General features: G+C 64.4%; 58 protein-coding genes and 1 tRNA gene (2 of these 59 running past the window's edge). 35 read left to right on the top strand and 24 right to left on the bottom strand.

The features are described 5' to 3' along the window. Nucleotides 1–712, bottom strand: the 5' portion of a protein-coding gene (locus tag KMZ68_RS15855; RefSeq protein WP_215606344.1) for an aspartate carbamoyltransferase catalytic subunit. Its footprint begins 242 nt before the window's first position; 712 of the gene's 954 nt are visible here — the first part of the coding sequence; its start codon is at nt 710–712; its stop codon lies off the left edge, out of view. A 140-nt stretch (nt 713–852) separates the two neighbouring features. Between KMZ68_RS15855 and KMZ68_RS15850 the strand changes: the two genes are divergently transcribed. Genes KMZ68_RS15850 through KMZ68_RS15840 form a run of 3 tightly spaced genes read left to right on the top strand, consistent with a single transcriptional unit; the run spans nt 853 to nt 4,104 of the window. Further along, nucleotides 853–1,647, top strand: coding sequence for a M15 family metallopeptidase (locus tag KMZ68_RS15850; protein ID WP_215612187.1), 795 nt, complete (start codon nt 853–855; stop codon nt 1,645–1,647). A gap of 34 nt (nt 1,648–1,681) precedes the next feature. After that, entirely contained in the window at nt 1,682–3,325 is a 1,644-nt protein-coding gene (locus KMZ68_RS15845; RefSeq protein ID WP_215612186.1) for an acyl-CoA dehydrogenase family protein, read from the top strand. Further along, complete coding sequence (locus KMZ68_RS15840; RefSeq protein ID WP_215612185.1) at nt 3,325–4,104, top strand: CPBP family intramembrane glutamic endopeptidase; 780 nt, start codon at nt 3,325–3,327, stop codon at nt 4,102–4,104. Before KMZ68_RS15845 ends, KMZ68_RS15840 begins: the two co-directional genes overlap by 1 nt. An 8-nt stretch (nt 4,105–4,112) precedes the next feature. On the opposite strand, the gene KMZ68_RS15835 is transcribed toward KMZ68_RS15840, so the two are convergent. From KMZ68_RS15835 to KMZ68_RS15820, 4 genes are all read right to left on the bottom strand, one after another. Next, nucleotides 4,113–5,039, bottom strand: a complete 927-nt coding sequence (locus KMZ68_RS15835) for an AEC family transporter (protein ID WP_215612184.1) — start codon at nt 5,037–5,039, stop codon at nt 4,113–4,115. Between the two features lie 6 nt (nt 5,040–5,045). Further along, nucleotides 5,046–5,534, bottom strand: coding sequence for a Holliday junction resolvase RuvX (ruvX, locus tag KMZ68_RS15830; RefSeq protein ID WP_215612183.1), 489 nt, complete (start codon nt 5,532–5,534; stop codon nt 5,046–5,048). A gap of 57 nt (nt 5,535–5,591) precedes the next feature. Continuing rightward, the gene (locus tag KMZ68_RS15825) at nt 5,592–6,146 is read right to left on the bottom strand and encodes a GNAT family N-acetyltransferase (protein ID WP_215612182.1); all 555 of its coding nucleotides are present in this window, start codon (nt 6,144–6,146) and stop codon (nt 5,592–5,594) included. A gap of 138 nt (nt 6,147–6,284) precedes the next feature. Next, a complete protein-coding gene (locus KMZ68_RS15820) occupies nt 6,285–7,220 on the bottom strand; it encodes a cyclase family protein (RefSeq protein WP_215612181.1) in 936 nt (311 codons plus the stop codon). A gap of 268 nt (nt 7,221–7,488) precedes the next feature. Between KMZ68_RS15820 and KMZ68_RS15815 the strand changes: the two genes are divergently transcribed. Beyond that, complete coding sequence (locus tag KMZ68_RS15815) at nt 7,489–7,704, top strand: hypothetical protein (RefSeq protein ID WP_215612180.1); 216 nt, start codon at nt 7,489–7,491, stop codon at nt 7,702–7,704. On the opposite strand, the gene KMZ68_RS15810 is transcribed toward KMZ68_RS15815, so the two are convergent. Continuing rightward, nucleotides 7,691–8,581, bottom strand: coding sequence for a LysR family transcriptional regulator (locus KMZ68_RS15810; protein ID WP_215612179.1), 891 nt, complete (start codon nt 8,579–8,581; stop codon nt 7,691–7,693). The two genes, KMZ68_RS15815 and KMZ68_RS15810, sit on opposite strands and share 14 nt — an antisense overlap. A gap of 105 nt (nt 8,582–8,686) precedes the next feature. On the opposite strand from KMZ68_RS15810, the gene KMZ68_RS15805 reads away from it, so the two are divergent. The 8 genes from KMZ68_RS15805 (at nt 8,687) to KMZ68_RS15770 (ending at nt 16,344) form a co-directional block, all read left to right on the top strand. Continuing rightward, nucleotides 8,687–9,670, top strand: a complete 984-nt coding sequence (locus KMZ68_RS15805; RefSeq protein ID WP_215612178.1) for an NAD(P)H-dependent flavin oxidoreductase — start codon at nt 8,687–8,689, stop codon at nt 9,668–9,670. Between the two features lie 17 nt (nt 9,671–9,687). Further along, a complete protein-coding gene (locus KMZ68_RS15800) occupies nt 9,688–10,764 on the top strand; it encodes an NAD(P)H-dependent flavin oxidoreductase (protein WP_215612177.1) in 1,077 nt (358 codons plus the stop codon). Nucleotides 10,765–10,844: 80 nt separating this feature from the next. Next, nucleotides 10,845–11,132, top strand: a complete 288-nt coding sequence (gene gatC / locus KMZ68_RS15795; protein ID WP_215612176.1) for an Asp-tRNA(Asn)/Glu-tRNA(Gln) amidotransferase subunit GatC — start codon at nt 10,845–10,847, stop codon at nt 11,130–11,132. An 84-nt stretch (nt 11,133–11,216) separates the two neighbouring features. Further along, nucleotides 11,217–11,429 carry a hypothetical protein gene (locus KMZ68_RS15790; protein ID WP_215606356.1) on the top strand — a complete coding sequence of 71 codons (213 nt, stop codon included), beginning with the start codon at nt 11,217–11,219 and terminating at the stop codon, nt 11,427–11,429. Continuing rightward, entirely contained in the window at nt 11,426–12,898 is a 1,473-nt protein-coding gene (gene gatA, locus KMZ68_RS15785; protein WP_215612175.1) for an Asp-tRNA(Asn)/Glu-tRNA(Gln) amidotransferase subunit GatA, read from the top strand. Before KMZ68_RS15790 ends, gatA begins: the two co-directional genes overlap by 4 nt. Nucleotides 12,899–12,900: 2 nt before the next feature. Beyond that, the gene (locus KMZ68_RS15780) at nt 12,901–13,194 is read left to right on the top strand and encodes a hypothetical protein (protein WP_249779373.1); all 294 of its coding nucleotides are present in this window, start codon (nt 12,901–12,903) and stop codon (nt 13,192–13,194) included. Further along, nucleotides 13,191–14,669 (top strand): Asp-tRNA(Asn)/Glu-tRNA(Gln) amidotransferase subunit GatB, encoded by a 1,479-nt coding sequence (gatB, locus tag KMZ68_RS15775; RefSeq protein WP_215612173.1) that lies wholly within the window; start codon nt 13,191–13,193, stop codon nt 14,667–14,669. The genes KMZ68_RS15780 and gatB overlap by 4 nt, the downstream gene beginning before the upstream one ends. Nucleotides 14,670–16,077: 1,408 nt before the next feature. Beyond that, on the top strand, nt 16,078–16,344 hold the full coding sequence (locus tag KMZ68_RS15770; RefSeq protein ID WP_215612172.1) for a hypothetical protein: 267 nt from the start codon (nt 16,078–16,080) through the stop codon (nt 16,342–16,344). Nucleotides 16,345–16,392: 48 nt separating this feature from the next. Here the strand turns inward: KMZ68_RS15770 and KMZ68_RS15765 are convergent, their stop codons facing one another. From KMZ68_RS15765 to KMZ68_RS15755, 3 genes are all read right to left on the bottom strand, one after another. Beyond that, nucleotides 16,393–16,662: a DUF3551 domain-containing protein gene (locus KMZ68_RS15765; RefSeq protein WP_215612171.1), complete on the bottom strand. Its 270-nt coding sequence runs from the start codon at nt 16,660–16,662 to the stop codon at nt 16,393–16,395. A gap of 62 nt (nt 16,663–16,724) precedes the next feature. Beyond that, complete coding sequence (locus KMZ68_RS15760; RefSeq protein ID WP_215612170.1) at nt 16,725–16,880, bottom strand: hypothetical protein; 156 nt, start codon at nt 16,878–16,880, stop codon at nt 16,725–16,727. A 31-nt stretch (nt 16,881–16,911) separates the two neighbouring features. Next, a tRNA-Ser gene (locus KMZ68_RS15755) sits at nt 16,912–17,005 on the bottom strand. A gap of 925 nt (nt 17,006–17,930) precedes the next feature. On the opposite strand from KMZ68_RS15755, the gene KMZ68_RS15750 reads away from it, so the two are divergent. Together KMZ68_RS15750 and KMZ68_RS15745 are read left to right on the top strand one after the other, a co-directional pair. Beyond that, a complete protein-coding gene (locus KMZ68_RS15750; protein WP_215612169.1) occupies nt 17,931–19,454 on the top strand; it encodes a porin in 1,524 nt (507 codons plus the stop codon). Nucleotides 19,455–19,629: 175 nt separating this feature from the next. Next, nucleotides 19,630–19,911: a DUF3551 domain-containing protein gene (locus KMZ68_RS15745; RefSeq protein ID WP_215612168.1), complete on the top strand. Its 282-nt coding sequence runs from the start codon at nt 19,630–19,632 to the stop codon at nt 19,909–19,911. 36 nt (nt 19,912–19,947) lie between these two features. On the opposite strand, the gene KMZ68_RS15740 is transcribed toward KMZ68_RS15745, so the two are convergent. Then, entirely contained in the window at nt 19,948–22,176 is a 2,229-nt protein-coding gene (locus KMZ68_RS15740) for a lytic transglycosylase domain-containing protein (RefSeq protein WP_215612167.1), read from the bottom strand. 231 nt (nt 22,177–22,407) lie between these two features. Between KMZ68_RS15740 and dapA the strand changes: the two genes are divergently transcribed. The 4 genes from dapA to KMZ68_RS15720 all read left to right on the top strand — a co-directional run bounded on the left by dapA (nt 22,408) and on the right by KMZ68_RS15720 (nt 25,059). Beyond that, nucleotides 22,408–23,298, top strand: coding sequence for a 4-hydroxy-tetrahydrodipicolinate synthase (gene dapA / locus KMZ68_RS15735; protein WP_215612166.1), 891 nt, complete (start codon nt 22,408–22,410; stop codon nt 23,296–23,298). Between the two features lie 90 nt (nt 23,299–23,388). After that, entirely contained in the window at nt 23,389–23,802 is a 414-nt protein-coding gene (gene mscL / locus KMZ68_RS15730) for a large conductance mechanosensitive channel protein MscL (protein WP_215612165.1), read from the top strand. Nucleotides 23,803–23,869: 67 nt separating this feature from the next. Beyond that, nucleotides 23,870–24,343, top strand: coding sequence for an SsrA-binding protein SmpB (gene smpB / locus KMZ68_RS15725; protein WP_215606366.1), 474 nt, complete (start codon nt 23,870–23,872; stop codon nt 24,341–24,343). Between the two features lie 140 nt (nt 24,344–24,483). Further along, nucleotides 24,484–25,059, top strand: a complete 576-nt coding sequence (locus KMZ68_RS15720) for a peroxiredoxin (protein ID WP_215612164.1) — start codon at nt 24,484–24,486, stop codon at nt 25,057–25,059. Nucleotides 25,060–25,195: 136 nt separating this feature from the next. Here KMZ68_RS15720 and KMZ68_RS15715 read toward each other — a convergent pair whose 3' ends face one another. Together KMZ68_RS15715 and KMZ68_RS15710 are read right to left on the bottom strand one after the other, a co-directional pair. Then, nucleotides 25,196–25,888, bottom strand: coding sequence for a uracil-DNA glycosylase (locus KMZ68_RS15715; protein ID WP_215612163.1), 693 nt, complete (start codon nt 25,886–25,888; stop codon nt 25,196–25,198). Next, the gene (locus KMZ68_RS15710; RefSeq protein ID WP_215606369.1) at nt 25,866–26,495 is read right to left on the bottom strand and encodes a LabA-like NYN domain-containing protein; all 630 of its coding nucleotides are present in this window, start codon (nt 26,493–26,495) and stop codon (nt 25,866–25,868) included. Before KMZ68_RS15710 ends, KMZ68_RS15715 begins: the two co-directional genes overlap by 23 nt. Before the next feature lie 347 nt (nt 26,496–26,842). Between KMZ68_RS15710 and rpoZ the strand changes: the two genes are divergently transcribed. The 9 genes from rpoZ to recO all read left to right on the top strand — a co-directional run bounded on the left by rpoZ (nt 26,843) and on the right by recO (nt 35,185). Continuing rightward, nucleotides 26,843–27,235 (top strand): DNA-directed RNA polymerase subunit omega, encoded by a 393-nt coding sequence (rpoZ, locus tag KMZ68_RS15705; protein ID WP_024512695.1) that lies wholly within the window; start codon nt 26,843–26,845, stop codon nt 27,233–27,235. Between the two features lie 253 nt (nt 27,236–27,488). After that, nucleotides 27,489–29,789, top strand: a complete 2,301-nt coding sequence (locus KMZ68_RS15700; RefSeq protein ID WP_215612162.1) for a RelA/SpoT family protein — start codon at nt 27,489–27,491, stop codon at nt 29,787–29,789. Between the two features lie 127 nt (nt 29,790–29,916). Further along, a complete protein-coding gene (locus KMZ68_RS15695; RefSeq protein ID WP_215612161.1) occupies nt 29,917–30,705 on the top strand; it encodes a pyridoxine 5'-phosphate synthase in 789 nt (262 codons plus the stop codon). Beyond that, the gene (gene acpS, locus KMZ68_RS15690) at nt 30,702–31,121 is read left to right on the top strand and encodes a holo-ACP synthase (protein ID WP_215612160.1); all 420 of its coding nucleotides are present in this window, start codon (nt 30,702–30,704) and stop codon (nt 31,119–31,121) included. Before KMZ68_RS15695 ends, acpS begins: the two co-directional genes overlap by 4 nt. A 278-nt stretch (nt 31,122–31,399) precedes the next feature. Next, entirely contained in the window at nt 31,400–32,158 is a 759-nt protein-coding gene (gene lepB / locus KMZ68_RS15685) for a signal peptidase I (protein ID WP_215612159.1), read from the top strand. Between the two features lie 83 nt (nt 32,159–32,241). Next, complete coding sequence (gene rnc / locus KMZ68_RS15680; protein ID WP_249779372.1) at nt 32,242–32,973, top strand: ribonuclease III; 732 nt, start codon at nt 32,242–32,244, stop codon at nt 32,971–32,973. Continuing rightward, the gene (gene era / locus KMZ68_RS15675) at nt 32,963–33,892 is read left to right on the top strand and encodes a GTPase Era (RefSeq protein ID WP_215612157.1); all 930 of its coding nucleotides are present in this window, start codon (nt 32,963–32,965) and stop codon (nt 33,890–33,892) included. The genes rnc and era overlap by 11 nt, the downstream gene beginning before the upstream one ends. An 11-nt stretch (nt 33,893–33,903) precedes the next feature. Further along, complete coding sequence (locus tag KMZ68_RS15670; protein WP_215612156.1) at nt 33,904–34,284, top strand: hypothetical protein; 381 nt, start codon at nt 33,904–33,906, stop codon at nt 34,282–34,284. Nucleotides 34,285–34,426: 142 nt separating this feature from the next. Next, on the top strand, nt 34,427–35,185 hold the full coding sequence (gene recO / locus KMZ68_RS15665; RefSeq protein WP_215616359.1) for a DNA repair protein RecO: 759 nt from the start codon (nt 34,427–34,429) through the stop codon (nt 35,183–35,185). Between the two features lie 138 nt (nt 35,186–35,323). Here the strand turns inward: recO and KMZ68_RS15660 are convergent, their stop codons facing one another. After that, nucleotides 35,324–35,566, bottom strand: coding sequence for a toxin-antitoxin system YwqK family antitoxin (locus KMZ68_RS15660; protein ID WP_215612155.1), 243 nt, complete (start codon nt 35,564–35,566; stop codon nt 35,324–35,326). 77 nt (nt 35,567–35,643) lie between these two features. On the opposite strand from KMZ68_RS15660, the gene parC reads away from it, so the two are divergent. Continuing rightward, entirely contained in the window at nt 35,644–37,896 is a 2,253-nt protein-coding gene (gene parC / locus KMZ68_RS15655; protein WP_215612154.1) for a DNA topoisomerase IV subunit A, read from the top strand. Nucleotides 37,897–38,029: 133 nt separating this feature from the next. After that, the gene (locus KMZ68_RS15650) at nt 38,030–38,959 is read left to right on the top strand and encodes a cation diffusion facilitator family transporter (protein WP_215612153.1); all 930 of its coding nucleotides are present in this window, start codon (nt 38,030–38,032) and stop codon (nt 38,957–38,959) included. Nucleotides 38,960–38,974: 15 nt separating this feature from the next. Here KMZ68_RS15650 and chrA read toward each other — a convergent pair whose 3' ends face one another. The 7 genes from chrA to KMZ68_RS15615 form a co-directional block, all read right to left on the bottom strand. Continuing rightward, complete coding sequence (gene chrA, locus KMZ68_RS15645; protein ID WP_215612152.1) at nt 38,975–40,369, bottom strand: chromate efflux transporter; 1,395 nt, start codon at nt 40,367–40,369, stop codon at nt 38,975–38,977. Continuing rightward, the gene (locus KMZ68_RS15640; protein WP_215612151.1) at nt 40,366–41,184 is read right to left on the bottom strand and encodes a chromate resistance protein ChrB domain-containing protein; all 819 of its coding nucleotides are present in this window, start codon (nt 41,182–41,184) and stop codon (nt 40,366–40,368) included. Before KMZ68_RS15640 ends, chrA begins: the two co-directional genes overlap by 4 nt. Before the next feature lie 140 nt (nt 41,185–41,324). Further along, nucleotides 41,325–42,056, bottom strand: coding sequence for a sulfite exporter TauE/SafE family protein (locus KMZ68_RS15635; protein WP_215612150.1), 732 nt, complete (start codon nt 42,054–42,056; stop codon nt 41,325–41,327). Nucleotides 42,057–42,191: 135 nt separating this feature from the next. After that, nucleotides 42,192–42,386 (bottom strand): hypothetical protein, encoded by a 195-nt coding sequence (locus KMZ68_RS15630; RefSeq protein WP_215606384.1) that lies wholly within the window; start codon nt 42,384–42,386, stop codon nt 42,192–42,194. A gap of 58 nt (nt 42,387–42,444) precedes the next feature. Next, nucleotides 42,445–43,614, bottom strand: a complete 1,170-nt coding sequence (locus KMZ68_RS15625) for an MFS transporter (protein WP_215612149.1) — start codon at nt 43,612–43,614, stop codon at nt 42,445–42,447. A 154-nt stretch (nt 43,615–43,768) separates the two neighbouring features. After that, a complete protein-coding gene (locus KMZ68_RS15620) occupies nt 43,769–45,130 on the bottom strand; it encodes an NAD(P)-binding domain-containing protein (protein WP_215612148.1) in 1,362 nt (453 codons plus the stop codon). 48 nt (nt 45,131–45,178) lie between these two features. Further along, nucleotides 45,179–45,496 (bottom strand): ArsR/SmtB family transcription factor, encoded by a 318-nt coding sequence (locus KMZ68_RS15615; RefSeq protein WP_215612147.1) that lies wholly within the window; start codon nt 45,494–45,496, stop codon nt 45,179–45,181. A gap of 122 nt (nt 45,497–45,618) precedes the next feature. On the opposite strand from KMZ68_RS15615, the gene KMZ68_RS15610 reads away from it, so the two are divergent. From KMZ68_RS15610 to KMZ68_RS15590, 5 genes are all read left to right on the top strand, one after another. Next, on the top strand, nt 45,619–45,981 hold the full coding sequence (locus KMZ68_RS15610; RefSeq protein ID WP_215612146.1) for an ArsR/SmtB family transcription factor: 363 nt from the start codon (nt 45,619–45,621) through the stop codon (nt 45,979–45,981). Beyond that, a complete protein-coding gene (locus tag KMZ68_RS15605; RefSeq protein ID WP_215612145.1) occupies nt 45,974–46,501 on the top strand; it encodes an arsenate reductase ArsC in 528 nt (175 codons plus the stop codon). Before KMZ68_RS15610 ends, KMZ68_RS15605 begins: the two co-directional genes overlap by 8 nt. Before the next feature lie 5 nt (nt 46,502–46,506). Beyond that, nucleotides 46,507–47,565: an ACR3 family arsenite efflux transporter gene (gene arsB / locus KMZ68_RS15600; protein ID WP_215612144.1), complete on the top strand. Its 1,059-nt coding sequence runs from the start codon at nt 46,507–46,509 to the stop codon at nt 47,563–47,565. After that, the gene (gene arsC, locus KMZ68_RS15595; RefSeq protein ID WP_215612143.1) at nt 47,562–47,969 is read left to right on the top strand and encodes an arsenate reductase (glutaredoxin); all 408 of its coding nucleotides are present in this window, start codon (nt 47,562–47,564) and stop codon (nt 47,967–47,969) included. Before arsB ends, arsC begins: the two co-directional genes overlap by 4 nt. 153 nt (nt 47,970–48,122) lie before the next feature. After that, nucleotides 48,123–48,557: a universal stress protein gene (locus tag KMZ68_RS15590; RefSeq protein ID WP_215612142.1), complete on the top strand. Its 435-nt coding sequence runs from the start codon at nt 48,123–48,125 to the stop codon at nt 48,555–48,557. 20 nt (nt 48,558–48,577) lie between these two features. On the opposite strand, the gene KMZ68_RS15585 is transcribed toward KMZ68_RS15590, so the two are convergent. Further along, nucleotides 48,578–49,825: an MFS transporter gene (locus tag KMZ68_RS15585; RefSeq protein WP_371741338.1), complete on the bottom strand. Its 1,248-nt coding sequence runs from the start codon at nt 49,823–49,825 to the stop codon at nt 48,578–48,580. 149 nt (nt 49,826–49,974) lie between these two features. Here KMZ68_RS15585 and KMZ68_RS15580 point away from each other — a divergent pair, with 149 nt between their 5' ends. Further along, a complete protein-coding gene (locus tag KMZ68_RS15580; RefSeq protein ID WP_215612141.1) occupies nt 49,975–51,357 on the top strand; it encodes an Nramp family divalent metal transporter in 1,383 nt (460 codons plus the stop codon). A gap of 157 nt (nt 51,358–51,514) precedes the next feature. Here KMZ68_RS15580 and KMZ68_RS15575 read toward each other — a convergent pair whose 3' ends face one another. The 3 genes in view from KMZ68_RS15575 to KMZ68_RS15565 are tightly spaced (at most 43 nt apart) and all read right to left on the bottom strand, a layout consistent with a single transcriptional unit that may run on beyond the window. After that, the gene (locus KMZ68_RS15575) at nt 51,515–52,483 is read right to left on the bottom strand and encodes a Bug family tripartite tricarboxylate transporter substrate binding protein (protein ID WP_215612140.1); all 969 of its coding nucleotides are present in this window, start codon (nt 52,481–52,483) and stop codon (nt 51,515–51,517) included. 43 nt (nt 52,484–52,526) lie between these two features. Continuing rightward, a complete protein-coding gene (locus KMZ68_RS15570) occupies nt 52,527–53,423 on the bottom strand; it encodes an MBL fold metallo-hydrolase (RefSeq protein ID WP_215612139.1) in 897 nt (298 codons plus the stop codon). A 6-nt stretch (nt 53,424–53,429) separates the two neighbouring features. Next, on the bottom strand, nt 53,430–54,367 hold the 3' portion of the coding sequence (locus KMZ68_RS15565; protein ID WP_215612138.1) for an ABC transporter substrate-binding protein. 283 nt of this gene lie beyond the right edge of the window; the window shows 938 of its 1,221 coding nt (coding positions 284–1,221); the start codon falls outside the window, past its right edge — the gene reads right to left on this strand; its stop codon occupies nt 53,430–53,432.

The raw sequence follows: 54,367 nt of genomic DNA, 5'->3' as shown, positions 1-54,367 counted from the left end.
TCATGCGCTCGCGCTGCAGCCGCAGCATCATCACGATGTCGGCGCCGTTCAGCCCCTCGCGCATGTCGCGGGCGACTTCGACGCCCATCCGCTCGATGCCGCGCGGCAGCAGGGTGGAGGGCGCGACCACGCGCACCCGGGCGCCCATGATGTTGAGCAGGAGGATATTGGAGCGCGCCACCCGCGAATGCATGACGTCGCCGCAGATCGCGACCACCAGCCCTTCGAGCCGGCCCTTGTTGCGGCGGATGGTGAGCGCGTCGAGCAGCGCTTGCGTGGGGTGTTCATGGGCACCGTCGCCGGCATTGATCACGGAGCCGTCGACCTTGCGCGCCAGCAGTTCCACCGCGCCGGAGGCATGGTGCCGGACCACCAGGATGTCCGGGTGCATGGCGTTGAGGGTAACGGCGGTATCGACCAGGGTTTCACCCTTGCGCATCGAGGACGATGACACCGACATGTTCATGACGTCGGCCCCTAACCGTTTGCCGGCGATCTCGAACGAGGACTGGGTGCGGGTCGAGGCCTCGAAGAACAGGTTGATCTGGGTGCGGCCGCGAAGCGAAGTGCGCTTCTTGTCGACCTGGCGGTTGAGCTCGACATATTCCTCGGAAAGGTCGAGCAGGCCGGTAATGTCGGCAGCGGAAAGGCCCTCGATTCCCAGCAGATGCCGGTGACCGAGGACGAAGGTCGATTTCGATGCAGGGGTCATTAAAGCGAGAGCTATAGGCAGGGTTGGCGCGCGGGGCAAGCGCGAATAGGTGCCTTGCGAGTTATCCCCCGATCTGTCCGCGGGGAGGGTAAAGAGGGTTGTCGCAATGTCGCCGGGTTCGGCGCGCGGGAAGGCATGGGATGCGAAAATTGAAGCTGATTGCGGCGATCGCGTTAACCGGTTTTGGCTTGGCTGGTTCCTTGGCTGGTTCCTTGGCCGCCGGGCCGGCGGCGGCGGCAGCGCAGGCCTTGCCCGGCGGTTTCGTGTTCCTGCGCGACATCGATCCCTCCATCCTGCAGGACATCCGCTACGCCGGGTCGAATAATTTCGTCGGCCGGCGGCTGGCGGGCTACGAGGCGGGCGAATGCGTGGTGAAGCGCCAGGTCGGTTTGGCGCTGAAAAGCGTCCAGCAGGAGCTGGCGAAGCAAAATCTGTCGCTGAAGATGCTGGATTGCTACCGGCCGGCGCGGGCGTCGCACGATATGGTGGTGTGGGCGCAGAACGGCCGGGAGACGCCGGCCGAGCGGCGCTACAACCCGGCCATTCCCAAGAAGGATCTGTTCCGGCTCGGCTATATCGCCGAGCGCTCCCAGCATTCGACCGGGGCAGCTCTCGACCTCACCCTGGTGGATCTTGCGGCCGACAATTCCGCCGCTTTTGATCCTGCCAGGGCCTATGCCGACTGCACCGCTGCCGCCAGCGCCCGCGCGCCGGAAGGCAGCGTCGACATGGGCACCGGCTACGACTGCTCCGACGCCAGGTCGCACACCGCCGCGCGCTCGATCACGCCGGATCAGCGCCGCTGGCGCAACACGCTGGTAGCCGCGATGGCGAAGCAAGGGTTTGTGAACTATTCGAAGGAGTGGTGGCATTTTTCAATGCCGGGCGCCGGCGGGCCCGCGTATGATTTTCCGATCCCGGGGCGTTTGAGATAAAGTCTCGCCAATTAGAAGCAGCCGGACGCATGCCATGACCCAGCCTTCCTTTGCGACCCATGAAGTGTTCAACCAGTCGCCGCCGTTTTGCGATGTCGACCTGTTCGCGGCGGACCGGCCGCTGGTCGAGGCGGTCGCCGCCAATGGCGGGGCCTCGGCCGAGAAGGAACTGTCCGAATTCGGCCAGCACTGGGGGTCGGCCGCAATGGCGGAGCGGGGCCGCATCGCCAACGAGAACACGCCGAAACTGCGGACCTTCGATTCCCGCGGCAACCGCCGCGACGAAGTCGAGTTTCATCCGGCCTATCACGAGCTGATGGCGCGCAGCGCCCACGGCGGCGTGCACAATTCGACCTGGGACGCGCAGGGCCGGCCGGCCGGCGGCGCGTCGGAAGTCGTGCGCGCGGCAAAATTCTACATCGCGGCGCAGGTCGAGACCGGCCATCTCTGTCCGGTCACCATGACGCGGGCCTCGGTGGCGGCGCTGGCGGCGCAGCCGGATCTGCTCGCCAAGACCATGCCGGTGATCAGCACCCGCGCTTACGATCCGACCTTCGCGCCGTGGTGGACCAAGCGGGGCATGACGCTCGGCATGGGCATGACCGAGAAGCAGGGCGGCACCGACGTTCGCTCCAACATGACCCGCGCGGAACCCGGCGGCGACGGCTATCGCATCACCGGCCACAAATGGTTCATGTCGGCGCCGATGTGCGACGCGTTCCTGGTGCTGGCGCAGGCGGAAGAAGGCCTGACCTGCTTCTTCATGCCGCGCTTCAAGCCCGACGGCTCGATCAACGCGATCCAGTTCCAGCGGCTGAAGGACAAGCTCGGCAACCGCTCCAATGCGTCCTCCGAGGTGGAATTCGCCGGCGCCCATGCGACGCGGGTCGGCGACGAAGGCAAGGGGATCCGCACCATCATCCAGATGGTGCAGCTGACCCGGCAGGACTGCGCGATTGCGTCCGCCGGCCTGATGCGCTCGGGACTGGCGCATGCGCTGCATCACGCCCGTCACCGCAGCGTGTTCCAGAAGCATCTCGCCGATCAGCCGCTGATGCAATCGGTGCTGTCGGACATGGCGCTGCACGTCGAGGCGTCGATCGCGCTGGTGATGCGGCTCTGCCGCGCCTTCGACCAGGCGCCAAACGATCCGGGCGAAGCCGCCTATATGCGGCTGCTGACACCCGCCATCAAGTACTGGGTCTGCAAATGCGCGCCGGGATTTCTCTACGAGGCGATGGAGTGCCTCGGCGGCAACGGTTATGTCGAGGAGGGCATTCTGGCGCGGCATTATCGGGAGTCGCCGGTCAATGCGATCTGGGAAGGTTCCGGCAATGTGATGTGCCTCGACGTGTTGCGCGCGCTGTCGCGCGAGGGCGAGGCGGCCGGGGCGGTGCTGCAAGGGCTCGCCGACGAGGCCAAGGGCCTGCCCGGCGCGGGCGACGCGGTCGCGTTCATCGCGAAGGCCTTCCGCCGTCCGGATGGCGAGCGCGTCGCAAGGCTCGCGGTGGAGAGACTGGCGCTGCTGGCGGCGGCGGCAGCGCTCAACAAGGTGTCGCCGCGCCATGCCGAATTGTTCGCGGCGACCCGGCTCGCCGGCAACCACGCCAGCATGTACGGCGCGGTCGATCTCGCCAATGACGATGTCCGCAGGTTGCTGGAGCGGGCGTTGCCTTGATGATCGATTCTCTCGATCCCTCCGCTCCGCCGGTCACGGTGAGGCCTGCCCGGCACGCGCCACGAATCTGGAAATTCTGGGGCACCGCGCTGTGGGGCCTGTTCGTCTTCGCCGCGCTGTTCGTGGGACAGATCGCGGTCGTGGCCTGGTTCCTGCTGCGGCGGGAGGGGCCGATCGACATCGCCGCCGCTATCCATGTGCTCAGCGGCGGCCTGACCATCTCGCTCTCGGTGATCACGGGGCTGCCGGCCGCGCTCGGCGCGATGTGGATCGCCACCCGGCGATCGCGCACGCCTTTTGCCGAATACCTCGCGCTGCGCTGGAGCACGTGGGGCAATCTGGCAATCGGCGTCGGCGCGCTGTTCGTGCTGGTGGTCGGCTGGGACCTGCTGTCGCGCGCGCTTGGCCGCGAAGTCGCGCCGGGTTTCATGGTCGACGTGCTGAAGTCGGCGCGCGCCGATGGCGCGCTATGGCTCCTGATCGTCGCGTTCTGTGTCGCCGCGCCGGTCTCGGAGGAATTCTTCGCCCGCGGCTTTCTCTACCGCGGCTGGTCGGAATCGTTTCTCGGGGTTCCCGGCGCGATTCTGCTGTCGTCGCTGGTATGGACCGCGCTGCACCTGCAATACGACTGGTTCTTCTTCGCCGAAGTATTTTCGATCGGGCTGTTGCTCGGCTGGCTCCGCTATCGCAACGGTTCGACCTGGCTGACGGTGGTCGTGCACGGCCTCAACAATCTCGCCGCGACGCTGCAGAGCATCTGGCTGGCGGCGTACGGATAGGGCTTCGCCTACGCCACCAGCGCAATCGCGATCGGCATGGTGATGGCCGCAAGGATGGTCTGCAGCGTGATGATCTGCGCCAATAGCGGCGCGTCGCCGCCCATCTGGCGGGCCAGCACGTAGGCGCTCGACGATGTCGGCACCGAGGTGCAGCACACCACGACCACGAGATTGGGCCCCGAGACGCCGAACAGCAACGCCAGCGCGACTGCGACCGCCGGCATCAGGATCAGCTTGAGGAAGATGGTCAGCGCCGCCGGGGCGCTGGGGCGGAACAGTCCTTCGAGGTGCAGGCCGGCGCCGGTGACCAGCAGGCCGATCGCCAGCGACGAACTGCCGAGGGCGCTGGCGACTTCGTGCCACACGCGCGGCAGCGGCAGATGCGACAGGTTGATGGCAAGGCCGATCGCGCAGGCCCAGATCAGGGGATTGCGCACCACGGTCATGGCGATGGTACGGACCGACTGCTTGTCCGGCGAGGCATAGTGCGCCAGCACGGTAACGCTGAGCACATTGACCAGCGGGATGATCGCCACCATCGCCACCGAGGCCAGCGCAAGGCCGAGATTGCCGTAGAGATTTCCGGCAACCGCGAGCGCGACATAGGTCTGCCAGCGCGTCGCACCCTGAAAGATCGAGGTGAAAGCCGGACCGTCGACCATGCCCCTGGCGGCCAGCAAGGGCCGCAGGGCCAGGCACAGTCCCGACATCAGCAGCGCCGACAGCAGCAGCGCGCCGCCGACGCCGGCGACCGGCACGGTCGCGAGGTCCGCCTTGGCTACCGTTTCGATCAAGAGGGCCGGGAACAGCACGTAATAGACCAGCCGTTCGAGGCCGTGCCATTGCGTCTCCAGCCGCATCAGGCTTCGCTTCAGGCCGAAACCCATCACGATCAGCAGGAAAACCGGCGCCAGTGCGCCGAGAACGACACCCATCGTCGGCTACTCCTCGCGCGCTTCGCGCAAGTTCGCCAGCCGGTCCAGCGCGCCTTGCAGGATGTAGATCGCTGCGTGTTCGTCGATCACCTCGGCGCGCCGGGCGCGGCTCATGTCCATGCCGATCAATTCGCGCTCGACCGCGGCGGTGGAGAGCCGTTCGTCCCACAAGGCAATCGGCAGATCGGTCAGTTTGGAAAAATTGCGGGCGAAGGCGCGGGTCGATTGCGCACGCGGACCTTCGCTGGCGTCCATGTTGATGGGCAGGCCGAGCACGAAGCCGGCGGCGTTGCGTTCGGTCGCGATGGCGATCAGCCGCGCGGCGTCGGCCTTGAACGCCTTGCGCTGGATGGTTTCGACCCCGGTCGCGAGCCTGCGGTCGGGATCGGACACCGCGACGCCGATGGTCTTGGTGCCGAGATCTAGGCCGACGAGGGCGCCGCGCTCGGGCCAGTGCGCGGCAGCGTCGATCAGCGGTAGAATGGGAGCGGGCATGGCGTTCGCTTAGCACGCGCCTTGCCGGTCACGCAAAACCGCGATGGGAGCCCCGGTTCATCGGGCGGACCGCCTGCGCCACTCCTCGCGCGTTATCTCCCAGATTTCCGCAGCTAAGCGACCCGACACGTAATCCCGGTCTTCGGTCTTGATTATGCGCATTCCGCTGCGCTCGGAGATGCGGCGGGATGGCACGTTCGCCACGGCCTTCGGCGCGCGAAGAATAGGTCGTTCAAGGGTCTCGAACCAGTAATCGGTGACCGCTGTGCTTGCTTCCGACATCAACCCCCGACCTTGCCACTCGCGGTCGAGCCAAAAGCCGCGATTATCGTCAGGCTGGTCCATCAGACTGATTACCCCGATCAGTTGTTCGTGTCCGACCTTGGGGCGGATCGACCAATGCCATTCCTTGCCTCCGAGCATCGCGGGAATCGCAATATCGCGAACAAAGGTCATGGCGCCGTCAGCTGGGTACGGCCATGGGACGTTGCTGGACATGTACTGCACGATGTCCCAGCGCGGAAAGAGCTGCTGGATCGCCGGAACGTCAAGGAGATTCAGCGGGCGCAGGATCAATCGAGATGTTGCTATGTCGGGAATGGTAGCGGACATCAGTGGCCCATCTTGCGTGACAAAAGTACCATCCTTTTGGCTCAACCGCAGGGGCGCCTCGATTCGCGGCGGCTCCGACGATAGATCGCTGCGTGGCGCTCCAAGAGCGGAACGCCACGCCGCGTCGTCGATGTGTCGTTAGCGGATCGCCACCGGATTGATCATGCTCTGCACGCCGCCCTTGAAGCGCGGCTGGCCGAGCACGAACAGGAACTCATAGGCCTTGTCCTTGGCGAGTTCGGCGGTGTTGATGACTTCGAGAATGTAGGTGCCGTTCATCGGCAGCAGGATCTGGTGCACCTCGAACACGTTCTTGGATTCGAACGGGATCACTTCGAGCGCCCAGGTATCGGCGCCGATCGCGACCACGCCCTTGCTGGTCAGGTACTTGGCGCCTTCGACGCCGAGGCCGGGTTCGCCGGAGTTGAAGCGCTTGTCGTCATTGCCGATCAGGCTTGCCCAGCCGGTGTGAAACAGCACGACGTCGCCCTGACGGATTTCGACGCCCTGTTTCTTGGCGGCTTCCTCGATTTCCTTGACGTTGAAGGCGGTGCCCTCCTTGACCACGTCGGTACCATAGTGGGCCGCCATGTCGAGCAGTACGCCGCGAGTCACCATCGGCGGGATTTTTTCAACGCCGAGCTTTTTCAGGCCGGTGGGGTCGGCGAATTCGAGCAGCTTGTTGCCGTTGTAATAGACATGCTCGACGCCGATATGGCCGAGACCGTCGAGCTGGCTGCCGACGCCGACCCAGCCTTCGATGATGTCGTCATTGTAGGTGGTCTTGCTCGGTCCGAGGCCGGGACTGCCGGCCTGGCCGGGCTGCACCACGGTGATCTTGAAGCCACGTGGCGGATAGGCCGGCATCTTGGAATCGACGGGAAAGCCCAGCGCATAGGTCTTGCCGGTCTTGACCAGCGACGCCGCCTTCAGGACGAGCTCCGGCGTCATGTAGTTGGCGGCGCCGATCTCGTCGTTCGGTCCCCATTTCGATTTGGTCCAGTCTTGTGCGCTTGCCGTTCCGACGGTACCCAACACGGCGACAGAACAACTCAAGACAAATGCCTTCAGCATCGCAAGTTCCTCCCAGGCGTTGACGTTATGGTTGTTGGTAGCTAGCGCTGCATACTAACGTAGTGGCGCGGCCCGTCCATGTTTTTGAATCGGTGAGAGGCACATCTCGCAATTCGCGACTTAAGCGACGCCGCCACGCGTTGCGTTGCGGAATTGTGACGGAGAATTTCCGCTTCGTGGAAAGCCAGAAAGAACTTCTGAAAAAAATGAGCGCAATTCTTCTCCAGCGATCGCGCGAGAATGCTTTGTGGAGAAATAGAGGCAGAAGATGGACGCCCTGAGCCTGTTCGGACTGTTCGCCGTCACCGCGATGCTGGTGTGCTACGCGCTGGAGGATCGCAGCCACTGGTTCATCCTCGCCTTCGCGGCGGCCTGCGCGCTCGGCTCGATTTACGGATTTCTGCAGGGCGCCTGGCCGTTCGGGCTGGTCGAGGCGGTATGGGCCGTGGTCGCGCTGCGGCGCTGGAGTTTCAGGCGGCAATGACCTGATTGTTTTTCTTCAGACAGGACGCGAAGCCTTCTAACGCGCTGTATCGATGCGCGCTGCGGCGCTGGATGAAGAGGGTATCGACCCGCGACTGCGATGCGCCGAGCGGATGGATGCGGATGTTGCCGCTCTGATCGCTGCGCTCGACCACGGCGCGCGGCAGCAACGTGACGCCCATGTCGGCGGCGACGCAGCCGATCATGCCGTCGAGCGTGCCGAGTTCGAACCGGGCGGCCGACGGCCAGCCAAACCCGGCGAGCACTTGTTCGAGCCGCTGCCGGTAGCTACAGCCGGTGCGGAACACCAGCGCGGTCGGACCGGATTCCGGCGTGCCGGCGCGGAGGCTTGCAAGGCTGGTCCAGCGCCGCGCGCTGACCAGCACCAGCTCTTCCTTGAAGGCGGTCACTGAGGTGAGTTCGGCATGGTCGATCGGGCCGGCGACGAAGGCGCCGTCGAGCGAGCCGTCGAGCACGGCGGCGACCAGGTCGGCGGTAGGCGCGGTGCGCAGGCTCAGTTGCACCGCCGGAAAGCGGCGGTGAAATTGCGCCAGCAGCGACGGCAGGCGCACGGCGGCGGTGGTCTCCATCGAGCCGATCGATAACGGTCCCTTGGGTTCGCCGTCCTCGCGCGCCGCCAATACGGCTTCGCGCGACAGCGCGGCCAGGCGCTGGGCGTAGGGCAACAGGCGGCGGCCGGCGCCGGTCAGCGTCATGCCGCGGCTATGCCGCTCGAACAGCGCCGTTCCGATTTCGGCCTCGAGCGCCTTTATCCTTTGGGTGACGTTGGATTGCACGGTGTTGAGTTCGTCGGCCGCGCGGGTGACGCCGCCGAGGCGCGCGACAGTCGAAAAAGTCACAAGGTCGGACAATTCCATGGCGTCGCTTCCGTTTCATTTTCGAGATGGCAGCATTCTCAAGAAATCATTTATCGAGAATGTTAGCCGGGCCTATGGTCGCTGTCCAGAACCAGGGGAATGGTTATGCCGATCGATATGCCACTGACCGGCCTGTTAGGCATCCGGCATCCGATTCTGCTGGCGCCGATGGATGCGATTGCCGGCGCGCGGCTGACGGCAGCGGTGAGCCGCGCCGGAGGCTTCGGGATTCTCGGCGGCGGTTACGGCGACAGGGCTTGGCTCGAACGGGAAACCGGCAAGCTCGAAGGCGCGCAAGCGCCATTCGGCATCGGCTTCATCACCTGGAGTCTGGCGAAGCAGCCGGAACTGCTCGACGTGGCGCTGGCCGTCCGGCCACGCGCAATCATGCTGTCGTTCGGCGATCCCAAACCCTTTGCGCCGCAGATCAAGTCGGCCGGCGCGTTGTTGATCTGCCAGGTGCAAAGCGAGGCCATGGCGCTGACGGCGCTGGATGCCGGCGCCGACATTCTCATCGCCCAGGGCACCGAAGCGGGCGGGCACGGTGCGACCCGCACCACCATCGACATCGTGCCGGCGATCGTCGATCTGGCGGCCGGCCGCGTGCCCGTGGTCGCCGCGGGCGGCATCGCGGACGGACGCGGACTGGCGGCGATGATGATGCTCGGTGCATCCGGCGTGCTGCTTGGCACGCGCTTCTATGCGAGCGCCGAAGCGGACGGCGCGGAAGAGGCGAAAAAGCTGATCTGCGCGGCCACCGGCGGCAGCACCGCCCGGGGAGTTGTCTTCGACCTGTCGCGGAGCATCGTCTGGCCCGCGCCATTCACCGGACGTAGCCTGATCAACGATCATGTCCGGCGATGGACCGGCCGGGAAGTCGAGCTGCTGCAGAGCATGAACACCGTCGCCACCGAATACGCCGCAGCCAGGGCGGCACGAGATTTCGATGTCGCGGCCGTATTTGCCGGACAATCGGTCGGGCTGATCCATGACATCCCGCCGGCAGCCGAGATTGTCGAGCGTATCGTCGCCGAGGCCGAGCAGATAATGCTGGGGCGGCGCAATTCTTCCACGGCCCTGCGGGCCTAATCAAGCGAGCAATACCCATGTGGCCGGACCGCCGACTTATCGACCTCTTCAAGACCGAGTTTCCGATCGTGCAGGCGCCGATGGCAGGCGTGCAGGACGCCGAGATCATGATCGGCGCGGCCGCCGGAGGGGCGTTGCCGTCGCTGCCTTGTGCGATGATATCGCCGGAAAAAGCCCGCGAGCAGGTCAACATCGTGCGCCAGCGCATCGCGACGCCGGTCAATCTCAATTTCTTCTGCCACAAGGCGGTCGAAGCGGACGCTGCGCGCGAGGCTGGATGGAAGGCGCGGCTGTCGTCTTACTATAAAGAGCTCGGGCTCGACCCGGCGGCGCCGGTCACCGCCGCCAACCGCGCGCCGTTCGATGAGGCGATGTGCGCGCTGGTCGAGGAGCTGAAGCCCGAAGTGGTCAGCTTTCATTTCGGCCTGCCGGAGCCCAAACTGCTGAAGCGCGTCAAGGCGGCCGGCTGCATCGTGATGTCGTCGGCGACCATCGTGCGGGAGGCGATCTGGCTCGAGGAGAACGGCGCCGACGTCATCATCGCGCAAGGCGCGGAGGCGGGCGGCCATCGCGGCATGTTCCTGACCGACAATATTGCCGAGCAGCCCGGCACCTTCGCGCTGGTGCCGCAGGTAGCCGATGCGGTGAAGGTGCCGGTGATCGCGGCGGGTGGCATCGCCGACGGGCGCGGCATCGCGGCGGCGTTCGCGCTGGGGGCTGCGGGCGTGCAGATCGGCAGCGCCTATCTGCGCTGTCCGGAATCCAGGGTGATCGCCCCGGCGCGTGCGGCGCTGGCGCAGGCGCGCGACGATTCCACCGTGATCACCAACGTCATGACCGGGCGTCCGGCGCGCGGTGTCGCCAACCGGGTGATGCGCGAGGTTGGCCCGATTTCGCCCGACGCCCCGGCGTTCCCCCATTCCGCGACCGCGCTCGGACCCCTGAAAACGGCTGCCGAAAAGCTCGGCAAGGTCGATTTCACCAATCTCTGGGCCGGGCAGGCGGTGCGGCTGGGCCGCGAGATGCCGGCTTCCGAGCTGACCCGGGCCCTGGCCGGCGCCGCTTTGGCGCGGCTGGGCCAGATGGCCGGCTGAGAAGGCCTCGGCCGCGGTTGCGGCGCAAAAGGTGCCTCTGCTATACGGCGGGCTGAATTTGCCGCCAGAGGCCTTATATAATGTCCGTCGATGCCGCCACCGTCCGCCGTATCGCGCATCTTGCGCGGATCGCGGTCACCGAGGCCGAGGTTCCCCATCTGCAGGGCGAACTGAATGCGATGCTGGCGTTTGTCGAGCAGCTGTCGGAGGTCAACGTCGAGGGCGTCGAGCCGATGACTTCGGTGACCCCGATGGAAATGAAGAAGCGCGCCGACGTGGTCAATGACGGTGAGATCGCGGACGATATCGTCAGGAACGCGCCGGCCACCGAAGACCATTTCTTTCTGGTGCCGAAGGTCGTCGAGTAAGATAGCGTTTTCGGGCGAAGTGGGTACCGGTTCGCGTCAAGAAAACGCGTCAAACAAAAGAGTCTTGGTGAGACGGGAAATCCGATGTGTCTCCTCTGCGACGATGAAAAGGCCTATCAGGCCTACATGAACTACCTCGACGCGATGGAGCGGCAGGGCAAGGCCGCCGATCCCGACAAGGCAATGGACGCCGTGCTCGACGCGCTCGAAGCCTCGGACAAGACCCGCAGCAAGCTGGACGACCCGGCCAACGACAAGACGCTGTCTCCGTTCTTCTGCAGCCCGGTTGATAAATGACTGACCTGACATCGCTGACGCTCGCCGAGGCCCGTGAGGGTCTCGCGAACAAATCCTTTACCTCGCTCGAACTGACCGACGCCCATCTCGGGGCGATCGAGGCCGCGCGCGCGCTCAACGCCTTCGTGATGGAAACCCCGGATCGTGCTCGCGCCATGGCGCGCGAGGTCGACGCCAGGATCGCCAGGGGCGAGGGCGGTCCGCTTGCCGGCATTCCGCTCGGGATCAAGGACCTGTTCGCGACCAGGGACGTGCGCACCACCGCGTGCTCGAAGATCCTCGGCAATTTCGTTCCGACTTACGAATCCACCGTGACCTCGCAGCTATGGCGCGACGGTGCTGTCATGCTCGGCAAGCTCAACAATGACGAGTTCGCGATGGGCTCGTCGAACGAAACCTCCTGCTTCGGTCCCGTCGTCAATCCGTGGCGGCGCGACGGCGCCAACACCACGCTGGTTCCGGGCGGCTCCTCCGGCGGCTCGGCGTCGGCGGTGGCGGCGCTGTTGTGCATGGGCGCGACCGCGACCGATACCGGCGGCTCGATCCGCCAGCCCGCGGCGTTCACCGGCACCGTCGGAATGAAGCCGACCTACGGGCGCTGTTCGCGCTGGGGCATCGTGGCGTTCGCCTCCTCGCTCGACCAGGCCGGGCCGATCGCGCGCACCGTGCGCGACACCGCGATCCTGATGCGCTCGATGGCTGGTCACGATCCCAAGGACACCACGTCGGTTGATCGCGCTGTGCCGGATTACGAGTCGGCGCTCGGAAAATCCGTCAAGGGCATGAAGATCGGCATTCCCAAGGAGTACCGCCTCGACGGCATGCCCGCGGAAATCGAAAAGCTCTGGAGCGAGGGCGCGGCCTGGCTGAAGGCGGCCGGCGCCGAACTGGTCGAGGTGTCGCTGCCGCACACCAAATACGCGCTGCCGGCGTATTATATCGTCGCACCGGCGGAGGCCTCGTCGAATCTGGCGCGCTACGACGGCGTCCGTTACGGTCTGCGCGTGCCCGGCCGCTCGATCGGCGAGCTCTATGAGAATACCCGCGCCGAGGGCTTTGGCGCCGAGGTCCGCCGCCGCGTCATGATCGGCACCTATGTGCTCTCGGCCGGCTATTACGACGCCTATTATCTGCGCGCGCAGAAAGTCCGCACCCTGATCAAGAAGGATTTCGAGGATTGCTTCGCCAAGGGCGTCAACGCGATCCTGACCCCGGCGACGCCGTCGGCGGCGTTCGGTGTCGGCGAGAAGGGCGCCGATCCCGTCGAGATGTACCTCAACGACATCTTCACGGTGACGGTGAACATGGCGGGGCTGCCGGGGATCGCGGTTCCCGCCGGCAAGGACGCGCAGGGCCTGCCGCTCGGCCTGCAGCTGATCGGCCGTCCGTTCGACGAAGAAACCCTGTTCTCGCTCGGCGAGGTGATCGAGCAGGCGGCGGGACGATTCACGCCGGCGAGGTGGTGGTGACCATGGCCGAATTCAAAGCCAGCCTGTCGGGCGCAGCACCAGCGCCGGGTCTCGATGCGCCGCTCGCCGCGCTGTGGTGGGCCGCGAAGGGCAATTGGGATCAGGCGCACGGGATCGCGCAGCACGAGCCGACCGCCGACGGAGCCTGGGTCCACGCCTATCTGCACCGGGTCGAGGGCGACCTCGGCAATGCCGGCTACTGGTACCGCCAGGCCGGCCGGCCGGTGGCGAAGGATTCTCTCGATGCCGAATGGGAGCGGATGGCTTCCGCGCTGCTCGGAGGTGCAAGAGCATGAGTGCGACGACGGCGAAACTGATCAAGGGTGCCACCGGCGACTGGGAGACGGTAATCGGGCTCGAAATCCACGCCCAGGTCACCTCGAACTCGAAACTGTTTTCCGGCGCCTCGACCGAGTTCGGCGGCGAGCCGAACAGCCATGTCTCGCTGGTCGACGCGGCGATGCCGGGCATGCTGCCGGTCATCAACGAGGAATGCGTGCGCCAGGCGGTGCGCACCGGGCTCGGGCTGAACGCGCAGATCAACCGGCGCTCGGTGTTCGACCGCAAGAACTACTTCTATCCGGACCTGCCGCAGGGCTACCAGATCAGCCAGTACAAGTCGCCGATCGTGGGCGAGGGCGAGGTTGTCGTGGAGCTCGAGGGCGGCAGGACCGCCACCGTGGGCATCGAACGGCTGCACCTGGAACAGGATGCCGGCAAGTCGCTGCACGACCGCAGCCCGAGCCTGTCCTATGTCGACCTCAACCGGTCCGGCGTGGCGCTGATGGAAATCGTCTCCAAGCCCGATATCCGCGACGCCGAGCAGGCCAAGGCCTATGTAACCAAGCTGCGCTCGATCCTGCGTTATCTCGGTACCTGCGACGGCGACATGGAGAAGGGGTCGCTGCGCGCCGACGTCAACGTTTCCGTGCGCAAGCCGGGCGGCCCGCTCGGCACCCGCTGCGAGATCAAGAACATGAACTCGATCACCTTCATCGGCCAGGCGATCGAATACGAGGCTCGGCGCCAGATCGGCATCATCGAGGACGGCGGCACCATCGATCAGGAAACCCGGCTGTTCGATCCCGGCAAGGGCGAGACCCGCTCGATGCGTTCCAAGGAAGAGGCGCACGACTACCGCTATTTCCCGGATCCGGATCTGTTGCCGCTCGAGTTCAGCGAAGCCTTTGTCGCCGAACTCAAGGCCAACCTGCCGGAATTGCCGGACCAGAAGAAGGCGCGCTTCATCGCCGAGTTCGGGCTGTCGCCCTATGACGCCGGCGTGCTGGTGGCCGAGCGCGAAAGCGCGGACTTCTACGAAACGGTGCTGGCCGGCCTCGCCGACAAGTCGCGCGACGGCAAGCTCGCCGCCAACTGGGTGATCAACGAGCTGTTCGGGCGTCTCAACAAGGAAGGCCGCGATATTACCGGCTCGCCGGTATCGGCCGCGCAGCTTGCGGCGATCGTCGAACTGATCGGCGAGGGCACCATCTCCGGCAAGATCGCCAAGGACCTGTTCGAGATCGTCTGGACCGAAGGCGGCGATCCCCGCGTGCTGGTCGAGACCCGCGGCATGAAGCAGGTCACCGATCTCGGCGCGATCGAGAGGGTGGTCGACGACATCATCGCCGCCAATCCCGACAAGGTGGAGCAGGCGAAAGCCAAGCCGCAGCTGGTCGGCTGGTTCGTCGGCCAGGTGATGAAGTCGTCCGGCGGCAAGGCCAACCCGCAGGCCGTCAACGATCTGCTCAAATCCAAACTCGGCATCTGAACGCCGCGCGAAGTGACGGCGACCGCATCGCCGCCGTCGCGCCGATGCTGCGCGCGTGCACACTTCATTCACCATGAATGCCGGTGCGTCGATCGTGAAGCAGGAAATCGCCTCGCGAATCAGCGCCGGCGATTCGCTCGAAAATCCGGTTTTGGCGAGCGCCGATCAGACGCGAAGCCGGTGAGCACGAAAATTTTTTTATTGCCAAAATTCGCGACTCAGAGTCCGCGCAACCCGCTTTCAGCGGTGTTCGTCGACTCGCAATGACATCGATCGCGCATCGACGACGCTGCGCGTGAATCGCGAAAACACCTGCAGTACGGGCATATCTTGCGATATTGACAATCGTCGGCGTCGCATTTTCGCGCACTATTCGCATCGTTGCGCGAATGCATTGCGGTGTTGTCGATCGACGCGCGCGGTGCGCGCCCGGATCGCTGCGTCAACACTTCCTTAAGCAGGACGCTGTTTTTTTGAGTGTGTTGGTGTATTCGGGATGTAGTGCATTTCGATTCCCGAGTGCACGCAGCGATTAAGCCATCTCACTACATTAGGAGGGCAACATGGCCAAGAAAGCTAAGAAGGCAAAGAAGGCGAAGAGCGCAGTGAAGAAGACTGCGAAGAAGACCCGCAAGGTCGCCAAGAAGAAGAAGTAATCTCGCTTTGAGAAAATTGCCGGCGGCTTGATGCCGGCACGTCACTAGAGCCTTCGGAACGATTTGCTTCTTCGAAGCGGATTTCAAGTCAGGCGGCTCTGTCGACGAAAGAGGGTGTCGGCGAGACATCAGGTCAAACGGCTGGATCGTCATTCAGGAGAGCTCGCTCTTTCGAAAAACGATCCGGCAGAAGAAACCAGTTTTCTTCGTTCGGTGCGGATCCAATGGTCCGCAATTTCACCGGCGGTCTTGAGCCGGAGTGAGATTTGGTCCTGACGTGTTCGCCGACGCCCTCGTTCCCTTAAGCCGCTGCCGAAGCTGCGCGGCGCTTTGAACTCTCCCGATCCCCGGCATTGTTGACCTGACCAGCTGCTGCGAAAGCGAACGCGGCCGATCCTGCATTGCAGAGCAGCCTCGATCGATCGCGAAGCCGCGGCGCGACGCCGGCGAGTGCGCTGCGCGCTACGAGACCCCCGCCAATGGTTATCGTTTCGCCAAACGGCAGGGTAAACCGATTTTCGCGATGCCGCGGAAACCCGCATGAATAAGGCACTTCTGCGATTTCGCCGCTGACGGCGCCGCGCAGCGTTTACGCCGGATTCATCGCGATGCTTAAACTGCCCTTCAAATTTGATCGGTCATGATCATCCCAACAAGCCGGCAAACGGCGTTGGGGATGACGAGGCGTTTCAACAAGCTGGACGGGAGCCGCGCTCGGGGGAGGGCGGCCAACAACAAAAAGGAGATAAGGGATGTTTCAGGGGCACATCGATCTGGATACGGCGACGCCGGTGGAAGCAAGCGCGATCCCCGACGTGTTGTTCGAACGCGGCCTGTACTGGGCGAGCGGGCGTTCCGGCGTGGTCAATCTCGTCGCCGCGCATAAGTGGTTCAACCTCGCCGCCCTGAAGGGCCGCACCGACGCCATCCAGCTGCGCCGTGAGGTCGCCGAAATGATGTCCGAGGTCGAGATCGCCATCGCGCAGCGCGAGGCCCGCGCCTGGATCACCGCGCATTAGTGATGAGTGTCCGTTGCCGGGGGCAGCGGACATCGGGCGTCGATTGCCTCAATAGGTGCGGCGATGCCGCCGGTCGTTTCGTCGCGGCGACGCGTTGGCGCCCGCGTAATACGGATTGATGTTGCACTGGGCCCCGCGGCCGGCAGCCGACATCGCGCATTGGGCCAGCGTATAGTAGGTGCAATCCTCGTAGGCGCCGCCTCCCCAGGCGACCACGTGCATGCAAACCGGAAAGGCCGGATCATAGGTCTGGGCCCGGGCTTGCCCTGCTGCCGAAACCGTCCCGATGATCAAAAGCGCCAAGGCCAGGATGCGCATCGGAAGCTCCCTCAAGATGACGGCATGTCGTCACCGCACGGAAGCGGCCACGCTGATCCAAGTCAATTCACGTTCTCGCGCAAGCCTGCGCTGGCGCCGCGCGTGAAATTTCCCGCCGCGTCCGCGACACCTTCTGGAAAAGTCTCAAGCAAAGTCTGTGGCAGATCGAGCAGGGCAACCGCGACCGGGCGCAACTTGTCCTGGGTATGTGGCGTCACCTATGTGTCCGCGCTGGACACCTTGATTATCTGGCGGAGCCGGAGGGATTCGAACCCTCGATAGGGCTTTACAACCCTATAACGGTTTAGCAAACCGCCGCCTTCAGCCACTCGGCCACAGCTCCGTTGAAGCGGATATGCCCGACACCGGGGCGAGCCGCAAGCGACCAATTTCAGGCCGCCGGATTCCAGCCAGTTTAACGACTCCGGGATACCTCAATTGAGGCACTCCTCTTGTTCGCTCGAGACTGAAAGCCGGGACGTCGGCCGCTAGCTCGGTGCGGAGTCCCAATCGGCGGCACAGATTCGGTCAACGCGGCTTTCGGTCTCTTCTAACCCAGTGTGCGATTTCACCTTGGCCTTCGCGGATGGCGTTGTCCGGCGAAATCCGAAAGTGCCGGCGCGAAAAACCACGAAGCGCATTTGATCCCGAAAAATATGCAGTTCTGCAATTTCGTGACCGGTGGGATGGAACCCGTTGCTGCGATTATGGGCAGAATCGGGAACCTGCGCGGCAGTTCCAGCTATCACCGATGTTGCACGAGGTGATTCCATCGCCGAGGCGACATCTCTCCTGTGTTGTGGCGTGAAGATCGTTTTCGGGGCTGGAATTAGCCGCTTCGTTCACTCGATTCGGCAGGGGAAGAGGCGCAGCAACGGCAAACCCGGTAGCCGCGGTGCCGAGGCAACAAACCGTGGGTCAAATGGAACCAACCAAAAACATCATTGCAAAACAATGACTTGCAACGGAATCTTGATCGCGGTTGCGTGTTATTTGTGCAACACCCATCCAAAAACGGCCTGACTCACCCCGTTCTGAGCGGTTCCTTTGTTGCGTGTGCAGAAGTGTTCGGTAATTGTGTCGATGCGACGGAGGGGGGCATCCCGAGGTCGTCCCGTTAGGTGGTTCGCTTAAGTCCCTCGCGTTGATGCGGGAGTGTCCGAAGGCGCGAAGCGACTAAGCGGGTTTTAAGGGACAAGGGAACCAACCTTAGGGTGTTGCACCCGGCGGATCCGGAACCTTCCCTACAGAGCAACTTGGAGGTTAACATGAAGATGGTTAAGAGCCTTATCCTCGGCTCAGCGGCGGGTCTGATCGCCGTGAGTGGAGCTCAGGCAGCCGATCTTCCCGTCAAGGCCAAAGCGGTCGAGTACGTGAAGATCTGCTCCCTGTACGGTGCCGGTTTCTACTACATTCCGGGTACCGATACCTGCATCAAGCTGGGTGGTTATCTGCGCGTTGAAACCGCGCTGGGCACCAACAGCGTCTACACCGGCAATACGTCGGGCTTGGCTGGCGCGAATAACCGCCTGAGCAACTATTTCACCACTCGTTCCCGTGAAGACCTCAACATCGATACGCGCACCGCGACCGAGTATGGCGTGGTCCGCACCTACTTCGATGCGACCTTCACCTGGACCTCGGGTGGCTATGCCGGTTCCGGAACGACGGCGTATGACTCGGCTCCGGCCGGAACCAACGGCAACGGCTCGGTCGCGGGCGGTTCGCTGGGCATGTACTACGCCTTCATCCAGTTCGCTGGCTTCACGATGGGTAAGGCTGTCTCCCAGTTCAGCGCTCCCTGGGTCAACTATCCCGGCAACAACTACGACGGTCTCGTCGGCGGCGGCGGCACCGTTACTGGTGTCAACCAGTTCAGCTACACCGCCCAGTTCGGCAACGGCGTGTCGGGCACCTTGTCGGCGCAAGAGCAGACGCAGTACTATCAGGCTGGCGTCAATAACCTCGGCACACCGGGTGTCTTCGGCTACGGCACCAGCGACTACGGTGGGACCCGTGCTCCCGACCTGGTGGCCATGCTTCGTGTTGACCAGGCTTGGGGTCTGTTCCAGGCGTCGGTCGCTGCGCACAACAACCATGTTGGTTACTACACTGCCCTCGGCGAGCCCTCCGGTCATCCCGCGGACAAGTGGGGCTGGGCTGGTCAGCTGGCCTTGTCGATCAAGAACATCCCGACAGGTGCGGGTGACACGATCAACATTCAGGGCGTCTACACCAACGGCGCGACCCGCTACAACATCCAGGATCTCGCTGGCGCCGCGGGTGCAAGCACGGTCTATGGCGGCACCGGCTTGGCCGGCGCGTACCAGAGCCTTGGTATCGGGTTTGCGCCCGATTCAGTGTTCGCGGTGGGCGGCGATCAGCAGTTGGTCACCACTTGGGGTATGCGCGGTGCGTACACCCACAACTGGGATCCCTACTGGAACTCGGCCATCTACGGTGCTTACGCTGCGGTCAGCTACAACGACACAGCTAAGACTTTGATGTGCGGTGTGGCCGGTGTTGGCGGTACGGTCAGGACGGCGCTTGGCGCCGGTCTCACCAGCTGCAATCCGGACTACAACATTGCGCAGCTCGGTTTGATCACCCGTTGGACTCCGGTCAAGGGCCTGACTTTCTCGGCTGACTTCACCTACACCAACATTGATCAGAAGTACGCGGGAACCACGGGCGCCGGTGCTAGTGCCGCCGTTGCCAAGCCTGTCGCCGTCTATGAGCTCAAGGATCAGAACACCTACCAAATGCTGCTCCGCGCTCAGCGCAACTGGTAATACCAGTCTAACGACACTCTAAAAGAACCCCCGGCGGTTACCCGCCGGGGGTTTTTCTTTGCTCAGGATCAAGCAGCATGGCGGCGCCCGGGATAGGCTTGCGCTACGAATCGAAGCGGGATGTTGTCGGGATCCGTTCGTCCTTTCTCAGGGCGACCCATCAGGGAGGTCATTGATGCGTAAATTTTTCCTGGCAGCCGTCGCTGTCGGCACGATGGTTTCAATCGACATGACGCCATCGCCGGTACAGGCCCGGGATTATCTGTTCTGCATCAAGGGCGACATTTACGACAGTCCGGTCGGCGATTGCAGCTTCGATACCTATGAGCAGTGTCTGGCGACGGCCTCGGGCCGTCTCGCTTATTGCGACGTGAATCCGTTCTATGCCTACCCGAACCGCGGCTACCCGAAGAAGCCGGGCGTCACTGATCCGAGGAAGCGCAACAGGCTTCATTGATCAGCCATCGGCCGCGTGACGATCCGGAATCGGGGGTTACTCGACGGTAGCGCCGCGGTGCAGGTCGGCCTCGATCTGTAGCCGCGTCCCGCCGCCGAACCGCGTGCGATAAACCTGCAAATTCTCCATGATCCGCTGCACATAATTGCGGGTCTCGGAGAACGGGATTTGCTCGACCCAGTCGATGGCGTCGACCTTGGGATCGCGCGGATCGCCGTAGCGCTCGATCCATTTCTTGACGCTGCCGCGGCCGGCATTGTAGGCCGCGAAGGTCATGATGTAGGAGCCGCGATAGTCCTCGAGCAGCCCGCCGAGTTCGGCGGCGCCGAGGGTGGCGTTGTAGACCGAATCGTTCTTCAGCCGGCCGAGGTCGTAGGTGGCGCCGTGCCGCTTGCAGACATAGCGGGCTGCATCTGGCGTCACCTGCATCAGCCCATAGGCTTGCGCCGGGGAGACGACGGCCGGATTGAAGGCGCTTTCCTGCCGGGCGATGGCGTAGATGATGCTCCGCTCGACCTCCGGCCCGATCGGCTTGAACGACGGGATTCCGGTCACCGGATAGGCGTAGAAATCAAACGGCAGGCCGCGGTTGAGGGCGGCCTTGCCGAGCAGCAGCATGCCGCGCGCGTCGCCGTTGCGCGACGCCAGTTCGCCGAGCCCCACCAGCGCGTCGGGATCGCCGTTTTCGCCCATGTCGCCGAAGATCGGGATCGCGATTTCGCGCTCGTCCAGTGCGTAGAGCAGCTGCACCGCGCGGACGATTTCCAGCCTTTCGATCCCGCGCGCGCGGCCGGCCTGGGCGCCGTTCAACTCGATCTGCGGCAATCCCAGCTTGGCGCGCGCCAACTGGCCGTAGTAGCTGGTCGATTGCTCGGCCGCCCTGGTGTAGGCCGCGCGGGCCTCCTGGGCGCGGCCGGCGGCCTCGGCGGCGCGGCCCTGCCAGTAGCCGGCGCGCGCCAGCGCGGTCGGGTTGACGCTGCCGACGCCGATCCGGGCAAAGTGCTGTGCCGCTGTCGCCGGGTCGGTCAGAAAGCGCAGCGCAATCCAGCCCGCGGTGAATTCCTGCTCGGTCTTGTAGATGTCGCGGGTGGGGAGTGCGGCGTCGCGTGCGATCAGGTAGGCGGTGCGGCGCTCGCCGACGTCGAGCATCTTGCGCGCCAGCAGCCGGCGTTCGATCCACCATTCATCGAGATTGTGCAGCCGGCCCGGGTCCTTCGGCGCGCCGAGCATGAGCTGCGCCGCCTCGGCGAATTTCTCCTGGCGGCGGAGTAGCTGGATCTTGTTGAAGACATAGCCGGGATCGCCGTGAAGTTCGTGCGGAACCGCGTCGAGCAGGGCCTTGGTGTTGGCGGCCTTCCTGTAGGCTGCGATGCGCGCCTTTGCCAGCGCTACCTGATTGGCGCCGAGCCGCTTGGCGGCGCGCAGCGCGGCCTGATGCTCGCTGCCGTAGAGCAGGAAATCCATCCGCGCCTTGTGGTCGCCCGGCGTGATCAAAGCGCCGAACAGGTCGAGCGCCGTGCTCTCGGTCTCTTCGGACATGGAATCGTTTCGCCACGCACTGCGCACCAGACGCTCGGCATTGGCGCGGTCGCCGCGCGCGATCATCGCGCGCGCCAGCGCGAACTTGCCCTTGGCCGACAGCGGCGATTCGCTCTCGAACCATGCCCACACCGTTGCGTCGTCGCGACGGTCGTCCCACAGCGCCGCTTCGAGCCGCCGGCGCAGGAAGGTCTGCGAGGGCCAGCTTGGATTGGCCGAGATGAATGCGCGATAGCGCTCGACCGACGCGCCGTTATCGTCGCTGCGCAGGATGATCCATTCCGCGAGCTTCTTCGCCACCGGGTCCGAAATGGCCGCCTGAACCTGGGTCGCATCGCCGGGCTTGTGCTTGCGCACCAGCTCGATGACGTTTTCCAGCGCCTCGGTATCGGCCTGCGAGGTCGATGTCGTCGCGGCGACCGCGGCCGGCGTCACCGGTTTGCGCACGGGCGGCGGCAAGGCCGCATGCCGGCGGGGCGCGGGCGCCAGAGCGGGTGAGGCCGGAGCAGGGGCCGCAACCGGGACGGCGTTCTTGGCGGCGGCAGGCGCGGTATTCCTGGCGGCCGTGTTGGGGATGACGTTGCGCGCGATCGGCCGCGGCTTCGGCAATGGAACCTTGGGCTTGGCTGCCGCTTCCACCGCAAAGGCCGACAATCCCAAGGCTAGCGCCAGGCTTGTGGCCAGTGCCGTCGATCGCAATGCGGCTGCGCGGGCGGGATGGGTCACGGCGTTCCCTGACGGCGAATCATTCAATCGCTGAGGCTCTAGGTCTATTTGATTGAATATGTGGACAAAATACTAATTGCGGCGGTGGCTGCCGTTGTCTGCGCCAGCACCGCGGCAAAATCGCGGCTGGGGTAGGACCAGAGCGGCCCTTTCGCGGGAACGCCAGACTCGATATGAATTGGTCCTTATCGCCGGTTGAGACGGCTAGCAACGCGCGTTCGGAGGAAGTCCATGGCAGCCAAGACGAATTTCAGGGGCTCATTCACCGCCTTGGTCACGCCATTCAAGAACGGCTCGCTCGATGAGGCGGCCTTCCGCGGGCTGGTGAGCTGGCAGATCGATCAGGGTTCACACGGTCTTGTTCCCGTCGGTACGACCGGAGAAAGCCCGACGCTCAGCCATGACGAGCATCACAGGGTGGTCGAGTTGTGTATCGACGAGGCGAAGGGACGGGTGCCGGTTATCGCCGGCGCGGGCTCGAATTCCACGCGCGAGGCGATCGATCTGGCTGTCCATGCCGAGAAGGCCGGCGCCGATGCCGTGCTGGTGGTGACGCCGTATTACAACAAGCCCACGCAGGAAGGGATGTATCAGCACTTCAAGGCGGTGAATGATGCGATCGGCATTCCGATCATCATCTACAACATCCCGCCGCGCTCCGTCGTCGATATGTCGGTGGAGACCATGACCCGGTTGTTCGAACTGAAGAACATCGCCGGCGTCAAGGATGCCACCGCCAATCTTGCCCGCGTGTCGCAGCAGCGCCACGCGATGGGACCGGATTTCATCCAGCTTTCCGGCGAGGACATGACGGCGCTGGCCTATATGGCGGCGGGCGGACATGGTTGCATCTCGGTTGTCGCCAATGTGGCGCCGAAGCTGTGCGCCGACCTGATGTCCGCCGTCCTGAAGGGCGACTACGCCACCGGACTGAAGATTCAGGATCGGCTGGTGCCGCTGCATGATGCCATCTTCAAGGAACCGGGCCTGGCTGGAGCCAAGCATGGCCTCAAGCTGTTGGGGCGGCTGGACGAAGAAGTGCGACTGCCGCTGATGAAGGTGACGCCGCCGACCGGCAAGGTGATCCATGACGCCATGGTGCATGCAGGGCTGATCAACTGAGCTTTCGACCCTGCCGCCAGAAATCTGGTCGCCGAGAATCCGGCCGCCAACGGTGTCCCGGTCCGCGAAGCTGAAGAGAAGGGGCTGCAGATGCTCAAGGAATTTCGCGAATTTGCGATGAAGGGCAACGTCGTCGACCTTGCCGTCGGCGTCATCATCGGCGCGGCCTTCGGCGGCATCGTGACCTCGCTGGTCGGCGACATCATCATGCCGATCATCGGAGCGATTACCGGCGGCCTCGACTTCTCCAACTACTTCACCGGCCTGTCGAAGGCCGTCACCGCGACCAATCTGGCGGACGCGAAGAAGCAGGGTGCGGTGCTGGCCTGGGGCAGTTTCCTGACGCTGACCTTGAATTTCATGATCATCGCCTTCGTGCTGTTCATGGTCATTCGCGCCATGAACACGCTGAAGCGCAAGGATGAAGCCGCGCCGGCGCCGCCAAAGCCGAGCCGCCAGGAAGAGCTGCTTGCCGAGATCCGCGATCTGCTCAAAAAGTCTTGACGTGCGCAGCCGCGCACCGAGTGCTATCGCTGCCTGTCCAAGTTAGATTACAAGGCATTTTTTCGTAATGGCCGAGAAGAACGAGCGGGCGATCAAGGTCGTCGCCGAAAATCGCAAGGCCCGGTTCAACTATGCCATCGAGGACACGGTTGAGACCGGCATTGCGCTGACCGGCACCGAGGTCAAGTCGCTCCGCAGCGGCAAGTCCACCATCGCGGAATCCTATGCGGACACCAAGGACGGCGAGATCTGGCTGATCAACGCCAATATTCCGGAATACCTGCAGGCCAACCGCTTCAACCACGAGCCGAAGCGGCCGCGCAAGCTGCTGCTGCACAGGAAGCAGATCAACAAGCTGATGGGTGCGGTCGACCGCGAAGGCATGACGCTGATTCCGCTGAAGCTCTATTTCAACGAACGTGGCCGCGCCAAGCTGCTGCTGGCGATCGCGAAGGGCAAGAAGCTGCACGACAAGCGCGAGAGCGAGAAGAAGCGCGACTGGAGCCGTGAGAAGGGCCGCCTGCTGCGGGCGCGGGGGTAGGGCAATTGCCTCATCCTGAGGAGCGCGCTCTTGCGCGCGTCTCGAAGGATGAGACAGCGGGACTTTCATGGTTTGAGACGGCGCGAGCGAGCGCCTCCTCACCATGAGGTTTGACAATGTTGGATGCCGAGGGAAGGGCGATGAATCAGAAGAACCTGCTCGAAGTCGACTGGAGCAAGATTCCGGCGCCGACCGACGACGGCGCGGCGGCGCATCTGGTGGGCATGACGATCCCGCCGCTCGGCCTGGTCGCGACCGACGATACCTCGGTGACGCTGTCGGCGTTGCCCGGACGCACCGTGGTGTTCGCCTATCCCAGGACCGGCGAGCCCGGCAAGATCAGCCTGGTCGACGACTGGGACATGATCCCGGGCGCCCGCGGCTGCACGCCGCAAACCTGTTCGTTTCGCGACCTGTTCGCGGAGCTGAAGGCGGCCGGCGCCAACCATGTGTTCGGCCTGTCGACGCAGGGCAACGCCTATCAGACCGAGATGGCCTCGCGGCTGCATCTGCCGTTTGCGGTGCTGTCGGACGAGAAGCTGGAGCTGACGCGGGCGCTGAACCTGCCGACCATGCAGGTGGCGGGCCTCACCCTGATCAAGCGGCTGGCGCTGGTGATCGACGACGCCCGCATCGCCCACGTGTTCTATCCGGTGTTTCCGCCCGACCGAAATGCCGGCGACGTGCTGGCGTGGCTCAAGCAAAATCGAGTTTGAGTCGTCGGGTGGGCAAAGCCAACGGGCGCGAATGCGCGCCCGATGACAGGCTCCGCGTGCCCACCATAGTCGACGTAGAGGCCGGTGAATTAAAATGGTGGGCACGGCGCAAGCGCGCCTTTGCCCACCCTACAAATCAGCCATCCAAATCCGCCCTGACTTTCGCGAACACGCTGCGGAACATGTCCGGCGTCAGCACCCGCGTATTGGTGTTGTAGCGCGAGCAATGATAGCTGTCGTAAAGCTTCACGCTGCGTCCTTGATGGATCGCGCCGTGCGCGAACGGCGCCGCTGCGGCGCGAAGCTCCAGCACCTTCAGCATCGAGTCGTGCGCGACGCGGCCGAGCGCCACGATCGCGCGCAGTTTCGGCATCGCCAGAAGCGTCGCCGACAGAAATTGCCGGCAGGTGTTGATCTCCAGCGGCAGCGGCTTGTTCTGCGGCGGCACGCAGCGCACCGCGTTGCTGATTCGGCAATCCACCAGGGTCAGCCCGTCGTCGGGCCGGGCCTGATAGACGCCTTTGGCAAAACCATATTCGAGCAGCGTCGCGTAGAGCAGATCGCCGGCATAGTCGCCGGTGAAGGGACGCCCGGTGCGATTGGCGCCCTGCAGGCCCGGTGCGAGGCCGACGATCAACAGCCGCCCGTCGGGATCGCCGAATGAGGGCACCGGCGAATTGAACCATTTCGGCTCGCGCGCGCGCGCCTCCTCGCGGAAGCTCTTGAGCCTCGGACAGAGCGGGCAATCACGGTCGGGTTCGGTGCGCAGCAGGGCGGGCAGCGTCACGCCGCGCGCCGGCTCATTCTCAATCGTCGAAATCTTCGTCATCGCCTCTCGGCGCCATGGTGGTCGCGCGCTGCAGGAATTGCGGCGCGTGATGGCGCGGCTCGCGCGGAGCCGGGCGTTCGGAGGGATCGCGGCCGAGCTTGGATTGCAGCTCCACCAGGTCGGTGAAGACGTCGGCCTGGCGGCGCAGCTCATCGGCGATCATCGGCGGCTGGCTCGAAATCGTCGAGATCACGGTGACGCGGACGCCGCGGCGTTGCACCGCCTCGACCAGCGAGCGGAAATCGCCGTCGCCGGAAAACAGCACGATCTGGTCGACATGCTCGGCGAGTTCCATCGCATCGACCGCGAGCTCGATATCCATGTTGCCCTTGACCTTGCGGCGGCCGCTGGCGTCGATGAATTCCTTGGTCGCCTTGGTGACCACCGTGTAGCCATTGTAGTCGAGCCAGTCGATCAGGGGGCGGATCGATGAGTATTCCTGATCCTCGATGATCGCGGTGTAGTAGAACGCGCGCAGCAGCGTACCGCGGCTCTGGAATTCCTTGAGAAGGCGCTTGTAATCAATGTCGAAGCCGAGCGTCTTGGCGGTTGCGTAGAGGTTGGCGCCATCGATGAAGAGCGCGATCTTGTTGGAAGCAGGTGACATCAATGGTTTCTCACGTTGTTGTTACATTCTTGGCGCAGCGGCAACTGGCCGCGCATTTCCAGCATATGCTGCCTAAAGTTCGGTGAATTTGGCCCCGACAAACACCACCGCAAATGTGGTGTAGCAAGGGCGAAAAGACCACTACTTTTGACGCCGCAATGAAGCGATTTCTTGTCCTGGACGGCAATTTGCCACGTCTGGACGGTCCGGGCCCCCCGGCCCATGGGAGGGGTTACCAGAGCCCAGCGGGAAGGCAAATCACAAATTGGCCTTGCGGAAAGCCCTCGGGACCTATAATTACCCCGGCATAATCAACATATTCGTCCCACCTAACGGAGCGACAGTCGATGGCGCGCGTCACCGTAGAAGACTGCATTGATAAGGTCGACAACAGGTTCGATCTGGTTCTGTTGGCGGCACATCGCGCCCGGATGATTTCGTCCGGGTCACAACTTACGGTTGATCGCGACAACGACAAAAATCCGGTGGTTTCTCTGCGCGAAATCGCGGACTCGACGATTTCCCCCGAGGATTTGCGGGAAGAGCTTGTTCATTCCCTGCAGAAATTCGTCGAAGTCGATGAGCCGGAGCCCGATACCGTACCCCTGATTGGGTCGGCCGGAGCCAGCGTCGACGCCGACGACACCGAGGTCGCCGTCGAGCGGATGACCGAGGAAGAGCTGCTGAAGGGCCTCGAAGGCCTCGCGCCGCCGGAAGAGCAGCCCGAAGAGGACGAATAGCCGGGCCCCGGTCACCGCCGAACCCGCCTGATTTTGCCAAAGGCCCGGACATTTGTCCGGGCCTTTGCTTTTATTGACATTTTTGTGGTTACGATGCGTCGTAACGGGTGCAGCCGAATGCTGCTTTCCAGGTTCCCCGAAACCGAACATTTACCCGTCCGAACGGGTGATGCTTCGACCGAGAACACACTAGGTTATGTCGTGAAGCGGGCCACGTCCGAGCTCCGCACATGAAGGCACAAGGCACTGATCGATGGCGTATTGGCGCCGCAATCCAAGGCAGATGCAGGCTGCGACCGAATCGGTCGCCGTGGCGCCGTCCTCGCCTGTTCCGGCGCCCGCCAGGCCCGCCAAGTCGCCGCGCTCCGGCATGATGCGGCAATACGATCTGGTCGAGCGCGTCAGGTCGTACAATCCGGACACCAACGAAGACCTGCTCAACCGCGCCTATGTCTACGCCATGAAGGCGCATGGCACGCAAACCCGCGCCTCCGGCGATCCCTATTTCTCGCATCCGCTCGAGGTCGCAGCGATCCTCACCGATCTCAAGCTCGATGACGCCACCATCGTGGCGGCGCTGCTGCACGACACCATCGAGGATACCGAGGCCACCCGCGCCGAAATCGATCACATCTTCGGACACGAGATCGGCGCCCTGGTGGAGGGGCTCACCAAGCTGAAGCGGCTCGAACTGGTGTCGCGCGAGGCCAAGCAGGCCGAGAACCTGCGCAAGCTGTTGCTGGCGATCGCCGATGACGTACGCGTTCTCCTGATCAAGCTCGCCGACCGCCTGCACAACATGCGCACGCTGGAATTCGTGCCGCCCGCCTCGCGCCGCCGGATCGCCGAAGAGACGCTCGATATCTATGCGCCGCTGGCCGGCCGCATGGGCATGCAGGAGATGCGGGAGGAACTCGAAGACCTTTCGTTCCGCATGCTCGATCCGGAAGCCTACGCGGTGGTGACGCAGCGGCTGGATTCGCTGGAGGAGCGCAACCGCAACCTGATCGGCGAAATCGAAAGCCAGCTCACCAAGAACCTGCAGAACAACGGCATGGCGGCGCACGTCTACGGCCGGCGCAAGCGGCCGTTTTCGATCTGGACCAAGATGGAGCGCAAGTCGGTCGGCTTCGAGCAATTGTCCGACATCTTCGGGTTCCGCGTCGTGCTCGACAGCGTCGAGGCCTGCTACCGCGCGCTTGGCGTGGTGCACACCACCTGGCCGGTGGTGCCCGGCCGCTTCAAGGACTACATCTCGACGCCGAAGCAGAATGACTACCGCTCGATCCACACCACCGTGATCGGTCCCGGCAACCAGCGCGTCGAACTGCAGATCCGGACCGAGGAGATGGACCAGATCGCGGAACTCGGCATCGCCGCGCATGCCTTCTACAAGGACGGCGTCGGCTCGCCGACCGAACTCCTGAAGCGCGAATCCAACGCCTTCGCCTGGCTGCGCCATACCATCCAGATATTGTCCGACAGCGCCAACCCGGAAGAGTTCCTCGAGCATACCAAGCTCGAGCTGTTTCACGACCAGGTGTTCTGCTTTACGCCCAAGGGCAAGCTGATCGCGCTGCCGCGTCATGCCAATGTGATCGACTTCGCCTATGCGGTGCATACCGACGTCGGCAACAGCGCGGTGGGCTGCAAGATCAACGGCAAGTTCGCACCGCTGGCGTCCGAGCTGCAGAACGGTGACGAGGTCGAGGTGCTGACCTCGGAAGCGCAGGCGGCGCCGCCGTCGGCCTGGGAATCGCTCGCGGTCACCGGCAAGGCGAGGGCCGCGATCCGCCGCGCCACGCGCACCGCGGTGCGCGATCAGTATGCCGGCCTCGGCCGCCGCATCGTCGAGCGGCTGTTCGCGCGCGCCAAGATCGACTACGCCGACGACAAGCTCAAGGGCGCGCTGCCGCGGCTGGCGCGGGCCTCGATCGACGACGTGATGGCGTCGGTCGGGCGCGGCGAGATGAAAGCCTCCGACGTCGCGCGCGCGATGTATCCCGACTACAAGGAAGAACGCATCGGGCGGTTCGGCGCCAAGAGGAGTCTTGCGGTCAAGCTGAAGCTGAAATCGCCGCCGGACCCGGCGCGCAGCCCGTCCGCCATTCCGATCCGCGGCATCAATTCCGATCTGCCGGTGAAGTTCGCGCCGAACGGCGGCGCGGTGCCGGGCGACCGCATCGTCGGGATCGTGACGCCGGGGGAGGGCATCACGATCTACCCGATCCAGTCGCCGGCGCTGAAGGATTTCGAGGAGGAGCCTGAGCGCTGGCTCGACGTGCGCTGGGATGTCGACGAGACCACGCCGCAGCGCTTCCCGGCGCGGATCAGGGTCGACAACGTCAACGAGCCCGGAAGCCTCGCCCAGGTCGCCACCGTGATCGCCGAGCACGACGGCAATATCGACAACATCAGCATGCACAGGCGCTCGCCCGATTTCACAGAGCTCACCATCGATCTCGAGGTCTATGACCTGAAGCATCTCAGCGCTATTATCGCCCAGTTGCGCGCCAAGGCCGTGGTCGCCCGGGTCGACCGCGTCAATGGATAGTACAGTTCGTCATTGCCGGGCTTGACCCGGCAATTCATTCTTTTCAAGAAGATGGATGCGCGGGTCGGAGCCTGCGCATGACAAGCCAGTCTCTCTCTCGTTCTCAAGTTTTGCCGCGAGTCCGTAAATGCCCCAACCTCCTCCGCTGCGTCTCGGCGTCAATGTCGATCACGTCGCCACACTGCGCAACGCGCGGGGCGGCGAGCGGCCCGATCCGGTGCGCGCGGCGCTGGCCGCGATCGCGGCGGGCGCCGACGGCATTACCGCGCATTTGCGTGAGGACCGCCGTCACATCCGCGACGACGACATGGCGCGGCTCAAGGCGGAGATTTCGAAACCGCTGAATTTCGAGATGGCGGCGACCGCGGACATGCTGAAGATCGCGCTGGCGACCAGGCCGCATGCGGTGTGCCTGGTGCCCGAGCGCCGCGAAGAACTCACCACCGAGGGCGGCCTCGACGTGGTCGGCCAGCACAACACGCTTAAGCCCTTCATCGCCCGGCTGAACGACTCCGGCATCCGGGTGTCGCTGTTCATCGCCGCCGATCCCGCCCAGATCGAAATGGCGGCCAGGCTGAGGGCGCCCGTGATCGAGATCCACACCGGCGCATGGTGCGACGCCGTGGTCGACGGCCACGCGGCAACGGCGAAAGCCGAATGGCAGCGCATCGTCGCCGGGGCGGCGCTGGCGCGCGCGGCCGGCCTCGAAGTCCATGCCGGCCACGGCCTCGATTACGAGACCGCGGAGAGGATCGCCGGCCTGCCCGAAATCATGGAGCTGAACATCGGCTACTACATGATCGGGGAGGCGCTGTTCGTCGGGCTCGCCGAGACCGTGCGGACTATGCGGGCCGCGATGGACCGCGGCCGCAAGAATCTCGAGAGCCGCGATCTGGCGCGCCAGGGCAAGGCATGATCATCGGCATCGGCTCCGATCTGATCGACATTCGCCGGGTGGCCAAGGTCATCGAGCGCCACGGCGACCGCTTTCTCGACCGCGTCTTCACCGAGGCCGAGCGCGCCAGGGCCGGTCGCCGCGCCAAGAGCGAAAAGATGGTGGTGGCGACCTATGCCAAGCGGTTTGCCGCCAAGGAGGCCTGTTCCAAGGCGCTGGGCACCGGCATCCGGCGGGGCGTCTGGTGGCGCGACATGGGGGTGGTGAACCTGCCGGGGGGACGGCCGACCATGCAGCTGACCGGCGGGGCGCTGGCTCGGCTCGAGGCGCTGACGCCCGAGGGCTATGATGCCCGGATCGACCTCTCGATCACCGACGACTGGCCGCTGGCGCAGGCCTTCGTCATAATTTCGGCGGTCAATCCGGGCAAAGCCTGACGCGCGGGGCGGCGGTATTGGCCGATCTCGGGCCAAACTAAAAATCGACGTTATCTCAAAGGATTAGCAAGTTTTGATGCGGCCGTTGATTGCGCGGCTGCGAACAACCGTCTAAAACGCCCGCAGGGAACATCGAACCAGGGCGAGTTCAGGTTTGCGCCGGAATTCGCTCTCAATATCAGTATCAAGACCATTTTCTTGACGCGAAACGAAAGCGATTCGCGTGAGGAAAATGCTCTGCCACCGCGCGGTGAATCGCGACGGGAATTGGGAAAGCGATGAGCGTGACATCCGGGACAAAAACTGAAAGCGGCTTGGGTGAAACCATCCGCGTGGTCATCCATGCCCTGCTGATCGCGCTCGTGATCCGCACCTTCCTGTTCCAGCCCTTCAATATCCCGTCGGGATCGATGAAGGCGACGCTGCTGGTCGGCGATTACCTGTTCGTCTCGAAATATTCCTACGGCTACAGCCACTATTCGATCCCGTTGTCGCCGCCGCTGTTCTCGGGGCGCATCTTCGGATCCGAGCCGGCGCGCGGCGATATCGTGGTGTTCCGCCTGCCAAAGGACGATTCCACCGACTACATCAAGCGCGTGATCGGGTTGCCCGGCGACCGCATCCAGATGAAGGAGGGGCTGCTCTACATCAATGAGAAGCCGGTCAAGCGCGAGCGCCTCAGCGACTTCATCGGCGAGGATCCCTGCGGGTCCGACGCCACCGCGCGGGTGAAGCGCTGGAGGGAGACGCTGCCGAACGGAGTCACCTATGAGTCGCTGGATTGCGTCGACAACGGTTTCTACGACAACACCACTCTCTACACGGTGCCGCCCGGCCACTTCTTCATGATGGGCGACAACCGCGACAATTCCACCGACAGCCGGGTGCTGTCGGCCGTCGGCTATGTACCGTTCGAGAATATCGTCGGCCGGGCGCAGATGATCTTCTTCTCCATTGCCGAAGGCGAACACGCCTGGATGTTCTGGCGTTGGCCCACCGCGGTGCGCTGGAATCGCATATTCTCCATCGTGCGATGAACGACGAATCACCTGATCTCCAGACATCATCCGCAACCGGCGACGCACGGTCCCAGCCTGGCGCCGGGGGTGAAGTCGCAGCGGTGAAGAAGAAGCGCAGCAAGATCAGCGCCAAGGCCGCCACGGCGGCGATCGAGGCGCGGATCGGACATAAATTCGCCGACGCCGAACTGCTGGCCACCGCCTTCACCCACGTTTCCGCGCTGAAATCCTCGCGCAAGCGCGGCGACAGCTACCAGCGGCTCGAATTTCTCGGCGATCACGTGCTCGGACTCGTTGTCTCCGACATGCTGTACCGCGCCTTTCCCAATGCCGACGAGGGCGAACTGTCGAAGCGGCTCGCCGATCTCGTCCGCAAGGAAAGTTGTGCCGATGTCGCAAAATCGCTCGGGTTGATCGACGACATCAAGTTGGGGGCGGTCGGCGCCGGCGCTGGCGCGCGCTTGCGCAAATCGGTGCTCGGCGACATCTGCGAAGCGGTGATCGGGGCGATCTTTCTCGACGGCGGCTACAATGCAGCGGCGCAATTCGTCGAGCGCAACTGGACCGAGCGGATGCGCAAGCCGCGGCGGCCGCTGCGCGATCCCAAGACCGTGCTGCAGGAATGGGCGCAGGGCAAGGGACTGCCGACGCCGGTTTATCGCGAGATCGAGCGCACCGGGCCGCATCACGATCCGCAGTTCCGCGTTGCCGTGGATCTGCCCGGCCTCGCGTCGGCCGAAGGCGTCGGCGGCAGCAAGCGCGCCGCCGAAAAGGTCGCGGCCTCCGTGATGATCGAGCGCGAGGGCGTCGGCGGCGGGAACAATGATGGCTGAAACCCCTGAAAATGCCGCCCCGGTGGCTACCCGCTGCGGCTTCGTTGCGCTGATCGGCGCCCCCAATGTCGGCAAGTCCACGCTGGTCAATGCGCTGGTCGGTTCCAAGGTCACGATCGTCTCGCGCAAGGTGCAGACCACCCGCGCGCTGATTCGCGGCATCGTGATCGACAACAACGCCCAGATCATCCTGGTCGATACGCCCGGCATCTTCGCACCGAAGCGGCGGCTCGACCGCGCCATGGTATCGACCGCATGGGTCGGGGCGCATGACGCCGACCTGGTCTGCGTGCTGCTCGACGCCAAGGCCGGGATCGACGAGGAGGCCGAGGCGATCTTCGCCAAGCTCGCGATCGTCAGTCATCCCAAGATCCTGGTCATCAACAAGGTCGACATCGTCTCCAAGGAAAAGCTGTTGAAGCTGGCGCAGGCCGCCAACGAGCGGCTGAAGTTTGCAGAGACTTTCATGGTTTCGGCCATGACCGGCGACGGCGTCGACGATCTGCGCCACAAGCTGGCCGCGATGGTGCCGCCGGGACCTTACCATTACCCGGAAGACCAGATGTCGGACGCGCCGATGCGGCATCTGGCGGCGGAAATCACCCGCGAGAAGATTTTCCGGCAGCTGCATCAGGAGTTGCCGTATCAGTCCACCGTCGAGACCGACACCTGGACCGAGCGCAAGGACAAGTCGATCCGCATCGAGCAGACGATCTTTGTCGAGCGCGAAAGCCAGCGCAAGATCGTGCTCGGTAAGGGCGGCGCCACCATCAAGTCGATCGGTGCGGACGCGCGCAAAGAGATATCCGAGATCGTCGGCGTTCCCGTGCACCTGTTCCTGTTCGTCAAGGTGCGCGAGAACTGGGGCGACGATCCCAACCGCTACCGCGAAATGGGACTAGAATTCCCCAAGGAATAGCCGGCGTCCCGATGACCGTACCCAGAAACGTCCTGTGGTTCGAAGTGCTGCTTTATGTGTCGCTGATGCTCGACACGCTGTCGGTGGCGTTTGCGGAACGGACGCCGAGCGCGCAGATGACGGAATCGATGATCATGGTCGCGACCCTGATGGCGGCCGGCCTGATCCTGCTTCTGGTCTATTTCGTCTGGCTCGCCGCGCGGCGGCAAAAGAACTGGCCGCGCTGGGCGCTGGCCACGGCTTTGGTGCTGTCGGTGATCTCGCTGGTGCAGATCGTCGGCGAAAGGGGCGTCGGGTTTGACAGCGGCATCGAAATCGTGTCCTGCGCGCTGACGGCGGCCGGCCTGTATTTTTCCTTCACCGGCGACGCGGTGGGCTGGTTCAACGCGTGAGTGATCTACGTTCGTCATTCCGGGATGGTGCGTAAGCACCATCCCGGAATCTCGAGATTCCGGGTTCGATACTTCGCATCGCCCCGGAATGACGGCGGTGAGGTTGCTGCGTCCCACGCCGGAATCCTGTACACTCCGCCCCATGGAATGGACCGACGAAGGCATCGTGCTGGGGGTGCGGCGGCATGGCGAATCCAGCGCCATCGTCGAACTGCTGACACGCGGCCACGGCCGCCACCTCGGCCTGGTGCGCGGCGGCGCCGGAAAGCGGATGCGGCCGATGCTGCAGCCCGGCAACAGCGTCACTGCGGTGTGGCGGGCGCGGCTCGACGAGCATCTCGGCTATTACGTCCTCGAGGGCACGCGGCTGCGCGCGGCCACCGTGCTGGCGTCGTCGCACGCGACTTACGGCGTGACCCATCTGGCCTCGCTGGCGCGGCTGCTGCCGGAGCGCGATCCGCATCAGGACATCTACGAGATGCTGGAACGCACGCTGGACGATTTCGACGACATCGGCGAGGCTGCGGTGCAGCTGATCAAATTCGAACTGGCGATGCTGGCCGAGCTCGGCTTCGGGCTCGATCTGGAGAATTGCGCCGCCACCGGCGAGACCTCGGACCTTGTTTACGTGTCGCCGAAGTCCGGCGGCGCGGTGTCGCGGCGGGCCGGCGATCCCTGGCGCGACCGGCTGTTGCGGCTGCCGGCGTTTTTGCGCGAAGGCGGCGGTGGGGAGAACGGCTGGTCGGACCAGGACCTGCAGGACGGCTTTGCGCTCACTGGCCTGTTCCTGCTCCGCCACGTGCTGGAGCCGCGCGGGCAGGGCCATTCCGACGCCCGCGACGGGTTTATCAACGCGGTGAGGAAGTATCGGGCTCAGGCAGAAGCCGCGTCACTAGACTAGCGGGGCCTCATGGTTCGAGACGCGCGAAGACGCGCTCCTCACCATGAGGGACTGAGACCTCATTCTGAGGAGCATCGCGAAGCGATGCGTCTCGAAGGATGCATCTGAGGTGGAAATGGCTCTAGCCCGCGCCGAACGTCAGACCTGCTTCTTTTTCGGTTTGATGGTGGTCACCTTGTAGACGGCACCGGTCTTGTCGTAGGTCGTCCATTCTCCGGTTTGCTCACCTTCTGAAAAGGTGCCGGACCGCATCCGTACACCGTCCCTGCGGAACCATTCCCAATAACCGGTGGGGACGCCGCCGACGGTTTGTCCGCGCGCCCAGATGCTGCCGTCCCTGTGATACTGAAGATGTGGCTCGGGCTTGGGTCTTTTCGCCATCAAAACCTTCCCGCGAGGGCGCAAGGGAACATGATTCATTTCTTGCCCGATTCGCCTCAAAAGTTTAACCCGTCCCCATGGGAAAACGACTGATTCCGCCTGAACCGGCTGAGATCCACGAGGTCATGCTGCGCGACGCGCTCGAGGAGCGCTACCTCGCTTACGCGCTCTCGACCATCATGCACCGTGCGCTGCCGGATGCCCGCGACGGGCTGAAACCGGTGCACCGGCGCATCCTCTACGGCATGCGGCTGTTGCGGCTCGACCCCGGCACGCCGTTCAAGAAATCCGCCAAGATCGTCGGCGACGTGATGGGCTCGTTCCATCCGCATGGCGATCAATCGATCTACGACGCGCTGGTGCGCCTCGCACAGGATTTCTCCTCGCGCTATCCGCTGGTCGACGGCCAGGGCAATTTCGGCAATATCGACGGCGATAATCCGGCCGCCTACCGCTACACCGAAGCCCGCATGACCGAGGTCGCGCGGCTCCTGCTCGAAGGCATCGACGAGGACGGCGTCGAGTTCCGCGCCAACTACGACGGCCAGTCGAAAGAGCCGGTCGTGCTGCCCGGCGGCTTCCCGAACCTGCTCGCCAACGGCGCGCAGGGCATCGCGGTCGGCATGGCGACCTCGATCCCGCCGCACAATGCGGCCGAGCTCTGCGATGCCGCACTTCATCTGATCGACAAGCCCGACGCCAAGTCCAAATCGCTCCTGAAATGGGTCAAGGGCCCGGACTTCCCGACCGGCGGCATCATCGTCGATTCCAAGGAGAGCATCGCGGAAGCCTATATGACCGGGCGCGGCTCGTTCCGCACCCGCGCCAAATGGGTCCAGGAAGAGGGCGCCCGCGGCACCTGGGTCGTGGTGATCACGGAAATTCCCTGGCTGGTGCAGAAGTCGCGGCTGGTGGAAAAAATCGCCGAGCTGCTCAACGAAAAGAAGCTGCCGCTGGTCGGCGACGTCCGCGACGAATCCGCCGAGGACATCCGCCTCGTGATCGAGCCGAAATCCCGCGCGGTCGATCCCGAACTGCTGATGGAATCGCTGTTCAAGCTGACCGAGCTGGAGAGCCGGATTCCCCTGAACCTCAACGTGCTGGTGAAGGGCCGCATCCCCAAGGTGCTTGGGCTGGCCGAATGCCTGCGCGAATGGCTCGACCATCTGCGCGACGTGCTGCTGCGCCGCTCCAACTTCCGCAAGGAACAGATCGAACACCGGCTGGAGGTGCTCGGCGGTTACCTGATCGCGTATCTGAACATCGACAAGGTGATCAAGATCATCCGTACCGAGGATGAGCCGAAGCCGGCGCTGATCAAGGCGTTCAAGCTCACCGAAATCCAGGCCGACGCCATCCTCAACATGCGGCTGCGCAGTTTGCGCAAGCTCGAGGAATTCGAGATCCGCACCGAGGACAAGAATCTTCGCGCCGAATTGAAGGGCATCAAGGCGATGCTCGGCTCTGAAGCCGAGCAGTGGTCCAGGATCGGCGAGCAGGTCCGCAAGGTTCGCGACATCTTCGGGCCGAAGACGCCGCTCGGCAAGCGCCGCACCCAATTCGCCGATGCGCCCGAGCACGATCTTGCCGCGATCGAGGAAGCCTTTGTCGAGCGCGAGCCGGTCACAGTCGTCGTTTCCGAGAAGGGCTGGGTCCGCACGCTCAAGGGCCACGTCGCCGATCTCTCGGGGTTGACCTTCAAGACCGACGACAAACTCGGTCAGGCGTTCTTCGCCGAGACCACGTCGAAGCTCCTGTTGTTCGCCACCAACGGCAAATTCTATTCGCTCGACGTCGCCAAACTGCCGGGCGGGCGCGGCCATGGCGAGCCGATCCGGATGTTCATCGACATGGATCAGGACGCCGCGATCGTGTCGCTGTTCGTCAACAAGGGCGGCCGCAAATTCCTGATCGCGAGCCTGGAGGGGCAGGGATTTGTCGTCAACGAAGACGATTGCGTCGGCAATACCCGCAAGGGCAAGCAGGTGCTGAACGTCGAGATGCCGAACGAAGCCTGCGCGATCGCGACCGTCGCCGGCGACACCGTCGCGGTGATCGGCACCAACCACAAGATGGTGGTGTTCCCGCTCGACCAGGTGCCGGAGATGGCGCGCGGCCGCGGCGTGCGCTTACAGAAATACACCAGCGCCTCGCTGTCGGATGTCGCCACGTTCGAGTCGAAAGCCGGTCTCACCTGGAAGGATTCGGCCGGGCGCGACCAGAGCCTGAGCTGGAAGGAACTGTCCGACTGGCGCGGCAACCGCGCCGACGCCGGCCGCCTCGCGCATGGCCTGCCGAAGTCGAACAAGTTCAATCGCGGCGTGGAGTGATTTCCTGGTCGTGCCTGCGTTCGTTCGCAGGGACGATGAATGGGATCGCCTCCGTAATAGTATTCGCCATTTCGCCTGCGCTATAATCGCATCAGCCGTACCAAGCGGCTCCGCAACGGTTATCGCGAGCGCCATGGCCCACCACGATCACGACCATTCCCACGGGCACGATCATGCCGCGCATTCCCACGCGCCCGATCATTTCGGATTCGCGTTCGCGGCTGGCATTGCGCTCAACACCGCCTTCGTCGCGGCGGAGCTGGTGTTCGGGTACGCCGCGAACTCGCTGGCGCTGATCTCGGACGCGGTTCACAATTTTTCCGACGTGATCGCGCTCATGCTGGCATGGGCGGCGGGCTGGCTCGCGCGCCGGCGGCCGACGCCGCAGCACACCTACGGTTACCGGCGCGCCTCGATCCTCGCCGCGCTGGTCAATGCCGGGCTGCTGCTGATCGCGGTCGGCGCCATTGCGGTGGAGGCCGTCGACCGGATCAGGGAGCCCGCCGAGGTGGCGGGGCGGACCGTGGTTTGGGTTGCTGCGCTCGGCATCGTCGTGAACGGCGCCACCGCGCTGTTGTTCATGCGCGGCCGTCATGGCGACCTCAACATCCGCGGCGCCTTCCTGCACATGGCGGCGGATGCCGGCGTTTCCCTTGGCGTGGTGGTGGCGGCCTTCGCGATCATGCTGACGGGGTGGCTGTGGATCGATCCCGCGATCAGCCTCGTCATCGCAGCCGTGGTGCTGGCGAGCGGCTGGGGGCTGGCCCGCGACAGCGTCAATCTCGCGCTGGACGGCGTGCCCAAGGGCATCGAACTGGCTGACGTGAAGGATTATCTCGGCCGGCTCGAAGGCGTCACCGAAGTGCACGATCTCCACGTCTGGGCGATGAGCACCAACGAAACCGCGCTGACCGCGCATCTGGTGCGTCCCGGCGGCTACGACGATGAATTCCTGCATCATGTCTGCGCGGAACTTTCGCACCGCTTCAACATCCACCACGCTACGCTGCAGATCGAGGCCGGCAGCGATGTCTGCAAGCTGGCGCCGGCGGAGGTCGTTTAGTCTAGCCCGGCGCGCTCAAATTATTCCCGCCAGCCGCAGCAGCACCCCTGCGGCGCAGGAGCCTGCCAGCACCGTCAGCATGCCCAGGTTGAAGCGGAAGATCGCGGTCGCAGCCGCGATCGCCAGGACCAGCGCGGCAAGGTCGACGCTCGACCACACCGGCCTGTCGAACGAGAGCCCGAGCGAACGAACCGGCAAGGTCTCGCGGAACACCGTGTGCAGCGCGAACCAGATCGACAGATTGAGGATCACGCCGACCACGGCCGCCGTGATCGCGCCGAGCGCGCCGGCCAGTCCCTTGTTGCCCCTGAGTGTCTCGACATAGGGCGCGCCGAGAAAGATCCAGAGGAAGCAGGGCGTAAACGTGACCCAGGTCGCCAGCAAGCCGCCGAGCGTGCCGGCTAGCATCGGCGACAGCGTGCCGGGGTCGCGGAAGGCGGCCATGAAGCCAACGAACTGCAGCACCATGATCAGCGGGCCCGGCGTGGTCTCGGCCATGCCGAGACCGTCCAGCATCTCGCGCGGCTGCAGCCAGTGATAGTGCTCGACCGCCTGCTGCGCGACATAGGCCAGCACCGCATAGGCGCCGCCGAACGTCACCAAGGCCATCTTGCTGAAGAACAGGGCGATCTGGCTGAACACATTGGCCTGGCCGAACGTGATCAGCAGGGCTGCGACCGGCACCAGCCACAGCAATAGCCAGACCGTGCTGACCTTCAGCGCGCGCGAAATGCTGGGGCGGACATGGTCGGGCAATTGCTCGCCGAGCATGCTGTCGACGGCGGCTCCATTCGTGCCGCCGCCGTGCCCGACCGCGGCGAATTCGCTCCGTCCTGCTTTGGCGCCGGCATATCCGATCAAGCCGGCGGCGATGATGATGGCCGGGAACGGCACGTCGAAAAAGAAAATCGCGATGAAGGCGATCGCCGCGAGCGCAATCATGATCCGGTTGCGCAGCGCGCGTTTTCCCACCCGGAATACGGCCTGGATCACGATCGCCAGCACCGCGGCCTTCAGCCCGAAGAACAGCGCCTCGACCATGCCGACCTTGCCGAAGAGGGCGTAAACATAGCTCAGCCCCATGATGGCGATGATGCCGGGAAGGATGAACAGGCCGCCGGCCATGATGCCGCCGGCAGTGCGGTGCAGGAGCCAGCCGATATAGGTCGCCAGCTGCTGCGCCTCGGGGCCGGGCAGCAGCATGCAGTAGTTCAGCGCATGCAGGAACCGGCTTTCCGAAATCCAGTTCTTTTCCTCGACCAGGATACGGTGCATCACCGCGATCTGCCCGGCCGGGCCGCCGAAGCTCAGCACCGCCACCCGTACCCAGACCCGAAAGGCCTCGCCGAAGCTGATGCCGTGACCGGCATCAGCTTCGGCGGTCTTCTCATTCGTTGCGATATCGATCACGGCTTCGCCTTGTTGGTGGGCCAGTTATGGGTTTCGCCCGATGCGTCCCGGCACCAGCGATAAAAGGCGTCGTAGAGCACGATGCCGGCCTCGAGCTGTGCGAGGTCGTCATCATACATCCGCGACAGCCCGAGCGAAGCCGCCAGCAGTCCCGGCGCTTCCGGCGAAAGATCGAGCCGGCCGGTGTCGGCGGCGCGCACCATCGTCGCCAGCCGCAGCATCGGCGGCGTCGACAGCCCGAACTCCTCGACCATCACGTCGAACGTGCAGAGTTCGCCGCGATGGCTCCAGAACACGTTCTCGATGTCGAAGGGGACGGCGTTGAAGCGCTCGCCGACCGCGACCACCTCGGAAGGTGCCACGAACAGGAACACCGCATTGGGATCGACGAACCTGCGGATCAGCCAGGGACAGGCGATGCGGTCGATCTTCGGCCGCGCGCGGGTGACCCAGACGGTGCGCCCCTGCGCATCGCGTGCGGGGAGCTTTGCGTTGGGCACCAGCGGCAGCTTGGCAGCCTTCCAGCCCTCGAAGCCGCCCTCCAGCGCCTCGGCTTCGACATGGAGATGCCTGAGCCAAGCCGCAGTGCCCTGGGCGAGCTTCTGGCCGCGCAGGCAGACCACGACGGCCGACCGCCCGGCGAACTCTTCGCCCCAGTCGGCGGCCTCCTGATGGTTGCGCCGCACGGAGCCGGGAAGCAGCCGCGGATCAGCGGCAAAGTCTTCGTCGGTGCGAACGTCGATCAGGGCAGGGGTGTTCGCCGTGCCGATCAGCCGTGAAAGTTTGTCTGATGATATGGTTGTGAATAATGACATGGTTGCGCCCTCGTGAGAGATACGGGACGCGATACTTGGGCATGTCGCCTCGTGGGGAGATCGCAAAATCCCCATAAGCTGCCAAATAAGCGAACCGGCGCGGGCTGTCAATGCGCTCGCCGGCTCGCTGTCGGGCAATTCTAGATGATCAGAAACACTCCCGACGCCAGCAGGAGCACCAGCACGACCTTGCGGAACGCTGCCTCGTCGAGGCGGCCGAACAGTTTCAGGCCAAGCCAGGTGCCGGCGAGCAAAGCGGGCAGACCCACCAAAAACAATTTGATGGAGTCCGGCGTGATCGCGCCCTTGGCGCCGATCCACAGCGCACTCATCAGGAAGGTGGCGACGGCCACCGGCTGGAACACCGTGCGCTGCACGTCCTTGGGCCAGCCGCGCAGCCCGCACCAGATGGTGACGAGGATTCCGGCCAGTCCCGTGATGCCGCCGAGCACGCCGTTGAGGAAACCGGCGCCGGCATCGGTCGCGGCGCCGCCCGCCTTGACCGGCGCAATCGCGGGACGCAACAGCGCATAGAGGCTGTAGAGAACGAGAAACGCGCCGACGCCTGCGCGGACATGCGCCGGATTGGCCCAGGTCAGGATGTTGACGCCGACGGGGACGCCGAGCGCTGCGCCGAGCACGAACGGCCAGAGTTTGGTCCAGTCCAGGCTCATGCGCAGTTTCCAGACCGCGTAGCCCTGCACGATCAGGCCGAACGCGATGATCAGGGTGGCGGTCTGCAGGGGAGTGAGGATGTAGAGCCAGATCGAGGCTGCGACCAGCCCGAAGGCGAAGCCGGAGAGGCCCGCGACAAAAGCGCCGGCGAAGGTCGCGACAACAAACAGCGGAAGTTCGAGGGATAATCCATCCATGTGCTCGCTCCAAAGAAGGGCGAGCAGCGCTTGAATGGGACCACCATTTCATGGGGAGGCTGCGATGTCCCCGGCGTCAGGCTACGCCAGTGGCACTCGCGGCTGCAAGGGCTCTCATTGCGGTTCCCTAGCGTATCAGTTTCGCGGGGCGGATACCGGTGGTGGCGGCGCTATGCCTACGGCCTTCTTCGGCTTCAGCGTACCCATATAGAACGACAGCCCGGCTACCAGGAACAGAGCGACGAGATACACCGCATAGGCTTGCGGCGGCGTGATCGCCCAGCGCACAAGTCCCTTGATGCCGGTTGTCGGCTCAGAGTCGTTTGTCATGTGGTGGTTTTGCTTGAAACGGCGCGCGATGGGAAGGGCGAAATGCGGTTCGCCCGGCTCAAGACTGCGGCGTGACGCCTCGCGACCAATAGAGCGCCACCGGACCCAATAAAATACCCGCCGCCAGGACCGAGAACGCGGCCATCCATGCATTAGCGCTCGACGGCCCGCCGGCGAGGTCGAGCGCGACGCCGACGCCCCATGCGCCAAGCGCCGACAGGCTGAAGCCGACCGTCGAATGCGCGGCCAGGGTCGCGCCGCGATAATCCGGGTGCGCCGCCATTGACATGCCTGATGTCAGTGCGCCGGAGTCTGCCGGCACGGTGATCGCGTAGGCCAGCAGAAGGGGCAGCAGGAACCACGGCGATTTGTCGGCAAACACGCCGATCAGCAGCGCCACGATGGCGGAGGCGAACATCACGATGGTGATCGCGCGATGACGGCCGACCCGAAACGCGAATTCGTTGCCGAGAATGCTGGCGGGCATCGCGAGCAGGGAAAAGATCACGCTGACCACGATCGGCGTCAGAACGGAGGTCTCCGAATTCTTCATCGCGACGAAGGTCCAGAACGCCACCACCCAGGTCCGGATGCCGTAAAGCTCGAAGCAGTGCGCGCCATAGCCGAGCACGAACCCCATCGCTCTGGTGTTGCGGAACACCGGCGCGAAATCCAAAAGGCGCCCCTGCACAGGTTTGGGCGCGACCGGCCGCAACAACAGGCAGACCGCGAGCATCACGACCGGGCCGAGCGCCGTCACGAAGAATGCGCTACGCCAGCCAAGACTGTCCGCGACCAGCTGCGAAACCAGAAACGACAGGCCGACTCCGAAGGAGAAGCTGGAAGTGTAGAGCGTGATGGCGCGGGAGGAATCGCCCGGCGCGAGGCGGTCGGTCAGCGCCTTGAGGCCGGGCATATAGGCGCCCGCAAATCCGACGCCCGCGAGGGCGTTGAACAGCGCGCCCGACCACAGGCCCGTGGCAAACAGGCCGAACAGCAGCGTGCCGAGCGCGCTCAGCGCCGAGCCCGCGATCAGGATCTTGCGGGCATCGATGCGGTCGGTCAGCGTCGCCAGCACCGGCACGGCCAGCATGTAGCCGGCAGCACCCGAACCCGCCAGCAGGCCGGCCTGCGCGCCGCTCAGATGCCATTCCGGAATCAGGAAGGCGGCGAGAATCGACGGCACCACGACGTGCGGAAGCAGGCTGCCGAGCTGCCCCACACACATCGCGACGATGACGGATCGGCCCTCGAGCGAAATTCTGCTAACCTCCCGCGAATTGATAGCCTTTGGTTCTGATGGAATCAGAACCGAAGGCTATCAATCCCCATTTGACGCGTTTTCTTCACGCGAACCGGTAGCCACTTCGCTCGAAAACGCTTTAGGATGCGTAGCCGCACCCCGTCTTGCCTTGTTGCCTGGCATTTGCATCGGCGGCGCAACAGGCGTCAACCTCCGATAATGCAGGCCCGCCGCAGCAATTACCGCCATCTGGCGCAGCGGAGCGATTGCAGACGCCGGTCTCCGGCAGCACCAGTTCGACGCGCGCGGCGGCCTTATGGTCGCCGGCGATATCGGCGGCGATCGAGCGCACCTGCTCGTAGCCCGTAAGCATCAGGAAGGTCGGCGCGCGCCCGTAGGACTTCATGCCGGCGAAATAGAAGCCGGGTTCCGGTTGCGCCAGTTCGCGCGCACCGTGCGGCCGCACGGTGCCGCAGCTGTGCTCGTTCGGATCGATCAGCGGCGCCAGCGCGACCGGGCACTCGATCGCGGGATCGATCTGGATGCGGAGCTCGCGCACGAAATCCAGATCCGGCCGGAAGCCCGTCGCCACGACCAGTTCGTCGACCACGACCTGACGGCCGCAGCAGGCGGAGCCGGCGCCGACGGTGAGGCGAGGCCCGTTTGCGAGATGCGAAACGCGGAATTCGCTCTCGACCTGGATCCGGCCCGCCGCCACCAGCGAGGCGAAGGCCGCGCCAAGCGCGCCGCGGGCGGCGAGCTTGTCGTTCGCGCCGCCGCCGAAGGCCTTCGCTGGATCATTGCCGCGCAGCAGCCAGACCGGTTTGGTTTCCGGCACCTCGGTCGCGAGCGTTGCGAGATCGGTGAGCGTGCCGATCGCCGAGTGGCCGGCGCCGAGAACCGCGACGGTCTTGCCGGCATAGCGCGCGCGATCCCTGCCCAGTACATCAGGCATTCCGTACGCGATCCTGTCTGTTGCCTGCGCTTCGCCGATCGCGCGCAAGCCGTTGGCGCCCGCCGGGTTCGGCGAATGCCAGGTGCCGGAAGCGTCGATCACGGCGTCGGCCCGCACGCTCTTGGGACCCAGGCCGTTCTGATAGCGGATCTCGAACGGCGCGGATTCGCGGCCCCTGGTCTTGAGCTTGTCGAAGCCGACGCGGCTGATGTCGGTGACGCGGCTCGAAGTATAGATGTGACTCGCAAGCGCGGTCTTGGCCGCGAGCGGCTCGAGATAGCGCTCGACCAGTTCGGCGCCGGTCGGATATTGACCGGGCTCGGGAGAATTCCACCCGGTTGGCGCCAGCAGCCGCGCCGCGGCGCGGTCGATATTGTATTCCCACGGCGAGAACATCTGGACGTGGCCCCACTGCCGCATTGCGTGGCCGACCTGGCTGCCGGATTCCAGCACGATCGGCATCAGCCCGCGCTCCAGAACATGCGCAGCTGCGGCAAGACCAACCGGGCCGGCTCCGATGATCGCGACCGTCTTGGCTTCACTCATGTTGTTCTCCCATTAAACCGGAAATTTCGAAATAGATGCCGCAACAAACTATGCCGCGGTCTTGGTGTCCTTGCTTTCGCTGGTCTCGGTGCAGCATTCGGCGACCAGAAAATCCACCAGCCCCCGCATGACTTCGTAGTTGGCGTGGCAGATCAGCGTGGTTGCCTCGCGCACCTGCGTGACCAGCCCCACCACCACCAGCGCCTTGATGTGGTGGGAGAGGGTGGAGGGCGCGATCTTCAGCCTGTCCTGCAGGCGGCCGACCGGCATGCCGACAGCGCCCGCGCGAATGAGGGTGCGGTAAATCTTCAGCCGCGTGGGGTTGCCCAGGGCTTCGAGATGCGCGGCGGCGTCGTCGAGTTTCATGAGCGCAGAATTTCAGACGGCGGGAGCATTGTCAACGATATTTCTAGTATGATCGAAATAGCGGGATGCCCGGACGCGGAACGAAACTTGACAAGGCGCCTTATATCCATAAGTCTGGATATATGGAATCAGATGACGCCATTCTCGGCCTCGCGGCGCTGGCGCAGGCGACCCGGCTCGATGTGTTCAGGCTGCTGGTGCAGCACGAGCCGGAGGGGCTTGCGGCCGGCGATATCGCACGCGCGCTGGCGGTGCCGCAAAACACCATGTCGTCGCATCTTGGCGTGCTGTCGCGTGCCGGGCTGGTGACGGCGCAGCGGCACAGCCGCAGCATCGTCTACCGCGCCGATCTCGCCCGCTTTCGTGCCGTGATGCTGTTCATGCTGCGCGATTGCTGCGACGGACGCCCCGAAATCTGCGCGCCGCTGATCGAAGACCTCACGCCGTGCTGTTCGCCGAAGACGAGGAGGAAAGCTCATGTCTGATCGGGTCTACAACGTTCTCTTCCTTTGCACCGGAAATACCGCCCGCTCGATCCTGGCAGAGTCGATCCTGCGCAAGGACGACCGCCGCCACTTCCGCGCCTTCTCCGCCGGCAGCCAGCCGAAGGGCACGGTGAATCCCTTTGCGATCAAGGTTCTCAACAGCCTCGATTATCCCACCGACGATCTGCGCTCCAAGAGTTGGGAGGAGTTTGCCGGTCCCGGTGCGCCGGTGATGGATTTCGTTTTCACGGTTTGCGACAACGCCGCCGGCGAGGCTTGTCCAATATGGCCGGGCCAGCCGATGACCGCGCATTGGGGAATCGAGGACCCGGCCGCGGTCGAGGGTACCGACATCGAGAAGGAAGCAGCGTTCGTTGCCGCGTTCCGCTATCTCAAGAACCGCATCGACACATTTACAAGCCTGCCGTTGGCAAGCATCGACCGCCTGTCGCTCGGGACCAGGCTGCGCGATATCGGCAGGGGAGAGGGCGCCACCACGTTGCGCCCGGATGTGGCGTAACCGAAATGAACCTGTTCGAACGTTATCTGTCGCTGTGGGTGGCGCTGTGCATCGTTGCGGGCGTCGCGCTCGGGCATCTCTTGCCGGGTCTGTTCGCAACCATCGCCAGCGCCGAGGTCGCTCGGGTCAATCTGCCGGTGGCCGCGCTGGTCTGGTTGATGATCATTCCGATGCTGCTGAAGATCGACTTCGGCGCGCTCGGCCAGGTACGCGAGCACTGGCGCGGCGTCGGCGTCACGCTGTTCATCAACTGGGCGGTAAAGCCTTTCTCGATGGCGCTCCTGGGCTCGCTGTTCATCGGCCACCTGTTCGCGCCGTTGTTGCCGTCGGCGCAGATTCCATCCTATATCGCCGGGCTCATCCTGCTGGCGGCGGCGCCGTGCACGGCGATGGTGTTCGTGTGGTCGAACCTGTGCGAGGGCGAGCCGCATTACACCTTGAGCCAGGTCGCGCTTAACGACCTCATCATGGTGTTTGCGTTCGCGCCGTTGGTCGGCCTGCTGCTCGGCGTCGCCTCTATCACGGTGCCTTGGGCGACCCTGCTGATTTCGGTGCTGCTGTATATTGTGGTGCCCGTGATCGTCGCGCAGGCGTGGCGGCGTGCGCTGCTCGCCAGCGGGCCGGCGGCGCTGGCGCGGACCCAGCATGTGCTGCAGCCGGTGTCGCTGGTCGCGCTCCTGACCACGCTGGTTCTGCTGTTCGGTTTCCAGGGCGAACAAATCATCGCGCAGCCGCTGGTGATCGTGCTCCTGGCAGTGCCGATCGTGATCCAGGTCTATCTCAATGCCGGGCTGGCCTACTGGCTGAGCCGGCGTTTCGGCGTGGCCTGGTGCGTTGCCGCCCCTGCGGCCTTGATTGGCGCCAGTAACTTCTTCGAACTCGCGGTCGCCGCCGCCATCAGCCTGTTCGGCCTCAATTCCGGCGCGGCGCTGGCGACCGTGGTCGGCGTGCTGGTCGAGGTTCCCGTGATGCTCTCGGTGGTCTATCTGGTGAAGGCGTCGCGCGGCTGGTACGAGGCGGGTGCCGGAGCCGCCGAGGCGGTCAACAAGGAGGCACGGACATGACCGTCACGATCTATCACAATCCGGCCTGCGGCACCTCGCGCAACACGCTGGCGATGATCCGGCAGAGCGGCGAGCAGCCCGAGGTCATCGAGTACCTGAAGAATCCGCCGGATCGCGCCCGGCTGATCGAACTGATCAAGGCGATGGGAGTTCCAGTCCGGGCGCTGTTGCGCGAGAAGGGAACGCCCTACGCGGAACTCGGGCTCGCCGATCCCAAATGGAGCGACGACGAGCTGATCGATTTCATGCTGGCCCATCCGATCCTGATCAACCGGCCGATCGTGGTGACGCCGAAAGGCACAAGGCTGTGCCGGCCGTCGGAGGCGGTGCTCGATCTGCTCGACCATCCCGTCGGCTCGTTCGTGAAGGAGGACGGCGAAGTCGTCGCATCCGCGAAGCCGTAAGAGCTCGCCGGCCTTTCGTCCGCCGAATAGCGCTATCTCGCGATCTGAGGCGTCAGTCCCGCGGCTCCCGTCGCCTGCCGTTGATTCATATCAATGCGTGCAGCCTCGATCCTGATTCAAGTCTACGCAAAATGCGGGGATGAGGCGCGCAGCATGTACAAGCATATTTTGCTTCCGACCGATGGCTCGGATTTGTCGAAGGCTGCGGTGAAGCACGGCATCGAGCTGGCGAAAACCATCGGCGCCAGGGTGACTGCGCTGGTGGTATCGACGCCGCTGAACTCCCTCGTCGTCGATCCCAGCGTCGTTTCGAGCGCGCTGGATCAATACAAGGCGCTGGTCGCCGAGCAGACCGCGAAATATCTCGACAACGTACGCAACAACGCCTTGAAGGCCGGCGTCGAGTGCAGCGCGTTGTGCATCGAGCACGACAAGCCGTACGAGGCGATCGTCGACACCGCGAAGAAGCAAGGTTGCGATCTCGTGGTCATGGCGTCACACGGTCTGCGCGGCGTGTCGGCGATCCTCGGCAGCGAAACCCTGAAGGTGCTGACCCACACCTCTGTCCCGATCCTGGTCTATCGCTAGGTCATGGTCCGGCAGGCCCGCTACGCTTGCGCCGGCTCGCCGACCATCTCCGGCTGCCGCGCCAGCGAGACCGCCGGCGACAGCAGGATCACCAGCGCCTGCGCGCCGAAGATGATGGCGGCGAGATAGAGGCAGGCTTCCGCGCCGTAAAATCCGCCGACGATGGCGCCGAGCGCCGAGCCGAGCGGGCGCGCACCATAGCTCATGATATTGATCGCCGAGACCCGGCCGAGCAGGGAGGGCGGCGTCACCGATTGCCGCAGGGTGGTGGTAGAGATCACCCACAGGATCGGGCCGGCGCCGAGCAGGAAGAAGCTCAAGCCGGCAAGCCATGGCGAGGGAATGACCGTGGTCAGCGCCATCACGCCGGCGGCGATGAAGCCGGTAACCGGCCCCAATCCAATCACGGTGCCGAAGGCGAGGCGCCGCATCACGCGTGTTGCGAGCAGCGCGCCGGCCACCATGCCGGCGCCGTACATCCCGAGCGTGATGCCGACGCCGGTTGCCGACAGTCCGAGGCGGCGCACCGCATAGGGCACGAAAACCGCCAGCAGCAGGAACGAGGCGGTGTTGAAGATGAACTGCGTGATGAACACCGGCCGCAGCAGCGGATGATGCAGCACGAAGTTGGCGCCTTCCCGGATCTCCTGCAGCGGATGGCGCCGCGGGGCCGGCGCACGCACCGGCTCGTAGATGCCCGACAGCAGCACCACCGCGATCACCGACAGCGCCGCGGCGAAACCGAAGGCCGGCGCGGCGCCGAGCCAGCCCACCAGCACGCCGCCCAGCGCCGGGCCGCCGGCGAACGCGATGGTGCGCGCAAGCTCGATCCGCGCATTGGCCGCGGGCAACAGTTGTGGCGTCACCAGTGACGGCACCAATGCCGGCGCCGCGACGCTGTAGGCGACGGTGCCGCATACCGCGACGAAGCCGAGCACGGCAAGCAGGGGCAGCGACAGCAGGTCGAGCCAGATCAGCAGGAGGATTGCGAACAGCGCTGCCGCGCGCAATCCTTCCGCGCCCGCCATCAGCCAGCGCCGCGAGATACGGTCGGCGAAGAGGCCGGCGGGAATCGCAAACAGGATGAAGGGCAGCGTCAGGGCGGTCTGCAGCGCCCCGGTCCGGCCTTCGCCGACGCCGAGCAGCAGCACCGCGACGATCGGCGCGGCGGCCAGTGCGATCTGCTCGGCCGACTGCGCGGCGAGATTGGACCAGGCCAGCCGGTTGAAGGTCTTGGGCAGGTGGGGGGCGTGGTTGATCGCGATCATGGCGTGATTCCCTGGCAGCCGGTAGGCTTGCACTGTCCGGCTCAAGGGGCGGTGGGGACACCCGTTTCCCGACTGAGCTCCGGAGGAGGTGACCTAGATGCAGTTGCAAATGAGTTGCATTAAGACCGATTATCGGTCATCCTTCCGAAATGGACGCAAGATCACCCGCTTTGACGCCTGATTCCCTGCCCAATGACACGCCTGATGCCTCAGGTTGGCGTGCCGACGCCTCGGCCGGCGTCCAGCACAGCCTGCCCGAGGTCTATGGGACCATTTTGGTTCCCTTCCGCGGACACTGGGCCCGCAAGCTGCTGGCCTTCGCCGGTCCCGGTTATTTGGTCTCGGTCGGCTACATGGACCCCGGCAACTGGGCGACCGACCTCGCGGGCGGATCGAAGTTTGGCTACACGCTGCTGTCGGTCATCCTGCTCTCGAACCTGATGGCGATCCTGCTGCAGGCACTCGCCGCGCGGCTCGGCATCGTCACCGACCGCGATCTGGCGCAGGCCTGCCGCGCCACCTATTCGCGGCCGGTCAACTTCATGCTGTGGCTGGCCTGCGAGGCCGCGATCATCGCCTGCGATCTCGCCGAGGTGATCGGCACCGCGATCGCCCTGAAATTGCTGTTCGGCATTCCCCTGGTCGGCGGCGCGCTGATTGCAGCCCTCGACGCCTTCCTGCTGCTGCTTCTGATGAACAAGGGCTTTCGCTTCCTCGAAGCCTTCGTGATCGCGCTTCTGATCGTCATCGCGGTCTGCTTTGTGGTCCAGATCACGGCCGCCGCGCCGCCGGTCGCCGCGATGCTGCGCGGCTTCGCGCCGTCCACCGAGATCTTCACCAATCCCGAGATGCTCTACATCGCCATCGGCATCATCGGGGCGACCGTGATGCCGCATAATCTCTATCTGCACTCTTCGATCGTGCAGACCCGCGCCTATGAACGGTCAGACGAAGGCCGCCGCGACGCGATCAAATGGGCGACGACGGACTCCACCATCGCGCTGATGCTGGCCTTGTTCATCAATGCCGCTATCCTGGTGGTGGCGGCCGCGACCTTCCACAAGAGCGGGCACTCCGACGTCGCCGAAATCGGCCAGGCTTACGAATTGCTGTCGCCGCTGCTCGGTCTCGGCATCGCATCGACGCTGTTTGCAGTGGCGCTGCTCGCCTCCGGCCTCAACTCGACCGTGACGGCGACGCTGGCGGGCCAGATTGTGATGGAAGGTTTTCTGCACCTGCGGCTGCCAAGCTGGGCGCGGCGGCTGGTGACCCGCGGCATCGCCATCGTCCCGGTCATCATTGTCACCGCGCTCTATGGCGAGCGCGGCACCGGGCAGCTTCTGGTGTTCAGCCAGGTCGTGCTGTCGATGCAGCTGCCGTTCGCCGTCATTCCCCTGGTGCGGTTCGTCTCCGACCGGCGCAAGATGGGCAAATTTGCCATTCCCACGCCGGTCGCCGCGCTGGCGTGGGTCGTTGCCGGCATCATCGTCACCCTGAACCTCAAGCTGCTGTTCGAGACGTTCTTCGGGTGAGGGCTAACGCACCGCTGTCATCGTCCGGCTTGACCGGACGACCCAGTATTCCAGAGACGGTTGTGATTGATCGAGAGGCCGCAGCGTACTGGGTCACCCACCTGCGCGGGTGATGACAACCTACCTTGAGGCGGCGTCGCGGATCATCTCGGCATCGCTATTTCACCTCAATGCCCGCTTCCTTCGCGACCTTCTTCCAGGCCTCGATGTCGCGTGCGTTGATGTCGCGTTGCTGATCGCCTGATAGAAAACTGGCGGTGACGCCGAGCGCCAGCAGTTTTTGCGCGATCTCCGGATCGGCCAGCGCTTGCTTCAGCGCATCGGAAAGCTTGCGCGCGACCGGCTCGGCGAGGCCGGCGGGCGCGTACATCGCCCACGCGAGACTCCGTTCGAAGGCGATGCCCTGGTCCTTGTAGCTCGCGACCCCGGGCAGGCTCGGCGAACGTTCGCCGCAGGCCGCCAGCGCTTTCAGCTTGCCGCCCTGCACCAGGGGCGTTGCGGTCGCCATATCCAGCATCGCCAGCTTGATATGGCCGCCGAGCAGGTCGTTGGCGATCTTGGCGATGCCGTTGAACGGGACATGCTCGAGGCGGATGCCGGCCTGCTGCGACAGGATCTCGCCGCAGAACTGTCCGGTGGAGCCGACACCCCAGGTGCCGTACTGGATCGGCGTGCCGCTCTTCGCCATTTTGGTCAAGCCGGCGACGTCGCTGGCGGCAAAATCGTTGGTCGCTACCAGCAGTATCGACGACGTTCCGATCCGCCCGATCGTGGTAAAATCCTTGATCGGATCGTAGGGCAGGCTGGGATAGACCGCCGGCGCCAGCACGTGGGTGGTCATGCCGCCGATCGTGATGGTGTAACCGTCTCCAGCTGCGGCCGCGACCTGCTGCGTGCCGATGGTGCCGGCCGCACCGGTGCGGTTTTCGATGAAGATGGTCTGGCCGAGGCGCTTGCCCATCCCGTCGGCCAGCAAGCGGCCGATCACGTCGCCGCCGCCACCGGCCGCGTAGGGCAGCAGCATCCTGATCTTCCTGGACGGGTAATCTGCCGCATCCTCGGCATGTGCCGGCGCCATTGCCGATGCGAGCGCGAGCAATGAAAGCGTGATCGTGCGAAAATTCATTCTAACTCCTCTGTGTTGCCTGCTGCCTTGTTGTTCGAAACTGTTAGTGATCCTCGAACCGAAATCTGAATGCGTCGCCGTGGCTCACCACGCGGCCGGCGGTCGGCGCGGGGAAGTGGCCGGTGAGCAGGAAGCTCGGCGTATCTGCCAACTGCCGCAGCAGGCCAAGCCGCGTCGCCAGCGCCGCGGCGGGGTCGAAATCGGCGGCATTGGCCAGCCACGGCGCCGCGCACTGGATCGGATGATGGATCACATCGCCGGACATCACCGCATGATCCCCGCTGCCGCGCAGGTCGATCATCATGTTTCCGGCGGTGTGGCCCGGCGCCGGGACGAAGCGCAAGGTCGCGTCGCGATCGTCGAACAGGCAGTGGTCGGATCCGACCAACTCCGCCTGGCCCGCCGCCACGACGGGAAGCACGGAGTCCTCGAACGATCCGTGATTGATCGCGCGTTCCGGCTTGAGTTTGTGTTTCTGCTCCCAATGCTCGTATTCGATCGCACCCATGAGATAGCGCGCTCTCGGGAAAGTCGGGACCCAGCGCCCGTCGACCAGTTGGGTGTTCCAGCCGACATGATCGACATGCAGATGGGTGCACATCACGAAGTCGACGTCTTCCGGGCGCACGCCCAGCGCCCGCATGTTGGCGAGGTAGGGCTGGTTGAGCCGGTGCCAGACCGGGACCCGCGGCCGCTCCTTGTGGTTGCCGCAACAGGTGTCGACGATCGCGGTCCAGCCGGGCGTGCGCACGACATAGGAATGATGACTGAGGATGAAGCGGCCGGTGCCCGGCTCGATATAGCGTTGGTCGAGCCAGTCCCTGTTGGTCTCGATCACCTCGTCATCGGCATTGGCGAACAGCCATTTCTTGTCGAACGGCAGCCGGTCGATCTCGATTAGGCGATCGATCCGCATGCCGCCGATTTTCAGCTGCCGCATCGCGCTTCAGTTCCGCAATAACTCGCCGAACGGTACCCACCGCGTGCCGTCGAAGCGGATCAACTGCAGGCTCGTCATCGGCGTATATCGTTGCGCAGAGTTGCTGATGGCGGTGCCATTGATCAGCATCGGCAGGCGGACGTCCTTCATGCTGGTCGCTTGCTTCAGTACGTTGGCCCGCGTCAGGTCGTTGCCGGCGGCCTTCAGCACCGCGGTCAGTGTCTGCGCGATGGTGTAGCCATAGACGTTGAGCCAGTCGGCCTTGTTGGCATCCGGCATGTATTTGTTCATGAAGGCCTGCCATTCCCTGTAGCCGGGATCGTCTTTGAGATCCGGATTGGTGCTGTCCTTCAGGTACTGGCTCGAGATCACGCCGACCGAATTGTCGCGCCCGGCCGGTTCGAGCACGCCGCTGATCGAGGCGGAGACGTTCGAAATGATGGTGATCGGCTTCCAGCCGACCTCCGCCACCTTGCGGATGGCTTGCGCGGCGAACTTGGGCGTGGCTGCCACCAGCAGCACGTCGGCGCCGCTGTTCTTGAGCAGCAGGATCTGCGTGTCGATGGTGGGCGAGGTGGTCTCGTAGGGCGCCTTGGCGACCAGGAGATTGCCGCCGCTCGCCTCCAGCTTCTCCTCCAGCGCCTTCAGATAGTCTTTGCCGAGGTCGTCGTTCTGGTAGAGCACCCCGACCTTGGCGTTCGGACGGCTGGCCCGGATGTACTTCGCATAGGCAAAGGCCTCGTCGCGGTAGCTCGGCTGCCAGCCGACCGTCCACGGGAAATTCTTCGCATCGTCCCATTTGGCCGCGCCGGAGCCGAGGAACAGCTGCGGCACCTTGCGGTCGTTGAGATATTTGTGCACGGCGCTGTTGGTCGGCGTGCCGACCCCGCCGAAGATCAGCAAGACCTCGTCGCTTTCGACCAGCCGCCGGGTCTGCTCGACGG

The sequence above is a fragment of the Bradyrhizobium sediminis genome (assembly GCF_018736105.1).
GTDB lineage: Bacteria > Pseudomonadota > Alphaproteobacteria > Rhizobiales > Xanthobacteraceae > Bradyrhizobium.
Note: the sequence above shows the minus strand (reverse complement) of the source record. Positions and strands in the feature narration are given on the sequence as shown.

What these genes read in the sequence shown, in the direction of transcription:
- gatC (WP_215612176.1), top strand. Translation starts at nt 10,845, where the DNA reads ATGTCCGTCGATGCCGCCACCGTCCGCCGTATCGCGCATCTTGCGCGG.
- KMZ68_RS15840 (WP_215612185.1), top strand. Translation starts at nt 3,325, where the DNA reads ATGATCGATTCTCTCGATCCCTCCGCTCCGCCGGTCACGGTGAGGCCT.
- KMZ68_RS15715 (WP_215612163.1), bottom strand. Translation starts at nt 25,888, where the DNA reads ATGACGAAGATTTCGACGATTGAGAATGAGCCGGCGCGCGGCGTGACG.
- KMZ68_RS15810 (WP_215612179.1), bottom strand. Translation starts at nt 8,581, where the DNA reads ATGGAATTGTCCGACCTTGTGACTTTTTCGACTGTCGCGCGCCTCGGC.
- KMZ68_RS15585 (WP_371741338.1), bottom strand. Translation starts at nt 49,825, where the DNA reads ATGATCGCGATCAACCACGCCCCCCACCTGCCCAAGACCTTCAACCGG.
- recO (WP_215616359.1), top strand. Translation starts at nt 34,427, where the DNA reads ATGGAATGGACCGACGAAGGCATCGTGCTGGGGGTGCGGCGGCATGGC.
- arsB (WP_215612144.1), top strand. Translation starts at nt 46,507, where the DNA reads ATGAACCTGTTCGAACGTTATCTGTCGCTGTGGGTGGCGCTGTGCATC.
- rpoZ (WP_024512695.1), top strand. Translation starts at nt 26,843, where the DNA reads ATGGCGCGCGTCACCGTAGAAGACTGCATTGATAAGGTCGACAACAGG.
- KMZ68_RS15745 (WP_215612168.1), top strand. Translation starts at nt 19,630, where the DNA reads ATGCGTAAATTTTTCCTGGCAGCCGTCGCTGTCGGCACGATGGTTTCA.
- KMZ68_RS15765 (WP_215612171.1), bottom strand. Translation starts at nt 16,662, where the DNA reads ATGCGCATCCTGGCCTTGGCGCTTTTGATCATCGGGACGGTTTCGGCA.
- gatA (WP_215612175.1), top strand. Translation starts at nt 11,426, where the DNA reads ATGACTGACCTGACATCGCTGACGCTCGCCGAGGCCCGTGAGGGTCTC.
- KMZ68_RS15575 (WP_215612140.1), bottom strand. Translation starts at nt 52,483, where the DNA reads ATGAATTTTCGCACGATCACGCTTTCATTGCTCGCGCTCGCATCGGCA.
- KMZ68_RS15615 (WP_215612147.1), bottom strand. Translation starts at nt 45,496, where the DNA reads ATGAAACTCGACGACGCCGCCGCGCATCTCGAAGCCCTGGGCAACCCC.
- KMZ68_RS15650 (WP_215612153.1), top strand. Translation starts at nt 38,030, where the DNA reads ATGGCCCACCACGATCACGACCATTCCCACGGGCACGATCATGCCGCG.
- gatB (WP_215612173.1), top strand. Translation starts at nt 13,191, where the DNA reads ATGAGTGCGACGACGGCGAAACTGATCAAGGGTGCCACCGGCGACTGG.
- ruvX (WP_215612183.1), bottom strand. Translation starts at nt 5,534, where the DNA reads ATGCCCGCTCCCATTCTACCGCTGATCGACGCTGCCGCGCACTGGCCC.
- KMZ68_RS15790 (WP_215606356.1), top strand. Translation starts at nt 11,217, where the DNA reads ATGTGTCTCCTCTGCGACGATGAAAAGGCCTATCAGGCCTACATGAAC.
- KMZ68_RS15635 (WP_215612150.1), bottom strand. Translation starts at nt 42,056, where the DNA reads ATGGATGGATTATCCCTCGAACTTCCGCTGTTTGTTGTCGCGACCTTC.
- smpB (WP_215606366.1), top strand. Translation starts at nt 23,870, where the DNA reads ATGGCCGAGAAGAACGAGCGGGCGATCAAGGTCGTCGCCGAAAATCGC.
- KMZ68_RS15605 (WP_215612145.1), top strand. Translation starts at nt 45,974, where the DNA reads ATGTCTGATCGGGTCTACAACGTTCTCTTCCTTTGCACCGGAAATACC.
- lepB (WP_215612159.1), top strand. Translation starts at nt 31,400, where the DNA reads ATGAGCGTGACATCCGGGACAAAAACTGAAAGCGGCTTGGGTGAAACC.
- KMZ68_RS15660 (WP_215612155.1), bottom strand. Translation starts at nt 35,566, where the DNA reads ATGGCGAAAAGACCCAAGCCCGAGCCACATCTTCAGTATCACAGGGAC.
- KMZ68_RS15720 (WP_215612164.1), top strand. Translation starts at nt 24,484, where the DNA reads ATGAATCAGAAGAACCTGCTCGAAGTCGACTGGAGCAAGATTCCGGCG.
- KMZ68_RS15625 (WP_215612149.1), bottom strand. Translation starts at nt 43,614, where the DNA reads ATGTGTGTGGGGCAGCTCGGCAGCCTGCTTCCGCACGTCGTGGTGCCG.
- KMZ68_RS15815 (WP_215612180.1), top strand. Translation starts at nt 7,489, where the DNA reads ATGGACGCCCTGAGCCTGTTCGGACTGTTCGCCGTCACCGCGATGCTG.
- KMZ68_RS15580 (WP_215612141.1), top strand. Translation starts at nt 49,975, where the DNA reads ATGGACGCAAGATCACCCGCTTTGACGCCTGATTCCCTGCCCAATGAC.
- KMZ68_RS15770 (WP_215612172.1), top strand. Translation starts at nt 16,078, where the DNA reads ATGTTTCAGGGGCACATCGATCTGGATACGGCGACGCCGGTGGAAGCA.
- KMZ68_RS15825 (WP_215612182.1), bottom strand. Translation starts at nt 6,146, where the DNA reads ATGTCCGCTACCATTCCCGACATAGCAACATCTCGATTGATCCTGCGC.
- KMZ68_RS15835 (WP_215612184.1), bottom strand. Translation starts at nt 5,039, where the DNA reads ATGGGTGTCGTTCTCGGCGCACTGGCGCCGGTTTTCCTGCTGATCGTG.
- arsC (WP_215612143.1), top strand. Translation starts at nt 47,562, where the DNA reads ATGACCGTCACGATCTATCACAATCCGGCCTGCGGCACCTCGCGCAAC.
- parC (WP_215612154.1), top strand. Translation starts at nt 35,644, where the DNA reads ATGGGAAAACGACTGATTCCGCCTGAACCGGCTGAGATCCACGAGGTC.
- KMZ68_RS15700 (WP_215612162.1), top strand. Translation starts at nt 27,489, where the DNA reads ATGGCGTATTGGCGCCGCAATCCAAGGCAGATGCAGGCTGCGACCGAA.
- KMZ68_RS15570 (WP_215612139.1), bottom strand. Translation starts at nt 53,423, where the DNA reads ATGCGGCAGCTGAAAATCGGCGGCATGCGGATCGATCGCCTAATCGAG.
- KMZ68_RS15640 (WP_215612151.1), bottom strand. Translation starts at nt 41,184, where the DNA reads ATGTCATTATTCACAACCATATCATCAGACAAACTTTCACGGCTGATC.
- acpS (WP_215612160.1), top strand. Translation starts at nt 30,702, where the DNA reads ATGATCATCGGCATCGGCTCCGATCTGATCGACATTCGCCGGGTGGCC.
- KMZ68_RS15670 (WP_215612156.1), top strand. Translation starts at nt 33,904, where the DNA reads ATGACCGTACCCAGAAACGTCCTGTGGTTCGAAGTGCTGCTTTATGTG.
- KMZ68_RS15805 (WP_215612178.1), top strand. Translation starts at nt 8,687, where the DNA reads ATGCCGATCGATATGCCACTGACCGGCCTGTTAGGCATCCGGCATCCG.
- KMZ68_RS15750 (WP_215612169.1), top strand. Translation starts at nt 17,931, where the DNA reads ATGAAGATGGTTAAGAGCCTTATCCTCGGCTCAGCGGCGGGTCTGATC.
- KMZ68_RS15850 (WP_215612187.1), top strand. Translation starts at nt 853, where the DNA reads ATGCGAAAATTGAAGCTGATTGCGGCGATCGCGTTAACCGGTTTTGGC.
- KMZ68_RS15610 (WP_215612146.1), top strand. Translation starts at nt 45,619, where the DNA reads ATGGAATCAGATGACGCCATTCTCGGCCTCGCGGCGCTGGCGCAGGCG.
- KMZ68_RS15780 (WP_249779373.1), top strand. Translation starts at nt 12,901, where the DNA reads ATGGCCGAATTCAAAGCCAGCCTGTCGGGCGCAGCACCAGCGCCGGGT.
- KMZ68_RS15630 (WP_215606384.1), bottom strand. Translation starts at nt 42,386, where the DNA reads ATGACAAACGACTCTGAGCCGACAACCGGCATCAAGGGACTTGTGCGC.
- KMZ68_RS15620 (WP_215612148.1), bottom strand. Translation starts at nt 45,130, where the DNA reads ATGAGTGAAGCCAAGACGGTCGCGATCATCGGAGCCGGCCCGGTTGGT.
- KMZ68_RS15800 (WP_215612177.1), top strand. Translation starts at nt 9,688, where the DNA reads ATGTGGCCGGACCGCCGACTTATCGACCTCTTCAAGACCGAGTTTCCG.
- dapA (WP_215612166.1), top strand. Translation starts at nt 22,408, where the DNA reads ATGGCAGCCAAGACGAATTTCAGGGGCTCATTCACCGCCTTGGTCACG.
- mscL (WP_215612165.1), top strand. Translation starts at nt 23,389, where the DNA reads ATGCTCAAGGAATTTCGCGAATTTGCGATGAAGGGCAACGTCGTCGAC.
- era (WP_215612157.1), top strand. Translation starts at nt 32,963, where the DNA reads ATGATGGCTGAAACCCCTGAAAATGCCGCCCCGGTGGCTACCCGCTGC.
- KMZ68_RS15820 (WP_215612181.1), bottom strand. Translation starts at nt 7,220, where the DNA reads ATGCTGAAGGCATTTGTCTTGAGTTGTTCTGTCGCCGTGTTGGGTACC.
- KMZ68_RS15710 (WP_215606369.1), bottom strand. Translation starts at nt 26,495, where the DNA reads ATGTCACCTGCTTCCAACAAGATCGCGCTCTTCATCGATGGCGCCAAC.
- KMZ68_RS15695 (WP_215612161.1), top strand. Translation starts at nt 29,917, where the DNA reads ATGCCCCAACCTCCTCCGCTGCGTCTCGGCGTCAATGTCGATCACGTC.
- KMZ68_RS15590 (WP_215612142.1), top strand. Translation starts at nt 48,123, where the DNA reads ATGTACAAGCATATTTTGCTTCCGACCGATGGCTCGGATTTGTCGAAG.
- KMZ68_RS15845 (WP_215612186.1), top strand. Translation starts at nt 1,682, where the DNA reads ATGACCCAGCCTTCCTTTGCGACCCATGAAGTGTTCAACCAGTCGCCG.